The 57,671-nt window shown below is 63.2% G+C and carries 45 protein-coding genes and 1 pseudogene (2 of these 46 cut by a window edge); 16 read left to right on the top strand and 30 right to left on the bottom strand.

Features of this window, described 5'->3' with window-relative positions:
• The 9 genes from PQQ95_RS14850 to PQQ95_RS14810 all read right to left on the bottom strand — a co-directional run.
• Window positions 1–466, bottom strand: the 5' end (the start) of a protein-coding gene (locus PQQ95_RS14850; protein ID WP_408438139.1) for a type II secretion system F family protein. Its footprint begins 548 nt before the window's first position; only the first 466 of its 1,014 coding nucleotides appear in the window; it begins with the start codon at window positions 464–466; its stop codon lies beyond the left edge, outside the window.
• A gap of 2 nt (window positions 467–468) precedes the next feature.
• A complete protein-coding gene (locus PQQ95_RS14845) occupies window positions 469–1,497 on the bottom strand; it encodes a type II secretion system F family protein (protein WP_408438138.1) in 1,029 nt (342 codons plus the stop codon).
• Window positions 1,490–2,836, bottom strand: coding sequence for a TadA family conjugal transfer-associated ATPase (locus tag PQQ95_RS14840; RefSeq protein WP_408438137.1), 1,347 nt, complete (start codon window positions 2,834–2,836; stop codon window positions 1,490–1,492). Before PQQ95_RS14840 ends, PQQ95_RS14845 begins: the two co-directional genes overlap by 8 nt.
• A gap of 3 nt (window positions 2,837–2,839) precedes the next feature.
• Entirely contained in the window at window positions 2,840–4,081 is a 1,242-nt protein-coding gene (locus PQQ95_RS14835; protein WP_408438136.1) for a fimbrial protein, read from the bottom strand.
• 132 nt (window positions 4,082–4,213) lie between these two features.
• Window positions 4,214–5,644, bottom strand: a complete 1,431-nt coding sequence (locus tag PQQ95_RS14830) for a type II and III secretion system protein family protein (protein ID WP_408438135.1) — start codon at window positions 5,642–5,644, stop codon at window positions 4,214–4,216.
• Window positions 5,645–5,685: 41 nt separating this feature from the next.
• Window positions 5,686–6,627: a Flp pilus assembly protein CpaB gene (gene cpaB / locus PQQ95_RS14825; RefSeq protein WP_408438134.1), complete on the bottom strand. Its 942-nt coding sequence runs from the start codon at window positions 6,625–6,627 to the stop codon at window positions 5,686–5,688.
• Window positions 6,628–6,718: 91 nt separating this feature from the next.
• A complete protein-coding gene (locus PQQ95_RS14820; RefSeq protein WP_408438133.1) occupies window positions 6,719–7,216 on the bottom strand; it encodes a TadE/TadG family type IV pilus assembly protein in 498 nt (165 codons plus the stop codon).
• Complete coding sequence (locus PQQ95_RS14815; protein WP_408438132.1) at window positions 7,213–7,713, bottom strand: A24 family peptidase; 501 nt, start codon at window positions 7,711–7,713, stop codon at window positions 7,213–7,215. The genes PQQ95_RS14820 and PQQ95_RS14815 overlap by 4 nt, the downstream gene beginning before the upstream one ends.
• Window positions 7,714–7,855: 142 nt before the next feature.
• Window positions 7,856–8,044: a Flp family type IVb pilin gene (locus PQQ95_RS14810; RefSeq protein ID WP_408438131.1), complete on the bottom strand. Its 189-nt coding sequence runs from the start codon at window positions 8,042–8,044 to the stop codon at window positions 7,856–7,858.
• A 659-nt stretch (window positions 8,045–8,703) separates the two neighbouring features.
• Between PQQ95_RS14810 and PQQ95_RS14805 the strand changes: the two genes are divergently transcribed.
• The 4 genes from PQQ95_RS14805 to PQQ95_RS14790 all read left to right on the top strand — a co-directional run bounded on the left by PQQ95_RS14805 (window position 8,704) and on the right by PQQ95_RS14790 (window position 14,548).
• The gene (locus tag PQQ95_RS14805) at window positions 8,704–10,305 is read left to right on the top strand and encodes a collagen-like triple helix repeat-containing protein (protein WP_408438130.1); all 1,602 of its coding nucleotides are present in this window, start codon (window positions 8,704–8,706) and stop codon (window positions 10,303–10,305) included.
• 167 nt (window positions 10,306–10,472) lie between these two features.
• A complete protein-coding gene (locus tag PQQ95_RS14800; RefSeq protein WP_408438129.1) occupies window positions 10,473–11,927 on the top strand; it encodes a collagen-like triple helix repeat-containing protein in 1,455 nt (484 codons plus the stop codon).
• 249 nt (window positions 11,928–12,176) lie between these two features.
• A complete protein-coding gene (locus PQQ95_RS14795) occupies window positions 12,177–13,886 on the top strand; it encodes a ShlB/FhaC/HecB family hemolysin secretion/activation protein (RefSeq protein ID WP_408438128.1) in 1,710 nt (569 codons plus the stop codon).
• A 176-nt stretch (window positions 13,887–14,062) separates the two neighbouring features.
• Window positions 14,063–14,548: a DUF2147 domain-containing protein gene (locus PQQ95_RS14790; RefSeq protein WP_408438127.1), complete on the top strand. Its 486-nt coding sequence runs from the start codon at window positions 14,063–14,065 to the stop codon at window positions 14,546–14,548.
• A gap of 148 nt (window positions 14,549–14,696) precedes the next feature.
• Here the strand turns inward: PQQ95_RS14790 and PQQ95_RS14785 are convergent, their stop codons facing one another.
• The 6 genes from PQQ95_RS14785 to typA all read right to left on the bottom strand — a co-directional run bounded on the left by PQQ95_RS14785 (window position 14,697) and on the right by typA (window position 24,636).
• Window positions 14,697–15,146, bottom strand: coding sequence for a transposase (locus PQQ95_RS14785; RefSeq protein ID WP_408438126.1), 450 nt, complete (start codon window positions 15,144–15,146; stop codon window positions 14,697–14,699).
• Between the two features lie 162 nt (window positions 15,147–15,308).
• Window positions 15,309–16,406 carry a cell division protein ZapE gene (gene zapE / locus PQQ95_RS14780; RefSeq protein WP_408438125.1) on the bottom strand — a complete coding sequence of 366 codons (1,098 nt, stop codon included), beginning with the start codon at window positions 16,404–16,406 and terminating at the stop codon, window positions 15,309–15,311.
• Window positions 16,407–16,496: 90 nt separating this feature from the next.
• Complete coding sequence (gene lpdA / locus PQQ95_RS14775) at window positions 16,497–17,927, bottom strand: dihydrolipoyl dehydrogenase (RefSeq protein WP_408438124.1); 1,431 nt, start codon at window positions 17,925–17,927, stop codon at window positions 16,497–16,499.
• A 161-nt stretch (window positions 17,928–18,088) separates the two neighbouring features.
• Entirely contained in the window at window positions 18,089–19,363 is a 1,275-nt protein-coding gene (odhB, locus tag PQQ95_RS14770) for a 2-oxoglutarate dehydrogenase complex dihydrolipoyllysine-residue succinyltransferase (protein WP_408438123.1), read from the bottom strand.
• Window positions 19,364–19,515: 152 nt separating this feature from the next.
• Entirely contained in the window at window positions 19,516–22,377 is a 2,862-nt protein-coding gene (locus PQQ95_RS14765) for a 2-oxoglutarate dehydrogenase E1 component (protein ID WP_408438122.1), read from the bottom strand.
• A gap of 432 nt (window positions 22,378–22,809) precedes the next feature.
• Window positions 22,810–24,636, bottom strand: coding sequence for a translational GTPase TypA (typA, locus tag PQQ95_RS14760; protein WP_408438121.1), 1,827 nt, complete (start codon window positions 24,634–24,636; stop codon window positions 22,810–22,812).
• Window positions 24,637–24,955: 319 nt separating this feature from the next.
• On the opposite strand from typA, the gene PQQ95_RS14755 reads away from it, so the two are divergent.
• From PQQ95_RS14755 to PQQ95_RS14740, 4 genes are all read left to right on the top strand, one after another.
• Window positions 24,956–25,474, top strand: a complete 519-nt coding sequence (locus tag PQQ95_RS14755; RefSeq protein ID WP_408438120.1) for a MarR family winged helix-turn-helix transcriptional regulator — start codon at window positions 24,956–24,958, stop codon at window positions 25,472–25,474.
• Window positions 25,475–25,523: 49 nt separating this feature from the next.
• Window positions 25,524–27,047 (top strand): efflux transporter outer membrane subunit, encoded by a 1,524-nt coding sequence (locus tag PQQ95_RS14750; RefSeq protein WP_408438119.1) that lies wholly within the window; start codon window positions 25,524–25,526, stop codon window positions 27,045–27,047.
• A gap of 76 nt (window positions 27,048–27,123) precedes the next feature.
• Window positions 27,124–28,392 carry an EmrA/EmrK family multidrug efflux transporter periplasmic adaptor subunit gene (locus PQQ95_RS14745; RefSeq protein ID WP_408438118.1) on the top strand — a complete coding sequence of 423 codons (1,269 nt, stop codon included), beginning with the start codon at window positions 27,124–27,126 and terminating at the stop codon, window positions 28,390–28,392.
• Between the two features lie 31 nt (window positions 28,393–28,423).
• Complete coding sequence (locus PQQ95_RS14740; RefSeq protein WP_408438117.1) at window positions 28,424–29,986, top strand: DHA2 family efflux MFS transporter permease subunit; 1,563 nt, start codon at window positions 28,424–28,426, stop codon at window positions 29,984–29,986.
• A gap of 233 nt (window positions 29,987–30,219) precedes the next feature.
• Here PQQ95_RS14740 and truB read toward each other — a convergent pair whose 3' ends face one another.
• The 9 genes from truB to PQQ95_RS14695 all read right to left on the bottom strand — a co-directional run bounded on the left by truB (window position 30,220) and on the right by PQQ95_RS14695 (window position 43,041).
• Entirely contained in the window at window positions 30,220–31,155 is a 936-nt protein-coding gene (truB, locus tag PQQ95_RS14735; RefSeq protein ID WP_408438116.1) for a tRNA pseudouridine(55) synthase TruB, read from the bottom strand.
• A gap of 93 nt (window positions 31,156–31,248) precedes the next feature.
• Window positions 31,249–31,614, bottom strand: a complete 366-nt coding sequence (gene rbfA / locus PQQ95_RS14730; RefSeq protein ID WP_325043011.1) for a 30S ribosome-binding factor RbfA — start codon at window positions 31,612–31,614, stop codon at window positions 31,249–31,251.
• A 202-nt stretch (window positions 31,615–31,816) separates the two neighbouring features.
• Window positions 31,817–34,789 (bottom strand): translation initiation factor IF-2, encoded by a 2,973-nt coding sequence (gene infB / locus PQQ95_RS14725; protein ID WP_408438115.1) that lies wholly within the window; start codon window positions 34,787–34,789, stop codon window positions 31,817–31,819.
• Between the two features lie 94 nt (window positions 34,790–34,883).
• Complete coding sequence (gene nusA, locus PQQ95_RS14720) at window positions 34,884–36,359, bottom strand: transcription termination factor NusA (protein ID WP_115782614.1); 1,476 nt, start codon at window positions 36,357–36,359, stop codon at window positions 34,884–34,886.
• Window positions 36,356–36,814, bottom strand: coding sequence for a ribosome maturation factor RimP (rimP, locus tag PQQ95_RS14715; protein WP_408438221.1), 459 nt, complete (start codon window positions 36,812–36,814; stop codon window positions 36,356–36,358). Before rimP ends, nusA begins: the two co-directional genes overlap by 4 nt.
• Window positions 36,815–37,346: 532 nt before the next feature.
• Entirely contained in the window at window positions 37,347–39,251 is a 1,905-nt protein-coding gene (gene rluB / locus PQQ95_RS14710; protein WP_408438114.1) for a 23S rRNA pseudouridine(2605) synthase RluB, read from the bottom strand.
• Window positions 39,252–39,314: 63 nt separating this feature from the next.
• A complete protein-coding gene (gene scpB, locus PQQ95_RS14705; protein WP_408438113.1) occupies window positions 39,315–40,316 on the bottom strand; it encodes an SMC-Scp complex subunit ScpB in 1,002 nt (333 codons plus the stop codon).
• Between the two features lie 350 nt (window positions 40,317–40,666).
• Window positions 40,667–41,890, bottom strand: coding sequence for a pyridoxal phosphate-dependent aminotransferase (locus tag PQQ95_RS14700; RefSeq protein WP_408438112.1), 1,224 nt, complete (start codon window positions 41,888–41,890; stop codon window positions 40,667–40,669).
• Window positions 41,891–42,138: 248 nt separating this feature from the next.
• Entirely contained in the window at window positions 42,139–43,041 is a 903-nt protein-coding gene (locus tag PQQ95_RS14695; RefSeq protein WP_408438111.1) for a LysR family transcriptional regulator, read from the bottom strand.
• Between the two features lie 409 nt (window positions 43,042–43,450).
• Between PQQ95_RS14695 and PQQ95_RS14690 the strand changes: the two are divergent.
• Together PQQ95_RS14690 and PQQ95_RS14685 are read left to right on the top strand one after the other, a co-directional pair.
• Window positions 43,451–43,846, top strand: a pseudogene (locus PQQ95_RS14690) (transposase); the annotation flags it as partial.
• A gap of 298 nt (window positions 43,847–44,144) precedes the next feature.
• On the top strand, window positions 44,145–44,399 hold the full coding sequence (locus tag PQQ95_RS14685) for a hypothetical protein (RefSeq protein ID WP_408438110.1): 255 nt from the start codon (window positions 44,145–44,147) through the stop codon (window positions 44,397–44,399).
• A 370-nt stretch (window positions 44,400–44,769) separates the two neighbouring features.
• Here the strand turns inward: PQQ95_RS14685 and PQQ95_RS14680 are convergent, their stop codons facing one another.
• Window positions 44,770–45,093, bottom strand: a complete 324-nt coding sequence (locus PQQ95_RS14680; protein WP_408438109.1) for a hypothetical protein — start codon at window positions 45,091–45,093, stop codon at window positions 44,770–44,772.
• A gap of 342 nt (window positions 45,094–45,435) precedes the next feature.
• Between PQQ95_RS14680 and PQQ95_RS14675 the strand changes: the two genes are divergently transcribed.
• From PQQ95_RS14675 to PQQ95_RS14665, 3 genes are all read left to right on the top strand, one after another.
• Window positions 45,436–46,080, top strand: coding sequence for a YdcF family protein (locus PQQ95_RS14675; protein ID WP_408438108.1), 645 nt, complete (start codon window positions 45,436–45,438; stop codon window positions 46,078–46,080).
• A 245-nt stretch (window positions 46,081–46,325) separates the two neighbouring features.
• Entirely contained in the window at window positions 46,326–46,568 is a 243-nt protein-coding gene (locus PQQ95_RS14670) for a hypothetical protein (protein WP_408438107.1), read from the top strand.
• A 213-nt stretch (window positions 46,569–46,781) separates the two neighbouring features.
• Complete coding sequence (locus tag PQQ95_RS14665; RefSeq protein ID WP_007182306.1) at window positions 46,782–47,039, top strand: hypothetical protein; 258 nt, start codon at window positions 46,782–46,784, stop codon at window positions 47,037–47,039.
• Between the two features lie 120 nt (window positions 47,040–47,159).
• Here PQQ95_RS14665 and PQQ95_RS14660 read toward each other — a convergent pair whose 3' ends face one another.
• Window positions 47,160–47,450 (bottom strand): putative quinol monooxygenase, encoded by a 291-nt coding sequence (locus PQQ95_RS14660; RefSeq protein ID WP_408438106.1) that lies wholly within the window; start codon window positions 47,448–47,450, stop codon window positions 47,160–47,162.
• 224 nt (window positions 47,451–47,674) lie between these two features.
• Between PQQ95_RS14660 and PQQ95_RS14655 the strand changes: the two genes are divergently transcribed.
• The gene (locus tag PQQ95_RS14655) at window positions 47,675–47,797 is read left to right on the top strand and encodes a hypothetical protein (RefSeq protein WP_408438105.1); all 123 of its coding nucleotides are present in this window, start codon (window positions 47,675–47,677) and stop codon (window positions 47,795–47,797) included.
• A 216-nt stretch (window positions 47,798–48,013) separates the two neighbouring features.
• Window positions 48,014–49,309 (top strand): sensor domain-containing phosphodiesterase, encoded by a 1,296-nt coding sequence (locus PQQ95_RS14650; RefSeq protein ID WP_408438104.1) that lies wholly within the window; start codon window positions 48,014–48,016, stop codon window positions 49,307–49,309.
• 112 nt (window positions 49,310–49,421) lie between these two features.
• Here the strand turns inward: PQQ95_RS14650 and arfB are convergent, their stop codons facing one another.
• Complete coding sequence (arfB, locus tag PQQ95_RS14645) at window positions 49,422–49,826, bottom strand: alternative ribosome rescue aminoacyl-tRNA hydrolase ArfB (protein WP_408438103.1); 405 nt, start codon at window positions 49,824–49,826, stop codon at window positions 49,422–49,424.
• Window positions 49,827–49,977: 151 nt separating this feature from the next.
• Between arfB and PQQ95_RS14640 the strand changes: the two genes are divergently transcribed.
• On the top strand, window positions 49,978–50,619 hold the full coding sequence (locus PQQ95_RS14640) for a VC0807 family protein (protein WP_408438102.1): 642 nt from the start codon (window positions 49,978–49,980) through the stop codon (window positions 50,617–50,619).
• A gap of 35 nt (window positions 50,620–50,654) precedes the next feature.
• On the opposite strand, the gene recD is transcribed toward PQQ95_RS14640, so the two are convergent.
• The 3 genes in view from recD to recC are tightly spaced (each overlapping or abutting the next) and all read right to left on the bottom strand, a layout consistent with a single transcriptional unit that may run on beyond the window.
• Window positions 50,655–52,814: an exodeoxyribonuclease V subunit alpha gene (recD, locus tag PQQ95_RS14635; protein ID WP_408438101.1), complete on the bottom strand. Its 2,160-nt coding sequence runs from the start codon at window positions 52,812–52,814 to the stop codon at window positions 50,655–50,657.
• The gene (gene recB / locus PQQ95_RS14630) at window positions 52,811–56,503 is read right to left on the bottom strand and encodes an exodeoxyribonuclease V subunit beta (RefSeq protein ID WP_408438100.1); all 3,693 of its coding nucleotides are present in this window, start codon (window positions 56,501–56,503) and stop codon (window positions 52,811–52,813) included. Before recB ends, recD begins: the two co-directional genes overlap by 4 nt.
• Window positions 56,500–57,671, bottom strand: the final stretch of a protein-coding gene (gene recC / locus PQQ95_RS14625) for an exodeoxyribonuclease V subunit gamma (RefSeq protein ID WP_408438099.1). 2,212 nt of this gene lie beyond the right edge of the window; the window shows 1,172 of its 3,384 coding nt (coding positions 2,213–3,384); its start codon lies beyond the right edge, outside the window — the gene reads right to left on this strand; the stop codon is at window positions 56,500–56,502. Before recC ends, recB begins: the two co-directional genes overlap by 4 nt.

The following is a 57,671-nucleotide window of genomic DNA, read 5'->3' as shown; positions in this document are numbered from 1 at the left end:
CGTAGCGTGGGCCGGCCAGATGACCGCGCGCCAACGCGCCGACCAGTACAGGCAGCACTAGCGCGCCCACCAACCGCGCCATCAGAAAGAGACCGCGCGTGCGCGTATCGACGAAGCCGCACTGCTCAAGCAGCCGGCGGTCTTCCTCGGCAACAACCTGCCGACCAAAGGGCGTGTCAAGCCAGCGAATTCCAGCGTGCGCAAAGCGCTCCAGTAGTCCTTTGAAACCTGTGGGCTGCACGTTTCGCAAAGCCGCTTTCGACGCATCGTGAGCGCCATCCGTACTACGCGGAGCCGATGCGGCCGCAAGCGCCGCGGTCTGTAGCGCGCGCTCGTCGAGCGCCTGTCTGAGCGTACGTTCGCTGCGCCGCACAGCGGCCACGCGCGCCAGCACCAACCCGGCGAGCAGCAGTAACGCGAGAGCGACCAGAGCCAGTGCGAGAGCGACGATTTGATGAGCTTGCATCGTCAACTCCTCAGATTCGCGAGGCGATACAGCAGATAAGCGCCGACAACCTGCAAGCCAAACGCCAGGTAGACGAGCTGCCGCCCGGTCGGATCGAACCACATCGACGCGAAATATTTAGGATTGGAGAGGATCAAAAAACCCCCAATGCCGATTGGCAGCATCGCCAACACCCACGACGACAGCCGCGTCTCCGCCGACATCGCCTCGAGTTCACGCTCGGCCTGTTCGAGGTCGCGCATGAACGACGCCATGCGATCGAGCATCACGTCGGCACGACCACCGTATTTGACCGACAGACGCAGCACGGCGCCAACCAGTTCGAGCTGGCGCACGCCGTAGATCACGGAGACCTGCGACAGCGCACGATCGATTTCGACACCGGTGCGTAGCATCCGCGACACATAATCCAGACATTCGCGCAGCGGCGCCTCGGTGCTCTGCAGCGCGGCCTGGAACGCGGCGGGCACGCTGTTGCCGAGCGTAATCAGACGCACGATGCCGTCGAGAAACAGCGGCAATTGCCGCACGATCTGTTGACGGCGCTTGTTCGCGCGCACCGCCAGCAGAAAATAGATGAACATCGCGCACGCAACCAGCGTCGCCCCGGCGGCGAGTACGCCGCCTACCAGCGCGGCCCAGGCGCACAGTAGCAACACGATTGCGCCGGCAATCGCAACAGGCCCCCTGGCGCTGGCAATACCTGCGCGAGCCATCGCGTGTTGCACCATGAAGCGCACGCGCGCTTGCAGATAGCGCCCTTGCGCAAGCCAGCCCGCATCGGCTGGCGGCGCTTGCGGCGCGATCGAGGCAGACGCCGCGACAACACGCGCGGGCGCGACGCGCGAACCGCCTCCCGCACCACTTGCCAAGCCGCCCGCGCCGACTGGCACGGCCACCGCCATGCGGCTATCGATATAGCGCTCGGTGCTCGCCTGGTCTTTGCGTTGCGCGCCACGCTGCCATAGCAGCAACGCGAGCGCCGCGCATAGCAGCGCGAGCGCCGCGAAGACCAGTACCGCGCTAGACATTGAAGCCCCCGCCGAAGCCCGCATTGCCGAATCCGCTGTGCGCCTCACCACCGCCCAATGCCTGGCGGAAACGCGCGAGTTTCGGCGAGTGCGGATGGATGCCGAGCGACACCCAGTTATCGAGTTCGTCACCCTCTGCGGTCGCGACCGGTTCGTAGCGATACAACTCCTGAGTCGCGATGATGTTGTCCGACAGACCCGTGACTTCGGTAATTGACAGAATCCGTCGACGCCCGTTCGAGAGCCGGCCGATCTGCACAATGAAGTCGATTGCATTGGCGATCTGCCGGCGCAAGCTCGACTCGGTACCCTGGAAGCCCGCAAAACCAGCCAGCATTTCGAGGCGGTACAGACATTCGCGCGGCGAACTGGCGTGCACGGTGCCCATCGAGCCGTCGTGGCCGGTGTTCATCGCCTGCAACATTTCGAGCACCTCGCCGCCGCGCACTTCGCCGACGATGATGCGGTCCGGCCGCATCCGCAAGGTATTGCGCAGCAAGTCGCGAATCGTCACGACGCCCGCGCCGTCGAAGCCGCCTGGACGGCTTTCGAGCCGCACCACGTGCGGGTGGTTCAGCGACAGTTCGGCCGTGTCCTCGATCGTCACGACCCGCTCCGGCTCGGGAATGTGAAACGCCAGCGCATTGAGCAGCGAAGTCTTGCCCGAGCTCGTACCGCCCGACACCAGCACGTTGCAGCGTGCGGCGACCGCCGCTTCGAGCAGTGCGCCGATTTCCGCGTTATAGGTGCCGTTGGCGAGCAGATCCTCGGGACGCATCGGATCTTTGCGGAATTTACGGATCGAGACGATCGGACCGTCGATCGACAGCGGTTCAATCACCACATTCACACGCCCACCGTTCGGCAGGCGTGCATCGACCATCGGATTCGATTCGTCCAGACGCCGCCCGATCGGCGCGAGAATACGCCGCACGATGCGCAGCAGATGCGCGTTGTCGGCAAAGCGCACCTGAATCCTGGTCAGGATACCGTGACGCGACACGTAAACGTCGTTGTAGCCGTTGATCAGAATATCTTCGACGGCCGGATCGGCGAGCAGATCCTCGATCGGGCCGAAGCCCGCCAGTTCCTTGGTCAGCGCCTCGGCGATCAACCGCACTTCACTCTCGTTGATCGGAATCCGGCGCAGCCGCACAAAGCTGTCCATCTCCAGATCGACGAACTGGTTGATCGCGTTACGCGACCAGCGGCCGAACTCGGAGCCGAGTTCCTCGATACGCGTCAGCAGGTGTTCGTGCGCAGCGTTCTTGATGTCCTGGAACTGCTGGCTATGCGCGAACGAAGGCGCGTCGTCGGCAAATTCGATTTCTTTTGCCATCGTCTATGACCGCTTGTAAGTGGTTGGAATAAAGCGCTTGAGCGCGCCGAGCGTCGTTTTGCTGCGTGCTTGCGCGGTCGCGCGCGCAGCGCCGCCAAGCCGTTCGATCAAGGGTTCGAGTGCCCGCACATACGGATCGCGCGCCGCGACATCGGCCAGCAGATGTCCCTGGTTGACCGCCTGGCCGAGCGTGATGCGCCGCTCCGGCAAGGTGGCGAGCAACGGAATATCCAGACGCTGCGCGATCTGCGCAGCGGCGAGACCAAGGTCGGCGTCGAATTTGTTGACGATCAACCGCACGTTCGCCGTATCCACGCCCTCTTCACGCAATGCATCGAGCACACTGACCGCCGAAACGATCGAAGCCACGCCCTGATCGCACAACAGCCAGGTTTCATCGGCGGCCTGCACGACCTGGGCGATGAACTCGCTGTTGGTAAAGCCGCCGAGATCGACGATCTGCTGATCGAAGAAAGCACGCAGCCGGTTCAGCAATCCGATCGAGGAGGAATACGACACCTCACGCATGTCGGCGAGATTGGGCGGCAGCGTGGTAAGCGCGAGACCGCTCGAGTGGTGCGACAGTGCGGTGTGCACGAAGGTCTGATCGAAGCGGCGCAGATTACGCACGGCTTCGACGAAATTGAATTCGCTGCGCGTATTCAGGAGTAGCGAGCCGTCGCCGGCCGGCAAGCCGAGATCGAGCAAGGCGGCTTGCCGGCCTTGCGCGACGTCGCGTCGTTGCAGCATCACCGAGAGATTCGCGGCCAGCGTGCTCACGCCCATGCCGACGCGCGCGCCCAGCAGCGCGGTGACATTGCCATGGCGGCTGACCGGTTCGACGAGGTTGTCCAGCACCTGGCGCGTGATACGCAACGCGTCTTCGGCGGGCGCGGACAGGTCGATGAAATCGCGCACGCCGGCACGCAGCGCAGCCAAGGCGCTTTCGGGCTCAATCAACGAGCCGAGCGCAACGATCTGCATGCCGGGATAGGCCGTGCGCACGGCACTCGCCGCCGCACTCGCCGCAGCGGCACGACCGCCGGAAAAGTCGACGAACACCAGCGACGGATTCAGCGCTGCAATGCGCTGCATCAGCATCGAGGGATCGAGTGTGGCCGCTTCGACCACGCCTGCGCCCACCAGCGTATCGGCGAGCCAATGCACGTGTTCGTCGGCCAGCGACGCGAACACGAAATAATCGGTGACCGCCCGTTCAGTCAATGAATGCGTTCTCGCGTTCATATTGGACATCCTTATGCGGCATCGGCTGCGAAGCCCCCGCGTCGTACTGCTCGCCAGCGGGCATGCGCGATTCGCGTGCATGCTGACTCACCGCTCCACCGATCCGGCGCACCGCCTCGGCGCCCGCCAGCTTCACTTCGAAAATCCCGGCGCTGCATCACGCGCCGCCACACCACCGATCAGTGAACGCCACACCGGCCCGTTACGTTGCTCGGACTGCTCGCCCGGCGTCGTCGGCAAGGTTGCACCCTTGGCCAGCGGCGACACCAGATGCGGCGTCACGATGATCACCAGCTCCTTCTCGTTCTGCTGGTAATTCAACTGCTTGAAGAAGGTGCCGATCACCGGCAGATCGCCGAGCAAAGGCACCTTCGCGACATTCGATGCGGTCTCGCGGTCGATCAGGCCGCCAATCACGAAGCTCTCGCCGTCGCCGAGTTCGACGGTGGTGTCCGCACGCCGCGTGGTGAACGCGGGTACCGAGACGCCGCTGATCGTTACCGCGTTTGTGAAGTCGAGCTGACTCGCTTCCGGCGCGACTTTCAGCGCGATGCGCTGCGGGCTTAGAACGGTAGGCGTCAATGTGAGGCCGACACCATACGACTTGTATTCGATCGAGGTCGCACCCAATGCCTGCGGCACCGGCACTGGAATCTCCCCACCTGCGAGGAAGCTCGCGCTTTGTCCTGAGAGCGCCACGAGCGTCGGTTCTGCCAGCACGCGCGCGAGATTGTTGCTCTCCATCAAACTGAGGTCGGCAAAGATGCCTTTCGTCGCCGAACCGAATACCAGGTTGAACGCTGATGATAGAGGCGTAGCCAACGCCGGACCCACCGTCGCGCTTGTTGACGGGTCGAAAGCCTTTTGCGGCACCGTCACGGAAGTCGCCCCGTTCGGCCCCAGGGAGCCAAACGCGAAACCGTTCCTCTGACTAAAAAAGTTGAAGCCGATCTGCTTGAGCACCGAGCGGCTAAACTCGACCACTCGCACATCGACCTGCACCACCGCCCGACTCGCCACCGTCGACGTGTCGAACACCGCCCCGTCCTTGCCGAGCGAGCCTTCCGCCGCGACCACAGCGCGCTGGTGCGCCTCCATCGTCGCCGACGTGCCGGACACCACCGCGGTGCTTCCGAGCACCTTGACGCTCGGCGTATCGGGCCCGAGCAGCGAAGCCGCTGCCGGCGTGATGACATTGACCGTATAGATCAGCGGCGCCTCGCGATCGCTTGCCCACAGCATCAGGTTGGTCGTACCCGCCGCCTTGCCAACAAGGAGCACGCCACCGCGCTTGTCGCCCTTGATGATCAATACATCGGCTACTGCGGGATCGCCAATCGCAACACGCTGCAGCGTATGGCCGGTTGCGAGCGGTTGCTGCGCGCCGACTGTCAGGTCGATGGTCTGCGAAGGCGCACCTTGAGCTGTCTGGGCCGCTTGAGACGGCTGGCCGGCGTGCCCTCGCTGCACCACCGGGCCGGCCGCGTCAGTCGCAGCCGATACGGCAAGCAGAGCCAACCCGAGCCACGCCGCCTTCCTGAAAACAAAAATCCGTTGTGTCATGTTGTTATGGACGCGTTTGGCCGCCCGCTCCCTGAAACTGCTCACCAGGCGACCGTCTCGGCACGCCCACCCCGTATCACTTCGATACCGCTCTTTGTACTGTTGGTGCTGCGCACGACGCGTGTAGGCGGCATATGCGGTAACGGCGGCAGCCGTGCGCTAGTGCCAGCTGAATTGGTGCTTCCCGACAACGCGTCGAGCGACACGCCGGCCGCGGCACGAGTCGAATCCTGCAGCGGCTCACTCGCGTCGGCGCGAGCAACCGTCTTCAACACAGCCGGATAGGCCGGCAATGCGCTTTGATCGACTACTTCGGCATCCTTTGGATTCCGTAGTGCGAAGATCAGACGTCCGGAGCTTTCGGCAAGCGTCAAGCGATCCACATCGGCAACCGGCACCGCCAGCACTGCTGTGCGCACCAAACCGTTCGGATCCCCCGCAGTGTCGCCGCTAGTCGTCGCGTTGCCAAACGCTAGCACGCGCACTTTCGACATCAGGAGACGCGCCTGGGTACGGTCGATCTCGCCGCCACTGCCGACGACGCCATCACGCTTGAGTGTGAAAAACACGTCGACGAAATTACCCGGACGCAGCCGATTGCCGACCGCATTGCCCTCGTCGACCCGCACCGCGAGAGCGCGTTCGCCCGGCTCGACACGCTCCGCGAGTCCCGACGACAACTGGGTTTCCAGCACTGGCGAATCCGCGCCGATCTCGGCGTTGGGCACACGCCCGACGAGTTGCGCCGGATCGGTGAAAGCACCGTTCGGATTGATCGGCAGCAACTGAACACGCAGTTCGTCGACGGTAATCGCCTTACCCGCCGGCAACGTGTGAGTGGCCACCACCACTGGGAAGCTTGCGTGCGTGACGGGCGTTACGGTCACGGGTGCCGGACGACGCGACAGCGTCCACGCGAACAGGCCGAGCAGCAACGCGACTACGATCAATACGCCGGCAAGAATTTTGGTCAGATTCGGCATGACGACTCACTGCTTCGGTTAAACAATGCCGTGCCGTACGCGCAGTCGGGACCGCGTCGACGGACATAAAGGCTGGGAGCCAGCGCATGCTTCACTGAATGTTCTCCGGGTTGAGTTGTACCGTGGCGCTGCTCGACAGGGCACTGGGTAATGCGAAACTCATTAGTGGCAAGGTCGGCACCAGCGGGCTTGCCTTGTAGTTGTAAGTCAGCGAGACCTTCACGCACTGCATCGCATTACCCGGCCCGCAAGCCGCGGAAGTTGGCGTGCACTGCGCGGATTTCACCAGCGTGGCGGCCATCAGCGTCGCCGCTGCGCACGCGGCGTTGCCGCGATTGACCAGGGCGGTTTGCAGCGACGTGTTGCTCTGCCAGTTCAGCGCGGCGCGCGCGCCCTCTTCCGCTGCGAGCGTCAAGTTCTGCTGCGCCACAAAGATCAGACTGAAGGTGATGATCGAGTACAGGATCGTGAAGAAGAGCGGGAATAGCAGCGCAAACTCGACAGCGGTAGAGCCACGCTGCGCAAGCGCACGGCGTGCGTGGATGCGCTTGACCGGCGAACGCACGGTCAGGGTCGCGACCGGCTTCATCGGAGCACCCTGGTCAGTCCTTGCAGCACGAGCCATGCGCTGGCAGCCACCGTAAGACACGCGGCATACGGCGTGGAACGCTTGCCTGCCAGTTCGAAAGTCGCACCGTGATGACGGACCAAACCGGCGAGCCGCGTGCGCGTTATGACCAACAACCAGAGCGCATGTACGCCCGCCGCGAAACTGGCCGCCATCCACAGGCCGAGCAAAGCATGCATGCCGCACCACGCGCCGAGAACCGCGAACACCTTGACGTCCGCTGCGCCCATCAACCCAAGCGCGAAAAACGGCAACAGCGCGACCAGACCAATCAGCACACCAATAGCCGCCTGCGCCGGCGAAACGCCAAAAGGCCCGCATTGCAGAAACGCGCAGCCGAATGCCGCTGCTAAACCAGCAACGACAATAGAATTGGAAATACGCCGGGCGCGGCAATCGCTTATAGCGACCACGACGGCCCAGGCGATAAATAAAAAACCACCAACAGAGACATTCATTTTGCACTCGACAGGCGAAGCAACGCCATGCGGATTGAAAAGCAATCCACATTAGTCAAATTGGCGATGCGTTAAGAAACGCCTGCGAAGCAAATGGGCGACGGAACGCCGACTGCTTCGCGAAGCGTTTACAAGTTGCCCTTTACGCTGCTGGTGCTGCCTGCGGAGCGACGATCAATGCCGCGACATCGCCCAGAACCGTGTTGAGGTTATTTCCGATCAGCGTTACCGAGCCAGCAATGACGAGTACAACTAACCCCGCGATCAAACCATACTCAATGGCCGTCACGCCCTTGTTATCTCTCAGGAAGCGTTGTGTGAACTTTTTCATTTTTACCCTCGGACTTTCATTTATTTCGTTTGTTTACGTGCTGCTTCAGATGACGGAGTCTTCAGCGCTGCCGGACCATTGGTCTCTCATTCCTGGCCCAGCGTGTTGCGCTGCAGAAGCACCGCCTTGCAGCCGGCTTCAATAAAACAGATGTCTCTCAGCTGTCTGTTCGATTACGCACCTCCCTCGTCAATCTGTGATGCTTTCGGGTTTTATAGCCGAACAATCATATTTAAGCAATTGTCCGCTGCCCTTAGCTCGACCCCGTATGCGTTTTAGTGCCGTACTCAGGTTAACGGCAGTTCGTGCGTTGCAGCACATAGGAATAACCATGAGTTAGATTCGCTGCACTAATTATTTGTTTGAACAGAACGTTTCAAGCGCCGCGAGCCCTTCCGTTGCGCTTGCGTTACGCCGTGTTTCGTAACGGCGCATGCGGCTCGTTACGTTACGCAGCCCTCGCAAACGTTTAGCGAATTCATTTTCTCGCGCTATATCTGAGTTAGCAGACACTCCATCAATTCATCGCAAAGCCATATCACGTATGGCTTTACGCCCTTCTGCAAAAGAATCTTCTGCATTACTCAGTCGAAATGGCACGGCTCATGCAGAGGAAAGCACGCAGCAACACCCAATAACACATGCGATGCGAGGGCGACATGAACATTCAAACGGCCAACACCACACTTCGAACAACTCTGATTGCGGCCAGCGTGGCAGCAATGCTCTCTCTTGGTGCTTGCGGAGGCTCCGGAACCCTGAGTGCCGGCACCGGCAGCAGCGGTAGCGGTTCCGCCGGCGGCACACTTTCCACCACCGGCAACGGCAGCGGTTCGATGGGCTCGGGCGGCTCCGGCAGCACCAACACCGGCAGCAACGGCTCGGGAAGCGGGTCCGGTACGGGTACAGGCACGGGCACAGGAACAGGAACGGGAACCGGCACGACTCCGGTCGCCAATGCGCTCGGCACGGTCGTCGGCAACACCGGCGGCGTGGTCAACGATGTCGGTTCGACGGTCTCGGGCATCGGCAGCGTGATCGGTTCGCAAACGCTTCCCGGCGTCAACCCGCAAACCACCCAGGCTGCCGGCGGCATCGTGCAGCAAGTCGGCTCGGCGGTCTCGACGCTCGGCAACGGTGTATCGCAAGGGCTTGGCCAGCTTGGCACCGGCGGCAACGCGGTCGGCACGACGGTCTCGAGCCTCGGCGGCGTGGTCGGTCATGTCGGCGGCGCGGTGACGGATGCAGGCGCCCTCGTGACCAGCCTCGGCAGCGGCCCGCTCGCGCCGTTGGCAGCCATCACCACGCCGCTCGGCGGCGTCGTCAATACGCTCGGCAATGCAGTCACCAACGGCGGCGGCACGCTCACCACCGCACTCTCGACGGGCCCGGTCCAGCAAATCACGCAAACGCTCAGCACCGCGATCACGCCGATTACGTCGATGGTCGCGGCGACCACGCAGACAGTCGGCAACACGACCGGCCTCGGCGCACCGCTGAACGGCCTGCTCAAGACTCTCGGCGGCGGTCTCGGTCAAGCCGGCACGCTGATCAGCGCAACCGGCGGCAATCCGATCACGGCTGCGCTTGGTCACACGGTCACCGATACGGGCACCGTCGTCGCATCGGTGGGCGGCCTGCTCACCGGCAGCACGAGCGGCAATCCGTTGGCGCCGATCACCAGCGCACTCGGCGGCCTGACGGGCGGCACTAGCAGCGGCGGTCCGCTGGGTCCGCTCACCAGCGTACTCGGCGGCTTGACCGGTGGCACCAGCAGCGGCGGTCCGCTCGCGCCGCTCACCAGCGTGCTCGGCGGCTTGACCGGTGGCACCAGCAGTGGCGGTCCGCTCGCCCCGCTCACCAGCGTACTCGGCGGCTTGACGGGCGGCACCAGCAGCGGCGGTCCGCTCGCTCCGCTCACCGGTGTGCTCAGCAGCGTAACAGGGGGGCTGGGTGGTGCGTCGGGTGGCAACAGCCCGTTGGCGCCTGTCACGGGCCTCCTCTCGAGCGTGACGAATGGCCTGAGCAGCGCGACCGGCGGCAGCAGCGGCCCGCTCGCCTCGGTGACCGGCTTGCTGGCTGGCGTCACCGGCGCGCTCGGCGGCGTCACGACAACGGCAGCCGCAACGCCGGCGACGACGACCACCTCGAACCCCGGCCTGTCGCTGTCGGGCACCAGCGGTAAAGGATCGGGCAGCAACCCGCTCGCCCCGGTGACGTCGCTCGTCAGCGGCCTGCTCGGCGGCCTGACGAAGAAGTAAGCAACACCGTTGAAAAAAGCGCAGTAACCGGCACCCGGAGTACGGCCCGCCAGCCGTGCCCCGGCTCTGCCGGAACCTGACGGAATTGAGCCGCGCCGCTCAGACACCCGTTGCACCGGCGCACGCAAACCACGCACACGACATCTAGAAGACACTGAGGAGCACATATGTCCAGCCAACGTTTTTTTACTCTCCATGCGGCGTGCGCGACCGTGTCGTCGTTGCGCGCACCGTTGATCGCCGTTGCGGTTGCCGGCTTGCTCGCCGCGTGCGGCGGCAATGGCATCACGGCGCCACCGAGCGCGTCCACCGGCGGTGGCGCGGCCGGCGGGGGCTCGACGAGCGGTGGTCCGTCCACCAGCACGTCGTCGGGCACCACCGGCCTGGCCACCGCAGCCGCGCAGACCACTAAGGATCTCGGCAACACGATCGCTTCGCAGACCATCCCGGGCCTCAGCCCGCAAGTCACGCAAGGTCTCGGCAACACGGTGTCGAGTACGAGCAACACACTGAACTCGCTCGCCAATGCGGTGAGCGGCGGCGTCGGGCAGATCGGCACAACCGCCAATCCGGTCGGCACGACGGTCGCCGGCCTCGGCTCGGTGGTCAGTTCGACAAGCGGCGTCGTGCAAGGTCTGAGCACCACGGTCGGCGGACTCGGCACCGGCAATCTCGCGCCGCTGTCGCCGCTCACCACGCCGCTGGCAACCGTCCTCTCCACTGCCGCGGGCGCTCTGAACGCCGGTGGCGTGACGCTCGGCAATTCGCTGGCCTCGGCGCCGGTGCAGCAGATCACCCAGCCGCTCAGCACCGCGATCACGCCGATCGTACAGACGGTCGGACTCGTGACGCAGACCGTCGGCACGCAGACCGGCCTTGGTGCGCCCGTGGGCGGCCTGCTCGCGCAAATCGGCGGCACGTTGAGCTCGGCCAGCGCGCAAGTCGGCGCGGCAACGAAGAACCCGATCGGCGCCGATCTCGGCTCGCTGGTCGGCTCGCTCGGCAACACGGTGACGAACGCCGGCGGCCTCGTCAATCCGAACGGCCCGAATGGCGCAAATCCGATTCCTGGCTTGATTACGAGCCTCGTGGGCAGCACGAACGTGGCCGTCGTCAATGGGCCGCCTGCCAATGGCAGCCCGTTCGGCCCGCTGCAAAACGTGCTCGCAAGTCTCGGGCTCGGCAGCAACCCGCTCGGCTCGGTATCGACGCTGCTCGGCGGCACGCCGCTGTCCGGCCTGACCTCGGCGCTGAGCGGCACACCGCTGAGCTCGTTGACGTCGGGCGGCTCGCCGTTGAGTTCGCTGACATCGGTGCTGGGCGGCACGCCCCTGGCTTCGCTGACGTCGGGCGGCTCGCCGCTGACTTCGCTGACGTCAGTGCTGGGCGGCTCGGGTAGCGCATCGAATCCGCTGTCGACGCTGACTGGCGCGCTCTCCGGCGTCACCAGCAGCGCCTCGGGCAGCGGTGGCAGCAACCCGCTCGCTCCGGTGACCGCCCTCGTCGGCCAGTTGACCGGCACGCTCAGCTCGGCGGCGGGTTCGACGAGCGCCGGTTCGGGCAGCGCGACGGGCGGCTTGACGACACTGCTCGGTGGCCTGTTGCCGGCGAGCCATAAGTAGTCCCCACAAGTCGCTCTTTGATGCCGCGCGTACAAGGCGCCCCATTGGACGCCTCGTTACGCAGCGTGCATAAGCTGCCCGTCTTATCACGTGCTCCGTGCTTTTTGCAGCCAATGCTCAAGCCCGACGGAGCACGTGACGTAATACATGCAAGCATGGCAGTATGCGTCGAGCCACACATAAGCGATCGCGACCAGCCCGGCCAGGCGGCGCGTCCGCAAGACAAGAACGGCATACGAGGAAAATCCGATGAAACTCGGGTACGGTAGCAAATGGACCCTCCTGCTTGCGGCGATCGCGGCAAGCGGGATGCAAGTAGAAGCACAAGCGCAGTCACGCCCAGCCGGCCCGACCGTCGGCGGCAATCCGCTCGATTCGCTGCCGCAGATCAAGGCACCCGACAAAGGCCCAAACGTGACCATGCAGGTTACGCCGCAAGCCCCTCAACTTCAGGAACTGCTCGCCCGCCATCTGACGCCTTCAAAGATTCAGGTCGAGGGCGTGAAGTCCATTCCATTCGACGAAGTCGCGCAGCGCTTCACCCCGCTCGTCGGCAAAGACACCACCATCGGAGATCTGATTCAGGTCGCTAACGGCATTACCAAGCTGTATCAGGACCGCGGCTATGCGCTCTCGTTCGCATTCATTCCCGCGCAGACGTTCGACGGCGGCGTGGTGCGCGTGACGGTGGTCGAAGGCTATGTGTCCGCGGTCAAGGTGACGGGCAAACCGGGCGCGGTCGAAGACAAGATCCGCGCGATCGCCGACCATATCGTCGCCGACCGGCCGTTGCGGCGTGCCACCTTCGAACGCTATATCAACGTGCTGGGCCTGTTGCCCGGCGTGAAAGTCGCGGCCAACGTAGCACCGCCGCAAAATACCGACGGCGCCACCACGCTCGAACTGAACGTGGACCGCAAACCGTTCGACGTCAGCACCGGCATCGACTTCAATCACCCCGGCGTGCAAGGCCTGCTGACGGCCACCGAGAACGGCCTGACCGCACTCGGCGAACAGCTGAGCGTGTCAGCGCTGCTGCCGAAGGGCCGCGACAACGTCACCTATCTTGCCGCGCACGCCGCAGTGCCGATCGGCAGCGATGGGTTGATCGGGAAGATCGACGCGTCGCACTATCGCGGCAATCCCACCGACAATCCCGGCCTGCCCTCTTATATAGCGCGCACGGTCATCAACGACAAGGTCGGCGGCTCGCTGGCGTACCCGATCCTGTTGAGCAATAAGCAAAGCGTGATTGGCACGGCCTCGGTCTATGCATCGCACGACGAGGACCGCTACAACAACCATGACACCGGCGCACAGATCGGCTTTCGCTCACAGGTGCGCGTGTTGCAACTGCAGGCCGACTACACCAACGTGGAAACCGGCCAGGTGCGCCGCGCGAGTATCAACGTGGCGAAGGCTTTCGATATCCTGGGCGCGTCGAAATCCGGCGACTCGAACGTTCCCGGCTCGCCGGTCACGAATCCGGCCTCGATCAACTTCGTGCGCACGGGCGCAAGTTTTTCGCAAACCAACGAGTGGCCGCTGAAAATTGGCACCTCGGTGTCGTTGACCGGCCAGTACAGCGCCGTCTCGCTGCCGACGTCGGAACAGATTTCGTTCGGCGCGCAACGTTTTGCGCAGGGTTATGAACCGGGCGAAGCGTCGGGCGATTCGGGCTGGGGCGCGATGTTCGAAATCAACCGGCCGTTCACGCCGGGTTTCACCTATCTGCGCACCTTCATACCGTATGTCTCGTTCGACATGGCACGCGTGTATCTGCATGCAGGCACGCCGTCGCCGTCGAAGCTGTCGTCGATTGCGTTCGGCTTCCGGATCTCGGATGCGAAGTACTACAGCCTGGATTTGTCGGTGGCTAAACCGATCGGCGATGCACCGGTGGAGAGTGCGTCGCGCAGCCCGCGCATCAACGCGACGTTCTCGTATCAGCTCAACTGAAATTCGACAGTGCTGCGTCCTGATTAGAGGGTCCACTATCAAACGACACGCGCACTTTCACGTATTCTGCGCTGATGATGTGCGGTCCGCGGCATTCAAGCACCGGGCCGCCCATCTATGTGGCCAATAACGCCGCGCGACCATGATCGCGCCGTCTTTAATCAAGGAGGAAGACAATGATGCAATTCACCCAACGCGCACGCACAATCGCACTTCGCACAGCCAAACATGCCGCCCTCGCCGGCGTGCTGCTCGTCAGCGCCGTCACGGCAATGGCGCAGGCCGATTCCCCGGTCGGCATGTGGCAAACCATCGACGATCACACCGGCCAGCCCAAGGCACTGGTGCAAATTACACAGGACGGCAGCGGCTCACTGAGCGGCAAGGTGATCAAGGGACTCAGCGCGAACGACCAACCGGATCGCCGCTGCACCGAATGCACGGATGCGCGCAAAGACCAGTTGATCCTCGGCATGACGATCATCAACGATATGAAAAAGGACGGCGACGGCTGGGATCACGGGCAGATTCTCGACCCGGAAAACGGCAAGGTCTACAAGTGCAAGATGCACCTGGAAGACGGTGGGAACAAGCTGGTGGTGCGTGGCTACATCGGCGTTGCGCTGCTGGGCCGCTCGCAGACCTGGGTTCGCCAGCAGTAACGAGTAAGTCGCTCAGGCGCTGATGCCTGACGCGCAAAGAGGGTGTTCCATCAGAGCCGCACCGGCGGCCAGGATGGAACAGAAAGAAACGGCCGCCGATCGCGATCGTCCGGCCGTTTTTTCATTTGAGTCTGACTGGCTGGTGTTGTCATGCAGCGTGCTTGAAGGGCGACGTATACGCGAACGGCGAAGACGGCAACGGCTTGACCGGTGCCGGGCTAAACGCCGGGGGCACGGTTGCCGGAACCTTTTCTGCGTCACCACTCTTCTGTTCCGCGCTCACATGCGTGCGCATGCGCGCTTCCATCAGGTGACAGAGTTCTTCGCTCGCCGCGCCGAACAGCTGATCCATGACGCGCTTGAGCACACCGGATTCGTACCACGCCTTGAAGCGGCGATGGCAGGTTTGATACGACGGGTATTTTCGCGGCATGGCGGACCAGGTCGCGCCGCTATACATCACCCACAGCACGCCATTGAGCACCGAGCGCGTATTGGCGAGCGGCCGGCCACGCAGTTCGGAGCGCGGACGCAGCTCAGGAAGCAACGGTGCAACACGTTGCCATTCTTCATCATTGATATCACGGTACGGATTCATGGTTTCTCCTTTGTCATAACCATGACAAAGAAGATATCCAGTCGCCCGCGGGCGGAATATAAGACCAATCCGAATCTTGAAAATACGCCGTTGGACTCCGCCTCTTCGGCGAGCGGACCGTGATTTATCGCAAAAGCATCCGCATCCGCGTCACGCAGGGACTTAAGTCAGCGATGTATCGACGATCCGGCGCGGCGTATCGAGATATTCTTTCGATTGCATTTCGACGATGCGCGAGACCGTTCGTGTGAATTCGTTGGCCATCGGGCCGTCGAGGTAGAGTTGCTCAGGCGGCACCTCTGCCGACATCAGCAGCTTGACCTTGTGGTCGTAAAACACGTCGATCAGCCAGGTGAAGCGGCGCGCCTCCGAGGCCATGCGCACCGACATCTGCGGCACGCCGGACAGGATCACCGCGTGAAAGCGGCTCGCCAGCTCCAGGTAATCATTCTGCGAGCGTGGACCGCCACACAATGTCGCGAAATCGAACCACACGACGCCGTCCGCGCGCCGCAGGGCCTTCAGTTCCCGCTTTTCGATACGCAGAATCGGACTCTCGTCGGGAACCGCGGCAAGGCGCGAAAATGCGTCACGCAACGCTTTGTCCGAAGCCGCACCGAGTGGCGTGTGATACACCTCGACCTGAGCCAGCGTGCGTTGCCGATAGTCGATGCCCGCGTCGACATTGATCACGTCGAGCTTCGACTTGATCAGCTCGATCGCCGGCAGCATGCGGTCACGATGCAAACCGTCCGGATACAGCGTGTCCGGATCGTAGTTGGACGTCATCACGAACTGCACGCCGTTCTCAAACAGCTTGTCGAGCAGACGGTACAGGATCATCGCGTCGGCGATATCCGAAACGTGGAATTCGTCGAAACAGATCAGCCGGTAGCGCTTGGCGATACGGCGCGCGAGTTCGTCGAGCGGATCCGCCGTGCCTTTCAGCTCTTCCAGTTCGCGATGCACCTCGCGCATGAACTCGTGGAAATGCAGCCGCGTTTTGCGCTGCACCGGCACGATCATGAAGAAGCTGTCCATCAGGAAGCTCTTGCCCCGCCCTACACCGCCCCACATGTACACGCCACGTGGCAGATCCGGATGGATGATCAGTTTCTTGAACGCATTCGAGCGGCGCGACTTGTATTCGACCCACTCTTCATAGCACCGCTGCAGGCGGTCAACCGCCGCGCGCTGCGCCGGGTCCGATTGATAACCCCGCGTCTGCAGTTCTTTTTCGTAGTATTCGGTGACGTTCATTGTGTTGCTGCAAAAAGAAAGGCGGGAGGGAGTGAACCCGCCCGCCTTTGTGGTAATGCCAGAGTTGCGTTCAGTCAGGCGTGCGCGTGATTACATGTTCAGCGCGCGCTTGTCCACGGCCAAAGCTGCTTCGCGCATGACTTCCGACAGCGACGGGTGCGGATGGCAAATGCGGCCGATGTCTTCCGACGCAGCCTTGAATTCCATCGCCACCACGGCTTCCGCGATCAGATCCGATGCGTTCGCCGAGATGATGTGCACGCCCAGCAGTTCGTCGGTCTTCGCGTCAGCGATCATCTTGACGAAACCATCCGCCTTGTTGATGCCCAACGCGCGGCCGTTCGCCATGAACGGGAACTGGCCCGTCTTGACTTCGCGGCCTTCGGCCTTCAGCTGCTGCTCGGTCTTGCCGACCCACGCGATTTCCGGTTCGGTGTAGATCACCCACGGAATGCAGTTGTAGTCGATATGCGGCTTCTGACCGTCGATGATTTCAGCGACCAGCACGCCTTCGTCTTCCGCCTTGTGCGCGAGCATCGGGCCACGCACCACGTCGCCGATCGCGTACACGTTCGGCACAGCCGTCGCGCAGTGGTCGTCGACGTCGATAAAGCCACGCTCGTTCGCCTTCAGGCCGATGGCTTCGAGGCCGAGGTTGTCGGTGTTCGGCACGCGGCCAATCGACACGATCAGGCGGTCGGCTTCGAGCGTTTGCGCGTTGCCGTCCTTGTCCGTGTAAGCGATCGTCACGCTCTTGTCGGTGGTCTTGATCTCGCCGACCTTCACGCCGACGTGAATGTCCAGACCTTGCTTCTTGAATTGCTTGGCGGCTTCTTTAGCCAGTGCCTGGTCAGCCGCACCGAGGAATTCCGGCAGCGCTTCGAGCACGGTTACGTCCGCGCCCAGACGGCGCCACACCGAACCGAGTTCCAGACCGATCACGCCCGCGCCGATCACGGCGAGCTTCTTCGGCACGGAGTCGAACGTCAGTGCGCCTTCGTTGTCGGCGACGATCTTGTTGTCGACCGGAACGTTCGGCAAGTGACGCGCCTTCGAACCCGTTGCGATGATGACGTTCTTCGCCGTCACGACTTCGGTTTCGCCTTCGCCGCTGACTTCGATCTGCACGCCGGCGTCCGTCTTGCCGGTGAACTTGCCATGGCCCTTGAGCCACGTGATCTTGTTCTTGCGGAACAGGAATTCGATACCCTTGGTCATCTTCTCGACGATGCCTTCCTTGCGGGCCAGCATCTTCGCGATATCGACCTGCACGTTTTCCACGCTGATACCGTGGTCGGCGAGGTGATGCGATGCGTTTTCAAATTCTTCCGACGATGCGAGCAGCGCCTTCGACGGAATGCAACCCACATTCAGGCACGTGCCGCCGAGTTTCAGCGCGCCGGCCGGGTTCTTCCATTTTTCGATACATGCGACGGTCTTGCCGAGTTGCGCTGCGCGGATAGCGGCGATATACCCGCCGGGGCCGGCGCCGATCACGACGACGTCAAATTCTTTGGACATGACAATCCTTTTGATGACGGATCGACGCGCGGCCACGCTTCGTGACGCGCGTCGATCCAGTACTGCGGAATGCTAAAGACGTGCTGCTTGCTTGATGCTTGCTTGATGCCTATATGGCGCCGGCTTGCGCGAAGACAAGCCGGCGCCGGCCAAACCGGCGATTACAGGTCGAGCAGCAGGCGTGCCGGATCTTCCAGCGCGTCCTTCATGGCGACCAGCGACAACACCGCTTCGCGACCGTCGATGATCCGGTGGTCGTACGAGAGCGCCAGATAGTTCATCGGACGGATCACGATCTGGCCGTTCTCGACCACAGCGCGTTCCTTCGTGGCGTGCACGCCCAGGATAGCGGATTGCGGCGGGTTGATAATCGGGGTCGACAGCATCGAACCGAACACACCACCGTTCGAAATCGAGAACGTACCGCCCGTCATTTCTTCGATCGACAGCTTGCCGTCCTTGGCCTTCTGGCCGAATTCAGCAATCTTCTTTTCGATTTCAGCGAGGCTCAGCTGATCTGCATTGCGCAGGATCGGCACCACCAGGCCACGCGGCGAACCGACCGCGATACCGATGTCGAAGTAGCCGTGATAGACGATGTCGTTACCGTCGATCGACGCGTTCACGAGCGGGAATTTCTTCAGCGCGTGAACAGCCGCCTTCACGAAGAACGACATGAAGCCCAGCTTCACGCCATGTTCCTTCTCGAACCTGTCTTTGTACTTGTTGCGCAGGTCCATCACCGGCGCCATGTTCACTTCGTTGAACGTGGTGAGGATGGCGTTGGTTTGCTGCGACTCAAGCAGACGCTCGGCGATACGCGCACGCAGACGCGACATCGGCACGCGTTGTTCCGGGCGGTTCTTCAGCCATTGGTCGGCCGATGCCGGCGCCTTGACGTCCGGCAGCGAGGGCTTCGCAGCCTTCGCTGCGGCAGCCGGTGCCGGTGCGGCCTTGGCAGCCGGAGCGCCCGCGGTCAGCACGTCACCCTTGGTGATCCGGCCGTCGCGGCCCGTGCCGGCGACGTCGCCCGCGCCCAGACCCTTCTCGGCCATCAGCTTGCCGGCAGCCGGCGAAGCCGCGGTGTTCGCGCCCGTTGCGGAGGCAGCCTGAGCGGCCGGCGCTGCATCCGGTGCCGGTGCGGCGACAGGAGCCGGCTTCACTTCGGCTTCGACAGCAGCGGCGCCTGCCGTGCCTTCGGTGTCGATCTTGGCGATCACCTGATCCGCGACGACGATGTCGCCGTCGTTCGCGATCACTTGTGCGAGCACGCCGGCGGAGGGCGCCGGCACTTCGAGCACGACCTTGTCGGTCTCGATTTCGATGAGAATTTCGTCTTGAGCAACAGCCTCGCCGGGCTTCTTCTTCCACTGCAGCATCGTGGCTTCCGAGACCGACTCGGAGAGCTGGGGAACCTTGACTTCAACAATAGCCATTATGAATATCCTGAATACGTATCGGGTGACGGCGCGCGATCAATGTACTCGACGACCGCCTGCGAACCATACCTGCCGGGAACGAACCACCATGGGGTGACTGAACGCGGCACGGGAAAGCGCAGCGCGCTTTCCCGGTTCGTCTGTTTTCCTTATTTAGCGATCGACGCGCTCTTGAGACGGCCGAAAGCGCCTTCGATCAGCGCCTTCTGCTGCTCGTAGTGCTTCGCGTAGTAGCCGACTGCCGGCGAGGCCGAAGCCGGACGTCCGCTGTATGCCAGCTTCTGCCCTTCCTTCATGCCTTCCTTCAGGTGGTGCTCGATGTAGAACCACGGGCCTTGATTCTGCGGCTCGTCCTGCACCCAGACCACTTCGGTCGCGTTGTCGTACTTCTTCATTTCCGCTTCGAACTGCTTATGCGCGAACGGATAGAGCTGTTCGATACGGATGATCGCGACGTCATTCGACTTCGATTCACGGCGATGCGCCAGCAGGTCGTAGTACACGCGGCCCGAGCAGGCCACCACGCGTTTGACCTTCTTCGGCTCGATCGCTTCGTCGATTTCGCCGAGGATCGGCTGGAATGCGCCCTTCGCCAGTTCGGACAGATCCGACACGGCTTCCTTGTGACGCAGCAGCGACTTCGGCGTAGCGACGATCAGCGGCTTCCTGAACAAGCGGATCATCTGGCGGCGCAACAGGTGGAAAATCTGCGCCGGCGTGGTCGGTTGAACGACCTGCATGTTGTGGTCTGCGCACAGTTGCAGGAAACGCTCGATACGTGCCGACGAGTGCTCCGGACCTTGACCTTCATAGCCGTGCGGCAGCAGCATCGTGAGACCCGAGACGCGGCCCCACTTCACTTCGCCCGACGAGATGAACTGGTCGATCACGACTTGCGCGCCGTTCACGAAGTCGCCGAACTGCGCTTCCCACGCGACGAACGTATTCGGTTCAGCGGTCGAGTAACCGTATTCGAAGCCCAGCACCGCTTCTTCCGACAGCACCGAGTCGATCACCGTGAACTTCGCCTGACCTTCGGCGATGTTCTGCAGCGGCACATACGTGCCGTCGTTCCAGCGTTCGCGGTTCTGATCGTGCAGCACTGCGTGACGGTGCGTGAACGTGCCACGGCCCGAGTCCTGACCGGTCAGGCGCACGGCGTAGCCCGATGCGACCAGCGATGCGAATGCAAGGTGCTCACCCATGCCCCAGTCGAGCTTCGCTTCACCGCGGCCCATTGCGCGACGGTCGTTGATGACGCGCTCGACCAGCGGGTGAACCTTGAAGTTTTCCGGGATCGTGGTGACGCGCTCAGCAAGGCGCTTCAGCTCAGCGAGCGGCACTGCCGTGTCGGCTGCATCGGTCCACTTGCGGTTCAGGAACGGCACCCAATCCACCGCGTACTTGCTCTTGTAGTTCGAGAGCACCGGGTCGACCGTGTGGTGGCCTTCGTCCATCGCCTTGCGGTAGGCCTTGACGAATTCGTCGCCTTCTTCCGCGGTGATCACGCCTTGTTGCACCAGCTTTTCAGCGTACAGCGCGCGCGTGCCCGGATGCTTGGCAATCGTCTTGTACATCAGCGGCTGCGTAACCGCCGGCGTGTCCTGCTCGTTGTGACCCAGCTTGCGGAAGCAGACGATGTCGACAACCACGTCCTTGTGGAACTGCATCCGGAAGTCGATCGCCAGCTGCGTAGCCAGCACAACCGCTTCAGGATCGTCACCGTTCACGTGCAGCACCGGCGCCTCGATCATCTTGACGACGTCCGAGCAGTACAACGTGGAGCGCGAGTCGCGCGGGTCCGACGTCGTGAAGCCGATCTGGTTGTTGATGACGATGTGCAGCGTGCCGTGCGTGCCGTAACCACGCGTTTGCGCGAGGTTCAGCGTTTCCATCACGACGCCTTGACCAGCGAAAGCCGCGTCGCCGTGGATCTGCACCGGCAGCACTTGCAGGCCGCTGTCGTCGCCGCGACGGTCCATACGGGCCTTCGCCGAACCTTCGACCACCGGGTTGACGATTTCGAGGTGCGACGGGTTGAACGCGAGCGACAGGTGAACCGGGCCGCCTTCGGTCGAAACGTCCGACGAGAAACCCTTGTGGTACTTCACGTCGCCGGCCGGCAGGTCGTCGACGTGCTTGCCTTCGAATTCGGCAAACAGGTCAGCCGGCATCTTGCCGAGCGTATTGACCAGCACGTTCAGACGGCCACGGTGGGCCATGCCGATGACGATTTCCTGCACGCCGTTGGCGCCGCCATGACGCACGACTTCGTCCATCGACGCGATGAAGCTTTCGCCGCCTTCGAGCGAGAAGCGTTTCTGGCCGACGTACTTGGTGTGCAGGAAGCGCTCGAGGCCTTCAGCGGCCGTCAGGCGATTCAGGATGTGCTTCTTCTTTTCTTTGGAGAAGTTCGGCGTCGAACGGATCGACTCGAGCTTCTCTTTCCACCAGCGCTTCTGTTCCGGATCGCTGATGTACATGTACTCGGCGCCGATCGTGCCGCAGTACGTGTCACGCAGGGCCTTGACGATCTCGCGCAGCGATGCACGCTCGAATCCGAAATACAGATTCGTGGCGCTGAACTCCTGGTCCATGTCGGCTTCGGTGAAGTCGTAGAACGCGGGTTCAAGTTCGGGGATAGCGGGACGTTCGCGGCGCTTCAGGGGATCGAGATTGGCCCATTGCGAGCCGAGGAAGCGATATGCGCCGATGAGGGACTGCACATAGACTTGCTTGCGGGAGGTAGCGAGATCTTCGCCGCCGGCCGCCGTGCGCGGGATAAAGGCATTAGCCTTGGCCCGTTGCGCAAACGATTCGACGATCGGGCCATGGGCCACGTCGTTGGCATTGCTGCCATCCGATGCAGGGACGTTCTGCAACGCGTCGAAATAGCTGCGCCAGTTCTCGGGCACTGACGCCGGATTATCGAGATACGCTTCGTACATTTCTTCTACGTACGGAGCATTGCCGCCGAACAGATAAGAGTTCGACTGGAATTGCTTCATCATTTTTACGCTCACCTTTCTTCGAGCTTCTCGAGAAATAGCGGGTTACAGAACCTTCCGCGACACGGCCTGACCGTTTAGCGGATTGCGCGAATCAAGTCTTGCTTGGAAGGACCTAAAACTTTGCACCCGGGGAGCATATCACAGAACGGATAGTGCAGATAGCAGACGGATTGCCGCTCAAGCCCGTCAGGACGGGCTTTCAGCTGCATTACCCAGCCCTCGCAACAGTCTTCTGCGAGAAACGGGGACAAACGGAATGCCAACTGCGAACAACTACAACCAACAGCTGCGGGTGATCCTCGGGACCGGGCGCAAATTACCGGCTACCACTCCGCGAATGCCACTGGCGCCAGAAATGACAAAAGCCACCCGAAGGTGGCTTTTGCCTGACAGCATGCCGCTTACCCTGGCTGGATTAGGGCCGGCGCTGATTTAGTCCACTGCGCCCTTACGGCTGGCGCTGCGGCGCTCGTGTTCCTTCAGGTAACGCTTACGCAGACGGATGGATTGCGGCGTGACTTCGACCAGTTCGTCGTCGTCAATGAATTCCACCGCGTATTCCAGCGACATCTGGATCGGCGGCACGAGGCGCACTGCTTCGTCCGTACCCGACGAACGCACGTTGGTCAGTTGCTTGCCCTTGATCGGGTTCACGACCAGGTCGTTGTCACGGCTGTGAATGCCGATGATCATGCCTTCGTACAGCGGCTCGCCCGGCGACACGAACATACGGCCGCGATCCTGCAGCTTCCACAGTGCGTACGCCACGGCCGCGCCGTCGTCCTGCGAGATCAGCACGCCATTGCGACGCTCGCCCACCGCGCCTTCCTTGACCGGCTGGTACGAGTCGAACGTGTGGCTCATCAGGCCCGTGCCGCGCGTGAGCGTCAGGAATTCCGACTGGAAGCCGATCAGGCCACGCGCCGAAATACGGTACTCGAGACGCGTACGGCCACGGCCGTCCGACGCCATGTCCAGCATTTCGCCCTTGCGTCGGCCCAGCTCTTCCATCACGCCGCCCTGGTGGCCGTCTTCCATGTCGACCGTCAGGTTTTCGTACGGCTCGTGCTTCACGCCGTCGACTTCCGTCATCACCACGCGCGGACGCGACACGGCCAGTTCGTAGCCTTCACGGCGCATGTTTTCGACCAGGATGGTCAGGTGCAGCTCGCCACGGCCCGCCACTTCGAACGTGGTTTCGTCGCCCGTTTCTTTCACGCGCAGCGCGACGTTGTGGTTCAGTTCCTTCATCAGGCGGTCGCGAATCTGACGGCTCGTGACGAACTTGCCTTCGCGGCCGGCCAGCGGCGACGAATTGACGAGGAAGTTCATCGTCAGGGTCGGTTCGTCGACGGTGATCATCGGCAGGGCTTCCGGCTGTTCCGGCGAGCAGATAGTCACGCCAATGCCGATTTCTTCGATACCGTTGATCAGCACGATGTCGCCGGCCTCAGCCGACTCGACCTGCACGCGCTCCAGCCCCTTGAACGACAGAACCTGGTTGATCTTGCGATTCAGGATCGCGCCGTCGGGGCCCGAACGCACAGCGACGGACATGCCCGGCTTGATCGTGCCGCGCGTAATGCGGCCGACACCGATACGGCCGACATACGACGAGTAATCCAGCGACGTGATCTGCAGTTGCAGCGGCGCGGACGGATCGGCCGGGCGAACCGGCACGTGTTGCAGCACGGCTTCGAACAGCGGGCGCATGTCGCCTTCGCGCACGTCCGGCGTCAGGCCGGCATAGCCGTTCAGGCCCGAGGCGTAGACGATCGGGAAGTCGAGTTGTTCGTCGGTTGCACCCAGCTTGTCGAACAGGTCGAACGTCTGGTTGATCACCCAGTCGATCCGCGCGCCCGGCCGGTCGACCTTGTTGATCACGACGATCGGCTTGAGGCCGAGCGCCAGCGCCTTCTTGGTCACGAAGCGCGTTTGCGGCATCGGGCCTTCGACCGCATCGACCAGCAGCAGCACCGAGTCGACCATCGACAGCACGCGCTCCACTTCACCGCCGAAGTCGGCGTGGCCCGGGGTGTCGACGATGTTGATGTGGGTGCCTTCGTACTCGACCGCGCAGTTCTTCGAAAGAATCGTGATGCCACGTTCCTTTTCGATGTCGTTCGAGTCCATCACGCGCTCGACAACCTGCTGGTTGTCGCGGAACGTGGCGGTCTGGCGGAGCAGCTGGTCGACGAGCGTGGTCTTGCCGTGGTCGACGTGAGCAATGATGGCGATGTTGCGTAGGGCGCGAGTCATAGGAACCTGGAGACAGTTGAGTGCGCCAGCAGCAGCATTGTGTACGAAGCCAACAAAGCCCAAAGCGCACTTTTGGGAACCCAACATTATAGCACGGCGAAATGAAGCTTTCTGGGTATTCCCTGATGGCGCCGCCGTCTTCCATGCATCGGCGCGTAGGAAACAGACCCACGCCATTTCGGCGAAACCCTACGCAAACCCGCGTGCATTGTGCCTTGAGCCGAAAAAGTTCCTTGCCTAAGCTGTAATAACGCTTGCCGCGTCAATCAACCGCTGCCTATAATCCTGCCTAGTCAACCATTGCATTCGCACGAGAATCATGACGGATCCGTCCTCAACACCCGACTCAGACCTCAGCGAGTATCAGCTAGGCGAAAGCGTCGGCTATCTGATCTCGCGGGTGAAATCGACTGTATCGAACCTGGTCACCCAGCGCAGCATGGCTGAGCTGGGCATCACCAGTCAGCAAGGCAGCATCCTGTTTATGGTGGCGAGCGGCAAGTGCCTGCTGGCCGCCGAACTGGCCCGTGAATACGGTATTGACGCAAGCGCCGTCACGCGTCTGGTCGACAGACTGGAAAAGCGCGGCCTGCTGACACGGGTGCGCAGCAACGAAGACCGACGGGTCGTACGACTCGCGCTGACACCGGAAGGCCATGCGATCGCGGCCAGAATGCCCGGCATTTTCAACGGTGTGCTGGACAGTCTGCTGGGCGGTTTCACCCCCGAAGAGGTGGGCTTCCTGAAGAGCATGCTGCGCCGCGTACTCGTCAATTCCGGCGAGCAGCCACCGGGACTAACCCGTGATGCAGCAAGCAATTTTGACAGCAAATCGTAATAAATTGCTTGCAGTGTCCATCATTACATTCCACTCAAAGAGTCGAGCGATGAAATCCCTTTCCCTGTCCGCGCCCGCGCTTTCGAGCAGGGCCGCTGTCGCCGCAGCGGTGACAGCGCTCGCCCTCACGGGGTGCGCGAACTACTTCGGCATGAAGAGCGACAAGCAGATCTCGTCGCCGGCTCAGTACGAGTCCACCCAGAGCCTGTCCGGCCAGGGCGGTCAATGGCCGTCGCTCGACTGGGCCAACCAGTTCGGCGACCCCCAACTGCCGAAGCTGATCGCAGAAGCGCTGGAAGGCAGCCCGTCGATCGCACAGGCGCAGGCACGCCTCGCCAAGGCTTCCTCGTACATTGAAAGCTCGCGCTCGGCGCTGTACCCGAAGGTCAACGGCAGCTACTCATGGAATCGCGAGCTGTTCTCGGCAAACGCGCTCTACCCGCCTCCGTACGGCGGCACCTGGTATAGCGAAAACAACGTGCTGGCAAGCGCGTCGTGGGATCTGGACCTGTGGGGCAAGAACCGCGAGCGTCTGGGCCAGGCCGTGTCACAGGAAAAGGCCGCTGAAGCCGACATGCAGCAGGCGCGCGTGACGCTCGCCGCCTCCGTGGCGAGCACGTACAACCAGCTTGCCCAGCTGTACGCTTATCGCGACATCGCCGCGCGCGAAATCGCCAACCGGCAGGACATCGGCCGCATCACCAACGGCCGCGTCACCGCCGGCCTCGATACCAACGTCGAACGGCAAACCGCGAACGGCAACATCGCGACCAGCCAGGCGAACCTGACCGATCTCGACGGCCAGATCACTGTGGTGCGTTATCAGTTGGGTGCGCTGCTCGGCAAGGGCCCGGATCGCGGCCTGCAGATCGCCAAGCCGGCCCTGACCACCGGCGACACGGTCGTGCTGCCGAACAATCTGCCGGCCGACCTCGTGGCGCGCCGCGCGGATATCGTCGCCGCACGCTGGCAGGTCGAAGCCGCGCTGCACGACGTGAAGGAAGCGAAGGCCGAGTTCTTCCCGGACATCAACCTCGCCGCCGGTTTCGGTTTCGATGCGTTCGGCTGGGGCCGTTTCCTCACCTCGGCAAGCCGCCAGATCCAGTTCGGCCCGGCGATTCACCTGCCGATCTTCGACGCCGGCGCGCTGCGCTCGCAGTTGAAGGGCCGCTACGCAGACTTCGACCTCGATGTGGCGAACTACAACCAGACGCTGATCAGCGCCCTGTCGGACGTCGCGACGCAAGTGTCGTCGATCCGTTCGATCGACCAGCAATCGGGCGACGCACAACGCGCGCTCGACGCGTCGACCAAGGCTTATCAGCTGGCAGTGATCCGCTACAAGGCCGGTTTGTCGCCGCAATTGCAGGTGCTGACCGCCGACCAGAACCGCCTTGCCGCCGAACAGACGGTCACGGGCCTGAAGATGCGCCGCCGCGATATGCAGATCGGCCTCATCAAGGCACTCGGCGGCGGTTTCGACGCAACGCAAACGGGTCTTGTGGTGCCGACCGATGCCCCGGCATCGGCCGCCGCGGCATCAGCCACCACCGCGACCGCCGCTGCAAACTGAAGCCACACCGACGCGCGCCACACTCGCACGAACATCCGAATAAACGACGACGCTTGAGAGAACCCGGAGCACATCAATGAGCACCACCCAACAGCCCGCGGCTACTACACAACCGGCTCAATCGGCCCCGCAGCCGACGCCACCGGCCCAACCGCCGGCGAACAACGGCAAACGCAAGCGCATGATGACGCTGCTCGTCATCGTGATCCTGATCGCCGCGGTCGCCTACGGCCTTTACTACTTCCTCGACGCACGCTTCCACGAGGACACCGACGACGCGTACGTGAACGGCAACGTCGTACAGATCACGCCGCAAGTCACCGGCACGGTGATCGCCGTGAACGCGGACGACACGCAAACCGTGAAGGCCGGCGACCCGCTCGTCGTGCTCGATCCGGCCGACGCGCGCGTCGCGCTCGAACAGGCCGAAGCGAATCTCGCGCAGACGGTGCGCCAGGTGCGCGGTCTGTTTGCCGACGACAATCAGTACCAGGCGCAAGTTGCCCAGCGTCAGTCCGATCTGTCGCGTGCCCAGGACGACCTGAAGCGCCGCTTGACGGTTGCGCAAACCGGCGCCGTGTCAGCGGAAGAAATCTCGCATGCTCGCGACGCCGTGAAGAGCGCGCAGGCCTCTGTCGACGCCGCCCAGCAGCAACTGGCGTCGAACCGCGCACTGACCGCCAACACCACGATCGCCAATCACCCGAACGTGCAGGCTGCCGCCGCGAAGGTGCGCGACGCGTACCTGAACAACGCGCGTAACAACCTGCCGGCGCCGGTCACGGGCTACGTCGCGAAGCGCTCGGTGCAGGTGGGCCAGCGCGTCTCGCCGGGCACCCCGCTGATGGCCATCGTGCCGCTGGGCGGTGTGTGGGTCGATGCGAACTTCAAGGAAGTGCAACTGAAGCACATGCGCATCGGTCAGCCGGTCGAATTGACGGCCGACGTGTACGGTTCGTCGGTGGTGTACCACGGCAAGGTGGTCGGCTTCTCGGCGGGCACGGGTTCGGCGTTCTCGCTGCTGCCCGCGCAGAATGCAACCGGCAACTGGATCAAGGTGGTGCAACGCCTGCCGGTACGGATCGCGCTCGACCCGCAGGAACTTGAAAAGCATCCGCTGCGTATCGGCCTGTCGATGCAAGCCGACGTGAGCATCAAGGACGACAACGGTGGCCAGCTCGGCCAGGCGCCGAACACGGTCTATCAGACCAACGTGTTCGACAAGTACGGCGACCAGGCCGACGCTGAAATCGCCCGCATCATTTCGGAAAACGCAGGTCCGAACGGCGGTTCGCAGAAATCGCTTCAAAGCAGCGCTGCCAAGCCCGCCGCGAAGCTGATGTAAGCGGCACGACGATTCATAGAAGGTTTTTTTAATGGCTCAGGCTCAGGCGCAAGTCCCTCATCCGCCGCTCGAGGGCGCGCAACTGGTGATCGGCACCATCGCGGTGTCGCTCGCCGTGTTCATGAACGTGCTCGACACGTCGATTGCGAACGTGTCGATCCCGTCCATTTCGGGTGATCTCGGGGTGTCGTCCGACCAGGGTACGTGGGTCATCACGTCGTTCGCGGTGGCGAACGCGATCTCTGTGCCGCTGACCGGCTGGCTTACCGACCGTATCGGCCAGGTGCGCCTGTTCATGGCGTCGATCATTCTGTTCGTGATCTCGTCGTGGATGTGTGGTCTCGCGCCCACCCTGCCGTTCCTGCTTGCCTCGCGCGTACTGCAAGGCGCGGTGGCCGGCCCGATGATTCCGCTGTCGCAAACGCTGTTGCTCGCCAGTTATCCGCGCGCCAAGGCGCCGATGGCGCTATCGATGTGGGCAATGACCACGCTGATCGCGCCGGTGGCCGGGCCGATTCTCGGCGGCTGGATCTCGGACAACATCTCGTGGCCGTGGATTTTCTACGTCAATATTCCGGTCGGCGCGATCGCCGCCGTGGCAACGTGGACGATCTTCCGCAACCGCGATTCGGTCGTCAAAAAGGCGCCGATCGATGGCGTGGGTCTCGGCCTGTTGATCCTCTGGGTCGGCTCGTTACAAGTGATGCTCGACAAGGGCAAAGACCTCGACTGGTTCTCGTCGACCACCATCGTCGTGCTGGCGCTGGTCGCGGTGATTTCACTCGCGTTCTTCATCGTGTGGGAATTGACGGCCGAGCATCCGGTGGTCGATCTGTCGCTCTTCAGCCGGCGCAATTTCACGAGCGGCACGGTTGCGCTGTCGATCGGCTACGGGCTCTACTTCGGCAACCTCGTGTTGTTGCCGTTGTGGTTGCAAACCGATATCGGCTACACCGCCACCGAAGCGGGTCTCGTGATGGCGCCGGTCGGCCTGTTCGCGGTGTTGCTGTCGCCGATCACCGGCAAGGTGCTGCCGCGCACCGATCCGCGCTATATCGCGACCTTGTCGTTCCTCGTGTTCGCACTGTGTTTCTGGATGCGCTCACGTTATACGACCGGCGTCGATACTTATTCGCTGCTGCTACCCACGTTGATTCAGGGGATCGGCATGGCCGGGTTCTTCATCCCGCTGGTGTCGATCACGCTGTCGGGTTTGCCAGGCAACCGGATTCCGGCTGCGTCGGGCCTGTCGAATTTCGTGCGGATCATGTGCGGCGGTATTGGCACGTCGATTTTCCAGACCGCATGGGATCACCGCACCATCATGCATCACGCGCAACTGGCCGAGCAGGCGAGCGCGTACAACCCGGTGTTCGATCAGTCGATCCGGCAGATGGGTGCGGCGGGCTACAGCCAGCCGCAGGCGTATGGCCTGTTCAACACGATGGCGACGCAGCAGGCCGCGCAGTTGGGCGTGAACGATCTGTTCTTTGTGTCGGCGGGGATCTTTGTCGCGCTGATCGCGCTGATCTGGATGGCAAAGCCGGAACGCGCCGGTGGTGATGCGGGTGCGGCGGCCGCGGCGGCGCATTGAGGTTTTAGCTTCCGTCCGTGCACCGGGCTGGATGTCGATGTAAAAAAGGCGGGACCGCTGTTGAACGGTCCCGCCTTTTTTGTTGCTGCTGACGTTTCGGCTTGGCCCACTGCCGTGGGTGGCAGCGTCAACACTCGCCCAGCTTGCGACTACGGCAACACTCATTGCCTCGCCGCGGCCACGTTGCCGGTCTTCGCGTTAGCTCACTTGCGTGCCGATGCTGAATTCCCGCGCTAGCTCGCGGCCGTGACCACGAGCCGTTCCGGCGCCAGCACACCCTCGCCTTGCTTCGCGACGCCAAGCAGACGCCCGTCCGCGGCATACACGCGCACGCGCGGCGCATTCACCGCCTCGCCCGTAATGGCCAACTCGGAGAGCTTCAGCCGCTGTCCATGCAGGAAGCGACGGGTCGCGTCTTCGTCCAGTGCGACGAGCGGGAATGTGGACAGCAATGCATCGACCGGTTGCAGCCACGTATCGCGCTCGCTCTCCGTCGCGTCGGACAACGCGTCGAGCGTCACCGAATTCTCCAGCGTCAGCGCGCCTACGCCAGTACGCCGCAGCGCGACCAGATGCGCGCCGCAACCGAGCGCTTCGCCAATATCCTCGGCGAGGGTGCGCACGTACGTGCCTTTGCTGCACGTCACGCGAAACGTCACATCGGGCAACGCACAGGCAAGCAACTCGAGCGCGTGAATCGTCACCTGACGCCCTTCCCGCTCGACCGTCTGGCCGGCACGCGCGTATTCGTAGAGCGGCTTGCCGTCACGCTTGAGCGCCGAATACATCGGCGGGACCTGGACGATGTCACCGAGAAAGTTCTGCATGGCCGCCTGGACGGCGGCCTGATCGCACGTCACGTCGCGCGTGTCGATCGCCTCGCCTTCGGCGTCGCCGGTGGTCGTGCGGATACCGAGGCGCATCGTCGCCTCGTAGGTCTTGTCGGCTTCGAGCAGGTCTTGCGAAAACTTGGTCGCTTCGCCGAAACACAGCGGCAAGAGACCCGTGGCGAGTGGATCGAGCGTGCCGGTGTGGCCCGCCTTTTTGGCCAGATAGAGACGCTTGGCGCGAATCAGCGCGTCGTTACTTGACAGGCCAAGCGGCTTGTCGAGCAGCAGCACGCCGTCGAGTGCGCGACGCGGCACGCGGGGGCGTTGAGGTGCGGTCATGTCAGAAAGACAGGGTCTTCGAAGTGGTCGGAAACAGCGCGAATTGAACTGCCACTGAGGCAGTAAAACCGCGGAACGCGGATAACAGCGCGCTCAGTCTTCTTTCGCGCGATTAGCGTTCGCCTCGTCGATCAGACGAGACATTTCGACGGCCCGTTCGATCGTCTGATCGTAATGGAAATGCAGCGTCGGCACGGTATGGATGTGCAGGCGCTTGAACAGCTGATTGTGCAGATGACCGGCCGCGTGCGTGAGCGCTTCGAGCGTCTGTTGCGGGTCGCCGGTCAGCGTCGTGAAGTAGACCTTCGCGTGCGCGTAGTCGGGCGTCAGCTCGACGCTTTGAATCGTGACGAGACCGATGCGCGGATCCTTGACCTCGCGCAGCAACTCGGACAGGTCGCGCTGGATCTGATCGGCGATCTGCACGTTGCGATTGGGAGAAGAACGTTTTTTAGCCATGATATTTGTGTGATCCGTTCTGACGGATGCAAAAAAGTTGTTCGCGCGAGCCGAGGTGGTGATTGCCCGGACGGCAATGAGCGGCTTGATAGCAGCGCTAACCACCGCGGGGCGCAATACGCGACACAATGCGTGGGCCCAAAAACAACGGGCGGAGCGGGCGCTTAAGCCCGCTCCGCCCGTTGAGCCAATGCCGCGTGAATTACAGCGTACGCGCGACTTCGGTAACTTCGAAGACTTCGAACTGATCGCCTTCGACGATATCGTTGAAGTTCTTGATCGACATACCGCACTCGAAGCCCTGACGGACTTCCTTGACGTCGTCCTTGAAGCGCTTGAGCGAATCGAGCTCGCCCGTGAAGATGACGACGTTGTTGCGCAACACGCGCACCGACGACGAGCGCTTGACGAAACCGTCCGTGACCATACAGCCGGCCACCGCGCCGATCTTCGGTACCTTGAAGACCTGGCGCACTTCGACCGTACCCGTCACGACTTCGCGCTTCTCCGGTGCCAGCATGCCCGACATCGCGGCCTTCACTTCATCTACTGCGTCATAGATGATGTTGTAGTAGCGAATATCGACGCCGTTCGCTTCCGCCAGCTTGCGCGCCTGTGCATCCGCACGTGTGTTGAAACCGATGATGACCGCCTTCGAAGCCGTAGCCAGGTTGACGTCCGACTCGCTGATGCCGCCGACCGCGCCGTGCACGATCTGTACGCGGACTTCGTCGGTCGAGAGCTTGAGCAGCGACTGCACCAAAGCTTCCTGCGAACCTTGCACGTCGGCCTTGACGATGAGCGGCATGTACGCCACTTCGCCTTCGCCCATCTGTTCCAGCATGTTCTCGAGCTTCGCGGCCTGTTGCTTGGCCAGCTTGACGTCGCGGAACTTGCCTTGACGGAACAGCGCGACTTCACGCGCCTTGCGGTCGTCCGGCATGACGATGACTTCTTCGCCAGCTTGCGGGACTTCCGACAGACCTTGAATCTCAACCGGGATCGACGGGCCTGCCGACTTGGTCGGCTTGCCGGTTTCGTCGAGCATGGCTCGCACGCGACCGTAAGCGCTACCTGCCAGCACCACGTCGCCGCGGTTCAGCGTACCCGACTGGACCAGGATCGTTGCAACCGGACCCTTACCCTTATCGAGCTTCGCTTCAATAACGAGACCCTTGGCCGGCGCTTCGACCGGTGCCTTCAGTTCCAGCACTTCGGCTTGCAGCAGCACGTTTTCGAGCAGGTCGTCGATGCCCGCGCCGGTTTTAGCCGACACCGACACGAATGGCGAATCGCCACCGTATTCTTCCGGCACGACGCCTTCCGCGACGAGTTCCTGCTTGACGCGCTCCGGATTTGCATCCGGCTTGTCGATCTTGTTGATTGCGACGACGAGCGGCACGCCGCCTGCCTTCGCGTGGGCAATCGCTTCCTTCGTTTGCGGCATCACGCCGTCGTCGGCTGCGACCACCAGAATCACGATGTCGGTTGCCTTGGCACCGCGAGCACGCATGGCCGTAAAGGCTTCGTGACCCGGCGTGTCGAGGAACGTGATGACGCCACGCGGCGTTTCGACGTGATACGCGCCGATGTGCTGCGTAATCCCGCCCGCTTCACCCGCTGCAACCTTGGCGCGGCGGATGTAGTCGAGCAGCGAGGTCTTGCCGTGGTCGACGTGACCCATGACCGTGACGACCGGCGGACGCGGCAGTGCTTCTGCGTCCGTGATTTCGCCTTCGACCAGCATCGCTTCCGGATCGTCCAGCTTGGCCGCAACCGCGTGGTGGCCCAGTTCCTCGACGATGATCATCGCCGTTTCCTGGTCCAGCATCTGGTTGATCGTGACCATCTGGCCGAGCTTCATCATCGACTTGATGACTTCCGATGCCTTCACCGCCATCTTGTGCGCCAGATCGGCGACCGTGATGGTTTCCGGCACGTGCACTTCACGCACGATCGGTTCGGTCGGCGCCTGGAACGTGGTGTTCTGATCCTGATGCTTGCCGCGACCCTTCGGGCCGCCGCGCCAGCCGCGATCGACGCCGCCGCTCGAATCGCCACGCGTCTTGATACCGCGGCGCTTTGCTGCGTCGTCCTGCCAGCCGCCCTTGCCACCGCCCGGCTTCTTCTTGTCGCCAGCCGACGGCGTGGTCGTTGCAGCCGGAGCCGCAGCAGCCGGCTTCTTGGCGGCCGGACGTGCCGGCGCTTCACCCGCCGGACGCGCCGGCTTGTGCAGCGTGCCCTTGGCTTCCGCCGGCTTGACCGGCTCAGCGGGCTTCGGTGCCGGTTCCGGCGCCTTGACCTGCGCCTTGCGCGGCGTGTTCATCATTTCGCGAATCGCACGCGCTTCGGCTTCTGCCGCCGCACGGCGCTTGCTGACTTCTTCCTGCTCGGCGCGCGTTTTCTCGGCGGCCTGACGCGCTGCGTCTTCCGCTTTCTTCGCCGCTTCGCGTTGTGCCGCGCGTTCTGCCGCAGCACGCTCGTCGTCCTGCTCGCTTTCCTTGGCGACCGCCGGTTCCGCAGCCTTGGCCGCGACAGGTTCAGCCTTAGCCGACGGCTGGGCAGCCTGCGCCGGCTTCGCAGCCTGCTGAGCCTGTGCGCGAGCAGCCGCTTCGGCCGCAGCCGCCGCGCGCTTCTTCGCTGCCTCTTCTTCCGCCCGACGCCGCTCGGCTTCAGCAGCCTGCTCGCGCGCCTGACGTTCGGCTTCTTCGCGTTCGAGTTGTTCCTGACGCGCCTTCAACTCCTGAGCCTGCTTTTCGAGCAGCTCGGCTTCGTGACGCGCTTCCTCTTCACGGCGCTGGAGTTCGAGATCGTCGACGTCGGCCTCAGCCTCGGCCACATGATTCGATGCATCACCGCCTTCACCGGCGGCTTCGTCGCGGCGGACGAAGGTGCGCTTCTTGCGCACCTCGACCTGAATGGTGCGAGCTTTGCCCGTCGCGTCGGATTGCTTGATCTCCGACGTATGCCGTTTCGTCAGCGTGATCTTGCGCTTGTCCGCATCAGTCGAGCCGTGAGACTTGCGCAAGTGGTCGAGCAGACGCGCCTTGTCCGTTTCGGACAAGCTGTCGTCTTCGCTCGCTTTCGTGACGCCTGCTGCCTGAAGCTGCTCAAGGAGCACGCCTGCAGGCATTTTCAGTTCCGCGGCAAATTGGGCTACGTTGTTACTCGCCATTCATTCCTCTTAATGCAAGGACCGATTCCTTGCGGTTAGCATCTTGTCATGCGGCCTAACGGCCGCGGTCAATTTAGTGCGCCATGGTCATTTCTCACTGGAACCAATGTTCACGTGCTTTCATGATCAACGCCTTAGCGGCATCCTCTTCCATTCCGGTCATTTCGACCAGTTCATCCACAGCCAGCTCGGCGAGTTCGTCGCGCGTCTGGATCTGATGTTCGGCAAGCTTGGCGAGCAGGTCGGCATCCATGCCGTCCAGGCTCTTCAGGTCGAGTGCAACATTCTCGACCTTTTCTTCATTCGCGATCGCCAACGTCAACAACGCATCGCGCGAGCGATTACGCAGTTCGTGAACGGTGTCTTCGTCGAATGCTTCGATTTCGAGCATCTCGTTGAGCGGCACATAAGCGATCTCTTCGAGGCTCGTAAAGCCTTCGTCGATCAGGATGTCGGCTACTTCTTCGTCGACATCGAGACGCGCCATGAACAGGTCGCGCAGTACACCGCGTTCCTGATTCTGCTTTTGCGCAGATTCGTCCGGCGTCATGATGTTGATCTGCCAGCCGGTGAGTTCGCTGGCAAGACGCACGTTCTGGCCGCTGCGGCCGATCGCGACCGCCAGTTCGTTTTCGTCTACGACGACGTCCATCGAATGCTTTTCTTCATCGACGACGATCGACTGGACGGCTGCCGGCGCGAGGGCGCCGATCACAAACTGAGCGGGATCTTCCGACCATAGCACGATGTCGACGTTTTCGCCACCGAGCTCGTTGCGCACGGCCTGTACGCGCGAACCGCGGATACCGACGCACGTGCCGATCGGATCGATGCGCTTGTCGTAAGCGACCACGCCGATCTTGGCGCGCACGCCCGGATCCCGCGCCGCCGCCTTGATTTCCAGCAGACCCTGCTCGATTTCCGGCACTTCCATTTCGAACAGCTTCATCAGGAATTCGGGCGCCGTACGCGACAGTTCGATCTGCGGACCGCGAGCGGTGCGATCGACCTTGGCGATATAGGCGCGCACGCGGTCGCCCACGCGCAGATTTTCCTTCGGAATCAGCTGATCGCGGCGCAGCAACGCTTCGACACGGCCGGTTTCGACGATGAAGTTGCCCTTGTCCAGGCGCTTCACCGAGCCGGTCATGATGTGCTCGCCGCGCTCGAGGAAGTCGTTCAGGATCTGCTCGCGTTCCGCGTCGCGCACCTTCTGAAGGATCACCTGCTTGGCGGCCTGCGCTCCGATACGGCCGAATTCGATCGACGGCACCGGTTCTTCGATGTATTCGTCGAGTTGAATTTCCGGCTTCTGCTCGCGTGCTTCGAACAGCAGGATTTCCTGATCCGGCTCTTGCAGGCCTGCTTCGTCCGGCACCACTTTCCAGCGGCGAAACGTTTCGTGCTCGCCGCTTTCACGGTCGATCTGGACGCGAATGTCCGCGTCTTCTTCGAAGAGTTTCTTGGAGGCCGAAGCGAGGGCCGCCTCGAGCGCGGCAAATACCACGTCTTTATCGACGTTCTTCTCGCGTGCCAGCGCATCCACCAGCATCAACACTTCGCGACTCATTGTTTGCGGCTCCTAAAGTCAACTTTCGGAACGAGGCGTGCCTTATCGATATCCGCGACGGTGAAATCGAGCATCGCGGCGCCTTCCTTCCCTTCAAATTCCAGACCGATCGTCTCGCCTTCTGGAGCATGCAGAATGCCCCGGTACGATTTCCGTCCGTCCAATGGCTTTTTCAATGTGATTACCACTTCGCTGCCTGCGAAGCGTTCGAAATCCGCCAGTTTTTTCAGCGGGCGGTCGAGACCCGGCGACGACACTTCAAGCCGCTCGTAATCGATATTTTCGACCGTCAGAACGTGCTGGAGCTGACGCGTGACTTTCTCGCAGTCTTCGATCGCGATGCCGGCCGGCTGGTCGATATAAATACACAAACTGCCGCGCCCGGTGCGCTCGAGATCGACCAGCTCGTAGCCGAGTCCCACGACCGTGGTTTCAATCAGTTCCGTCAGTTGCACAGTGCCCTCTAAGATGTTCGCGCGGCGAGACCTGCCGGGTTTGTCTGCAAACACCAATGCGGGCCGCGCGCCAAGCCGGCGCACGTTCGTGCTACCCGAGATGCCGAACCACTTAGAACTGAGCGGCAAAAAAAAATGGGCTAAACGCCCATCATCTTATTACCGGTGGTCGCACCTGAGCCGCACATGAAAAGCCGCACGCCCAGCGACTCCGCGATTGTAGCCATTTTTCGGGACAAACGCAAACCGCAGAACGCCGTACGAAGCGCATTTCCGCTTGATTTCATGGGAATCTTTCGACGATATGGCGGCGCTTCAGGCCTTTTGCAAGGCGGCTTGCGCCGTCCCTGAACCGCCCCGGACCCGCGGCTGACAAGCAGGGGCAACAAACTCTGCCCCTACTTATGCGCACGCCGCGGTTTTATGGGTTACATGAAACCCGCGGCGCCCGTCGAACGATTCTGACGGTGGCGAGGCGCAAATCGTTGAGGAACGATCAGCGGCCAACCCTCATGCTGACGTCGCCTGGAGCTTAACGGCCTCGCGAGCGACCGCGCGGCGCGCCGCCACCACGATTGGCGCCGCCCGCGTTGGCGTTGCCGCCGGCGCGGTTGGCGTTACCGCCGCGATTGCCAGCCGGTCCGCGACTAGCGCCGCCCGGATTGCCGCCCGGGCCGCCAGCGCGCTTGCCACCGCCAGCCGCACGATTACCATTTCCCGACGGCGCACGATTACCGTCGACATCGCCACGGCCGCCACGCGGACCGCCCGTACCGCCGCCACCGCTCATTGGGCCGCCAAAGCCACCGGCGCTACGCCCAGCGCCGCGGTTGCCATAACCGCCACCGCCGCCGGCGCCAAAGCCACTGCCCGCACCACCACCGAAGCCCCCACCCGCCGCGCCGCGACGGCCTTGACCGCGCGGCTGCTGCTGGTCGAAACGGCCATGCGACATCAGCACCGGTTCCCGGCTGATGAAACCCATCGATGTTTGCATCGGATCCGGCTGCTTACGTTCCGGCGCCTCTCTGCGGCCGCCCTTTTCTTCCGTCGGCGCCTTCAGACCGACCGACGCCATCAGCGCACGCACCTGATTGTCTTCCAGCTCTTCCCAGCGACCGCGCTTCAAGCCCTTCGGCAAAGAGATCGGGCCATGACGCGTGCGGATCAGGCGGCTGACCATCAGGCCGGCTGCCTCGAACATGCGGCGCACTTCACGGTTACGCCCTTCGGCGAGCGCGACGTGATACCAATGATTGGTGCCCTCGCCGCCGCCATCGCGGATGCGCAGGAAATTCGCCGGGCCGTCTTCCAGCTCGACGCCGTGCAACAGCTTCTGGCGCATGCCTTCCGCCAGTTCGCCGACCACGCGCACCGCATATTCACGCTCGACGCTGTAACGCGGATGCATGAAACGGTTTGCCAGATCGCCCGACGTGGTCAGCATCAGCAGACCTTCGGTGTTGAAGTCGAGGCGGCCGACCGCGAGCCACTTGGCGGTCTTCATGGGCGGCAGCTTGTCGAACACCGACGGGCGGCCTTCCGGATCGGCATGGCTGACGATTTCGCCGGTCGGTTTGTGATACAGCAGCACGCGCGGCGGCTTGTTGGCCAGCTTGCGCTTGACCGGCTTGCCGTTGATGCGGACCTGGTCGGTCGGCATGATGCGCTGGCCGATGTGAGCCGGTTCACCGTTCACCGACACGCGGCCGGCGACGATCAGTTCTTCCATGTCGCGGCGCGAACCCATACCGGCTTCGGCCAGCACTTTGTGCAGCTTCGGCGCGTCGTCGTCCGCAGCGAGAACACGCTTGGGCGCGGCCGGCTTGCCACGGCGCAGCATCGGCGCGCGCACGCCGCCGGTGGTGCTGTTGTCCGCATCGAATGCGGGCGACGTGACGTACGAGAACAGGTCGTCCGGGCTCGCTTCGGTTGCGACTGCCGCCGCGGCTTCGCCGCCACGGCGATTCTGACGTTGACCGCCTTCACGCGGCTGACGCTCGCCACGGCCCCCTTCGCGCTGCCCACCTTCGCGGGGTCCGCCCTCGCGGGACGCCCCTTCTCGTTGACCGCCCTCGCGCTTCGCCCCACCTGCATTGCGGCGCGGGCCCTGCCCTTTGGCGCCGCCATCCTTGCGCGGCATGCGCACCTGAGCGACCACCTCGCCGTCCGGCGGCGCTTCGGTGACGGCCGGCGCACCTTGCGCGGGCGCGCCTTCGGCGCCCTTCGTCTTCGCTCCGGCGCGGCGCCGCGCGATCAGGCTGCGCGGCCCGCGACGCAGGCCGCGGCGCGGACGGTCTTCACCGTCTGCTTCCGTGGTCTGCGCCGGGCGCTCGCCCTCGCCTGACGACGCTTGCGTGGTGCGCGCTTCGTCGGCGCGCGCCGACGGCACGGCGCGCTCGGATTCGGACGAATCGGTGTCGTGGGTATGTGTCAAAACAACCTCAAAATGTCAGGTCGCGCGCGCCCATTGCGGGCGCGGCAAAAAAATTCGGTTACGTCAGGCGCTGCGCGACTCGGGTTCGTCGTCGGTCAGAATGCCTGCGTCCTGTGCGGCATCGCGGCGATCCTCAGGATCGCCGTGCGCCGCCGTGGTCGGGTTCGGCTCGGCGGCATGCTCCGTATCGCGGAGCACGCCCGAGTCGTGCGCGGGTAGTGCCGGATCGGTCTGGGAGACCGGATCGTGATTCAGTGCAGGCTCGACTGCGCCGGCCTGCGGTTCAACGTTTGTCGCTTCGGCATCTTCTTGCGCAACCGGAGCTGCAGCAGCATCCGGATGCAACTCAGGTGCCGGCGCCACATCCGCAGCGCTATGCGCTGCCTCGTCCATCTCGCCGGCAAGCTCATCCGCTTCAGCGGCTGCCTCGCCTGCGGCTGAATCCGCCGACGCTTCGGGCTCGCCATCTTCGCCCGATGCCAAGGTCTGCGCGGCCTCGACCTCGGAAAATTCGATCGCATGCTGACCGAGCAAATCCGCGTTCAGTTGCGCCGACGGATCGGCGAGCGGCGGCAATTCGTCGAGCGCCTTCAAACCGAGGTCGTCGAGAAATTGCCGCGTAGTCGCGTACAGCGCCGGACGGCCTGGCACATCACGATGGCCGATCACTTCAATCCAGCCGCGATCCTCGAGTTGCTTGACGACCTGCGTATTCACCGTAACGCCGCGAATCTCTTCGATATCGCCGCGCGTGACCGGTTGCCTGTACGCAATGATCGCCAGCGTCTCGAGTACCGCGCGCGAATATTTCGGCGGTTTCTCAGGATGCAAACGATCCAGATACGAACGCATCGCGGGCTTGCTTTGAAATCGCCAGCCCGATGCCAGCCCGACCAACTCCACACCGCGCCCCGACCAATCCTGCTTGAGGTCTTCGAGCAAATTCCGAACAGTGTCTGCCGACACGCCGTCGGCAAAGAGCTTGCGCAAATCGCCGAGCTTTAACGGCTCCTGCGCGCAGATCAAGGCAGTCTCGAGGACGATCTTCGCCTCTTGGGTATTCATGCAGCTAGGTCAGACCCTGTGGTCAAAGAACCGGATCAAACAGACGATGTGGAACTGAAGACGCGCTCGCCCGATTCTGATCGGTCATATTGATGGGAGCACGCACCGGGGGGTGGCGAAACAGGCAATCGAGCCAAACCCAGCCGGACGGAGCAGCGATATTCCTGAAAGGAATCGCGTGACTGAGCGCCATATTACGCAAAAACAACCGGTGCGTAAAGACGAAATCCCCGGCGCATTTTTCAGCAATGCCCTGACCCGCTTGCTTTCGCGAAAAAGTAGGCCGAAATTCACGAGAATCGGTCTGAAATGAGCCCTTAAACCAGACCGGCCGCCTTTTCCGCCACCGCTCAATGCGTGCCGGGTTGCGCCAGGAATCGCTTCAGACGCTCGACACCCGCGTCCAGCCGCGCCGTGTCACAGGCGTAGCACCAGCGCACGAAGCCCTCGCCTTGCGGGCCAAACGCGCTGCCAGGCGCCACGCCGAGGCCCACTTCGCGCACCATGGCCTTGCATAGATCGAGACTGCGCGATGCACCCGGCATCGAGAAAAACAGATACATCGCCCCGGGTGGCGCCTTTACATCGACACCCGGCACCGCGGATAGCGCCTGCACCAAATGGTCGCGCGATGCCTTCAGGTCGAGCACCAGTTCCTGCGTGAAGCGCTCGCCCTGCTGAACCGCGGCGATGCCCGCCTGCTGGACGAAAGCCGGCGCGCATGAGGTGTTGTATTCGACCAGCTTGCCCAGATCGTCCATTAGCGAGACTGGTGCGACGATCCAGCCGAGCCGCCACCCGGTCATCAGCCAGGCTTTGGAAAACGAATTCACGCAAATCACGCGCTCGTCGCGCGTGGCCAGATCGAGAAACGACGGCGCAGTGCGGGAAGGGACGCCGCCCGCACCAGGTTCGGCGTCTGCGTAATAGAGACGCTCGTAGACCTCGTCCGCGACGATCCAGATGCCGAGGCGGCGGCAATGCGCCAACACGGCGCGCTGCTCGTCGCGGCTCATCACCCAGCCGGTCGGGTTATTCGGCGAATTGATCAGCAGCATCTTTGTGCCCGGCGTCAGCGCCGCCAGCAATTGCTCGAGATCGAGTTGCCAGCCGCGCTCACCGTAACCCAGCGCGACAGTTTCCACGTGCGCGCCCAGAATCTTGGGAATTTCCACCAGATTCGGCCACAGCGGCGTAACCGCAACGACACGGTCACCCGCGCCCACCACCAGCTGCGCGGCCAGCATCAGCGCGTTGACGCCGGCGCTGGTCACCGCAATGTGATCGGGCGACGTCGCCCCGTGCAACGCGCTGACGTAGTCTGCGAGCGCCGCGCGCAGCGGCGCGATACCAAGATTGTGCGTATAGAAAGTGGCGCCCGCGGCCAACGCGGCGCTAGCGGCGTCGCGAATGAAGGCCGGCGTCACCCGGTCGGACTCGCCAAACCAGAAAGGCAGCACATCGGCCACGCCGAAACCGGCATTCGCCACTTCACGGATCTGCGAAGGACGCAGTGCGCGCACGGCATCGCGCGCGTTGGGGATGGTGGACACAGACAGATCCGTTTCGCTCATTGAAACTTCCAGACGGTGATGGACGGCTTATAGGTCAAGGCTGACCGGTCAAGGCCGACACTTGGCAGAGGCGACAGTTTAGCGCGGCGCCTATTTTTGGGACGGCGAAGTCACTGACTGGCAACGCGCGCACAGAAAGCCGCGCAAGCCAATGAGACCGCTTGACAGACAAGGCTCGAAGCCAACCAGCGCTTCGCCGATCGCCAGCCAACCTGATTTCTTCAGACAGACAGCGCGCGCCTTAGCCCTCAACTCAAATCTTCAGCCCGCGCCGGCAATTGACGAATCAGGCCCCACACCGCCTCCGCCGCCGGCGACAGCGAACGGTCGCGCCGCCGCACCAGTTCGACCGTGCGCTCGGCACGCGGCACGAGCGGCCGCGCCACCAGGGAGGCGCCCGCCGGCAGCGGCAACGCCAGCCAAGGCAGCACGCTCACGCCCACGCCCGCCTCGACCAGCCCAAAAACGGTCGCGGAATGCCCCAACTCCTGCACCACGGTGGCGCTCACACCGTGTTCCTGCATCGCCGCGTCGATGATAGGACGGCTGCCTGACGCGTAATCGAGCATGACGAGCTGCTCGCCCTGGAGGTCCGTCCATGCCACCTGCCGCTGCGCCGCCAGAGGATGGTCGTCGCGCGAAACAACGCAAAACGAATCGGTCATCAGCGACTCGCTCAGCAGGTCGTCGGCGGAAAACGGGCCGATGATCACGCCGAAATCGACTTCGCCCGACTTCACCTTGCGCACCACGTCGCTTTGCACGTCGTCGCGCAGCCCTAACGTGATGTAGGGAAACTGGCGTCCGCACGACGCCACCACGCTGGGCATCAAGCGGCAGGCAACCGTCGGGCTCGCGGCCACCACCACCCGCCCGCGGCGCTGCTCGCCGATTTCGCGGATCTCGCGCAAGGCGTCGTCCAGATCCGTCAGCAGACGTGACACGCTCGACACCAAGTTGCCGCCGACATCCGTGAGCTGCACCTCGCGCGTGGTGCGGTCGATCAACTTCAGCCCGATCTCCCCCTCCAGTTCGCGCACACAGCGACTCACCGCCGACTGCGTCAAACCGATCTCATCGCCGGCCCGGCTGAAGCTCTGCAAGCGCGCGACCTCAATGAAAACCCTTAGCTGACGCAGCGTCACATTCATTTACCAACCTCATTAATAACCCAGTTTGATGCGCATTGTAGGGTGAATTGTCGCACCACTGTCGCATTTAGTGCGATCGCTGCGGCGCAGCAATAAGGCGCAAACGCACGCTGGTCGGGCCTGATTGCACAAGATTGGTGATTGTCCCGATTTGCGGGATGGGTTTTTTGGATTCTTATACGGCCCTAGCTAGCGCCCGCGCTGGCCCGCTGTCACTGGGCTTTCAGGTAGTTGGATTCAACTTGGCACACTTCCTGCATTTACATGCACACAGGGTCGGCGCCATGACTTCTGACTGAATAGCAAATCGTGGCAAGCCCGACCCCCCTTGGCACTCGCCTATCGAGTGCATGGAGAGTGCGCGGCGCGGGGCAGCGCACCGGAGTTAGCTTCGCTGAGGTGAAACATGATGCTGTTCGACGATTTGAGAGACAACGAGTGGGCGCTGGTCGAGGCGTTGTTCTGTGCGGAGCCAGCACGGAGCGAACGTCGTGGTCGACCACGCGTGGAAGCGCGCGCCGTAGTCAATGCCGTGCTTTGGGTGCTGTCGACGGGCGAGGGCTGGTCCAAATTACCGGGCCGCTATCCGTCGCCGCCGACTTGCCGCCGTCGCTTCGACGAATGGCAAGCCGATGGTACGCTCGCCGAAATAGTTAAGCGACTCGGCACGAGCGGCCGTGAAATTTCGCTGCGCGGCCGCATTGGCGCGACCGCCGCGAAACCGCCGGCACCGCCGAGCCGCGACCGCCTGCGCGGCGCATTCTGGACCAATCCGGAATCGTGGCGCGCGCCGGTCAAGATGGCCTGACGCGAATTGTTTTGCCTCCGGGCGCCTGCGGGCGCCCGGCGTGTATCTGGGCCGCCGCGCGCCGTCTGTCGACGTCAACCCGGCCTGCAGTGGGCACCGCCGTTCGGCGCGCCCAGTTCAGTCGTCCCTTCCCGTTTCTCCGATTTCACCATCGACCCGCTTCAGACGCCCGAAGCGGTCGATGGTTGCTGGTGAAACATCCATTTACTATTACTTACAGCGTGCTTTCGTCACTCGACATACCTTATCGGTATGCAAACAGGCCTTGAATCGATCGGCTTGACGGGAGCTCAGCATGAAACCAATGTCACTGCTTCTGTGCGGCATTGTCGTTTCATCAATGGCCGCACCGGCATTCGCACAGCAACACCCCCAAGGCTGGAACTGGCGGCCGGACCGCACGGCCACCGCTGACGCCTGGCAGCAAAGCGAAACGCGCAACCGCGACTTCACGCCGCCTGCGCCTCGGGGAGACTTGCGCGGCGATATCGCGAGCAACGTACGCGCGCGGCCTGAACCGCCACGAGAAGACCCTACGCGCCGTCGCTAGACATGCGTCGACGCACCGGTGACTGGCTGGCCACGTATCAAATCGTTTGGGTTGGGGCCGCGCTTGTTGTGACTGTGATCACACAACCGGCGTCCGCCGTGAATGCGAGACAACGCGCTATATGGCGAATTGAACGATAGGGGAACCACCCGGCGCCGCGCCAGTCTGATTTAACGCCATTAGCACAGCGTGGCAGTAGTAATTCCGGTACGCCCGTATCCTTGCGATACGGGCTTTTTTTTGCGTCGACGGGCAGGCAGCGCGCACTGCATCGAGGCGCACAAGCCAGGCACGAAAGCGGAGCAATAAAATCACCGCCAGCCGCATGAAGCGGCCGGGAAAAACAGCGCCGGCGCCTGCCCGCCGGTCCCTAGGGCCGGGCCTCGAGAGCGGCGGTGGGCCGCGCTTCGGCTGTCGCAACGACGTAGTCGTTCATTCGCTGCGCGCTCCAGCTCAACAGGCGTTCGTCGTGCGCGAGCCTCGCGAACTCGGCCCTGCCGCGCTCGGTGAGCACGGCGATATCGACCGGCGCATGAAAACCTGGAGCCGGTGCGACAGTGCGCTGCCGAACAGTGTCCATCAGGCCTAGCGCGCGAAGATATTGGAAAACACCCGGTCGTCTGGCCCATGGGACCTGGCGATATTGCGCCCGCCGCAGCGCTTCAAGTACCGCTTCGTTGGAATACGTGGTCATCTCACTTCTTTCTTAAAGTGCAGCTATGACACATCTATGCCCAACACGTCACCGCGCCACCAGTGACGCGCATGGCACCCGCCCTTGGCTGGAAACTGGCCGCTTGTCATGCGGTCGAATTTCGCCAGGTGCTGCCCTGGTCTCGTTTTCGGAACCCCCGTCTGAACGGCATGTTAGCGTTCTACCTACGGGCTGACGATGCAACCGCTGCGGCGCGATAGCAAGCCCATAGATTTGTCCCGAAAGTCATACGTTACCCCATTTAAATTGATTCTATTCACTTTATTAGCGCTTTTTTTTGCAGCAATCGTGCTATGGAAACGCGCCCGCCGGCCTCTCGCCATGGGTACGATCGCCCTGTTCTGGCTGCTCGCCGCCGGCTGGCTCACGGCGCCATTGCTGGAATGGGCGCAGCCGCGCCGGCAGTCCGACACGCCCGCCAGTTTCGCGCCGCGCACCGCAATCATCATGCTCGGGGGCGGCACCATTTACGACGATGACGACAGGCTCGTGCCTCCGCGTGACGTGCTCGCGCGCATCGCCGTGAGCGCGGAAAACTACGCAGCCTGCAAGCATACGGCCGCCACATGTCACGTCATCGTGAGCGGTGGCAATCCGCAGCGGCATAGCGCAACCGAAGCGGACACCTATCTTCCCTACCTGTTGCGCCAACAGGTGCCGCGTGCGGACATCGTGCTGGAAAACAGCAGCCGCACGACTTACGAAAACGCACGCAACGTCTCGGCTATTCTCGACCAGTCACGTTACGATTCCCTGATACTCGTCACCTCCGCCTATCAGATGCCGCGCGCCCTGCTCGACTTCCATCGCTTCGGCCTCACGCCGCAGCCGTTGATTTCGAGCGCGCTGCGCGCAGATCCCGGTGTACTGCCGCGCTATGACAATCTGGTGAACGCGGAGATTGCGCTTCACGAGCTGATTGGAATCGCACAGTTTCACGTCTATCGTGCAATCGGATGGTTCTGAATTTCACGCAGCGTGACGGCGCAATTTATTTAGAGATGCGAATATTATTTGTGCCGGCCACGCACGATCGCGATTGACGCAAGGTCGTCATCAGGCGTGATTGCGGATGGAACGTAACAAGATGTAACTAATTGTCATTGCCGTTACAAAACGTCCGCTGGAGCGGATATTGCTGGCTAGAATGCATTGTCTTTCCGATTGGACAGGCAAATACTCGGGTCCATTACCACTCTGCGGAGGTAACAATGAAGAAAGTGTCCCTGGCGATCCTGGTTTCCCTCAGTGCCGTGACAGGCGCCGCCTATGCGCAGGACAACGGCGTCATGATGAGCACCGATCCGGCCAAGGCCGCCGACGTCGAGCAGCGCGCGCAAGATTTGCAGAACCGCCAGCAAGCAATGGAAAGCGCGCCTATGTCGGAGAAACATCATAAGATGGCCCCGCACCATCACAAGAAGGCCGCCAAGGCCGAGGCCGCCGGTTCATGAGCGCAGTTTGACAGGCTCACCTGCGGCCTCGCCGCGAAGGTGAAAAGCCGAAGCCGGCACCGTCGGCTTCGGCTTTTTTGTTGTCTAATGGGACTGGCTGCAGGCCCGCTGCGCCCGGCCGACGTTATGCTAAAGTCGCGCACCGACCGGCCCGGCGACCGTCGCCCGGCCGGAATCCCCCTAACCTGTGCGCACCTTGGTGCGGAGGACAGCATGAGCAACATCCAGCTAGATATCGAATGGACTGAAGCAGCATCTCGCAAAATCGAAAAACTGATGCCGCGCGGCGGTCAGGAAGCGTTCCTCGCGCTGCCGCCCGTCGAGTGCCTGCCGATGGAAGGCGACGTGCTGTTTCTTGGCCCGGATGGCAAGCAGCAGCCGTTCATCGTCGCGGAGCGCCAGTATCATCACGACGGCGATGCCGACTGGACCATCATCCTGATTCTCGACGTCCCGCAAGCCACGCACTGAAGACAAACGGCGAGCGGCGCGCAGGCCGGATCCGGCCTCGCAGCGCACTCGCCGTTATACGACCTTCGGGGTGCGACCTTCGGAGTTGCCCCCGTTGTCCGCCCCGCGGTCCTTAAACGCTTACGCGATCTTCGACACCACGCGAATTTCCGCGTGTTCGACCCAATCCGCCACCGCCTTCCTGTAAGCCGCAATGTGTGCGGATTTTGCATGCGCCGCGAGCGCCTCCTGGCTTTCCCAACGCTCGACAAACACGAACCGCCGCGGCTCCTGCACGTCACGATGCAGATCGTATTGCAGCGCGCCCTGCTCCTTGCGCGTCGGTCCGACGATACCTTCAAGCGCTTCGCGCAACTGCTCTTCATAGCCCGGCTTTGCCACCGAGATTGCGACCACTGCGATTTCCGCCATACCTGTGCTCCGTTTGTTCACGAAAAGCAGCAGCATACCCGCCGCCCACCAAACCTGCAGGCGGCAGCACGCAGCGGGCAGGCGAACCCGACAGAAGCGGGTTTACCCTTGAACAATAGCCTCCTGCGGGCGCAAAACGTCTGAGCACCGTCCTTGCCTGGAGTTTGGCGGGTAGTCACTCACCGCCCTGCTACCCTCGATTTCATACGGGTGATTGATTGCATGTGAACGATCGATCCCGCGCGCCGCAAACGCGCGCGAAGCTCGCGCCAGAGGTGCGCGACGGCGGCGACGACCACCGCGCCACGGCCGCTTTGCCGGCCACCGGCCACCTCCCGCGTCTGTGATAACCCGCACATTCATGCGAACGTCGAACTGCTAGACTGGTTTTGACTAATCCCGCCGGAGTCCAGCATGGCTGGCATTGCTCTCCGCGTTCCCTCGCTGTGTCCGCCTTACCCTGCCGGCGCCCGGGCTGTGCATCCGTTGCGCGTTAAATCTGTCTGCGCGCCCCGTCACCCGCCTGTCGCGATGTCACTATGCCCGCACTCATGCCCGCTCTTATGCCGACAGTCAGAGAATTGACCCTTAGCGGCCTGCTCCCGCATCTGGTCCGGGATGAGTCCGGCTGGACCGCCACGTGGCGCGCGCTGACCCTGCACAGCGTGTTCCAGCCCGTGCTGTCCGTCACGCATCAATGTGTGGTCGGCTACGAGGGCCTGCTGCGCGCCTTCGATCCAGTCGGCTTGCCGGTGTCGCCGGAAGTGCTTTTCTCCGGTACACGTTCGGCCGCCGACGCACGCGAGCTCGACCGCATCGCACGCTGCCTGCATGTGGCGAATTTCATGGAACAGGGCATCAGCACCGGCTGGCTGTTTCTGAATACGCGTCCACAGGTGTTCGAAACCGGCTGGCCGCAGCGCACCTTCATCGACGAGCTCTCGGCGCATTTCGGCCTGCCGCAGGAGCGCATCGTCATCGAAGTCCTCGAACAACCCGCCGACGATGAATCCGCCGTCGCCAGCATGCTCGCGGCGTCGCAGCCACGCGACTTCCTGATTGCGATCGACGATTTCGGCACCGGTTTTTCGAACTTCGACCGCGTGTGGCGCTTTCGCCCCGACATCGTGAAACTCGACCGCTCCCTGGTCGCGCGCGCGGGCAAGCGTGAAGGCGACGATTCGATGATCAGCCACCTGATCGCAATGCTGCACCAGTCCGGTACGCTGGTGCTGGCCGAAGGCGTCGAAACCGACGAAGAATTGATGATTCTGATGCAGGCCGACGTCGATTTCGTGCAGGGTTTCTGGCTCGGCCAGCCGAAGGGTTCGGTGCAGGCTGCGTGCGCCAAGGTGCCCGCGCTGATCGAGTCGATGTGGAGCAAGTTCGCCGCCTATGAACGCGCCCACGCCGGCCACCAGCGGCTCGGTTTCGAGGGATTCGCCGAAGCCGTCCTCGCCGCTGTCGACGCCTTCAAAGTCACCGGCGACCTGCGGCAAGCGGCGCAAAAGGTATGGCATTTGCCCGAAGCACGGCGCGTATTCATCACCGACGACCAGGGCGAACAGATGCACGCGTCGATCACGGCCGCCTCGGTGCCCCCCCCTCCGCTGCGGCTCGCGCCGCTCTACACCGCTACGCGCAGCAACTGGTCGCGGCGCGCCTATTTCAAGCATGCGCTCGCCGCGCCGGGGCGCGTCGCCATGATGGGCCCGCACTACTCGCTCGCGGACGGCCAGGACTGCTATACCGCGGCAATCGCATTCGAGCATAACGGCACGAACGTGCTTTGCGTGGATTTTGTGCCGACGACCTTGCCAGCCGACCCACGTTCTGGCGGACGCGGGGGCAAACGCTGAGCCTAGCGGCGCCTTCCTAAGCGGGATGCCCCAGGCGCCGTCTAAGGCGCTTTCGAGGGCGTCGAGGGCGTTTTGATAGCGCTTCCGGGTTTTACGCCTCGGATCTCAATCATTAATCCTCCACCCGCCCACGGCCGGATTTGATCTCACTACGCTTGGCCTTGCTGTCGAGGCGACGCCGATTCGAGGCACGCGTCGGCCGGGTCGCGACGCGCGGCTTCTTCGTCACGCTGACGCTTTCGATCAGCTCGTCGAGCCGCGCCAGCGCCGCCGCGCGATTCATCTCCTGAGTGCGATGCTCCTGCGCCTTGATGATCACCACCCCGTCGCGCGTGAGCCGGTGATCGGAGAGCGCGAGCAGGCGCATTTTCAGCACGTCCGGCAACGACGACGCGTGCACGTCGAAACGTAGATGAATGGCGCTCGAGACCTTGTTGACGTTCTGGCCGCCCGCTCCTTGCGCGCGCACTGCGGTCAACTCGATTTCGTTCGGCGGGATCGGATAACGGGATGTCATGACAGGATTGAGCTCAGAGACGCAAGTGTACCCAGGGCATAGTCGATTACCGACTACGGACTATCGGGCGTGGCCGCCGATGCGGAAAACTATTTGCATCGACACGGCCGGTTCGCTGATACTGCCGTTTTCGCTTACAGCGTAAATTCATATGAAACTCCGTCCGGGTTTTGTGCTGGAACTGGCCGTCAATTTTCTGCTGCCGTGGCTTGCTTACCGTTTCGCGCTGCCGCACCTAGGCGAGACGGGCGCGCTGATCGCCTCCGCCGTGCCGCCGATCGTCTGGAGCCTGATCGAACTGGTGCGCTTTCGGCGCGTCGACGCACTCAGCGTGATGGTCGTGGCGGGCATCGTGCTGTCGGTCGCGGCGATGGCGCTAGGCGGCAGCCCCCGCATGCTGTTGCTGCGGGAGTCGCTGGTATCCGGCGCGGTCGGCGTGGTGTTTCTGCTGTCGTTGCCGATGCGCCGCCCACTGATCTTCTTTCTCGCACGCGCCACCGTCGCCCGTGAAATGGAAGGCGGCGCCGAGCGCTTCGAAACGTTGTGGCGCGAGCGGCCTGCGCTCGTCACCGCAATGCGGCTCATGACGCTCGTTTGGGGCGTCGGTCTGACCGGTGAAACGGCGCTGCGGGCCTGGATGGCGCTCACCTGGCCGATCGAGCGCTTTCTGGTGGTCTCGCCGTTCATCGGCTATGGCATTTACGGCGCCTTGACGCTGTGGACGCTGTGGTATCGCAAGACCATGCGCAGCCGGGTCGAGGTGCGCGTACAGCCGGACGGGGTCGCGAGCTGAGCGCGGCTTGGGCGCTTTACTGCGCGCGCCCCGCCCTAAGCGACGCGCCATGCCTCCGCAATCCGCGCGGCTAACCCCGAGTCACGCTGGGTCGGCGTCTCGATAGCCTGCGCCAGCACGGCACGCGCCCCGATCACTTCCACCCGCTCCCGCGCGCGGGTAATTGCCGTGTACACCAGTTCGCGCGACAACACGCGGCTGAACACAGACGGCAGCATCAGCACCGCATGCTGAAACTCCGAGCCTTGCGATTTGTGAACCGTGAGCGCGAATGCCGTGTCGTGCGGCGGTAGCGCCGCAGGCGATACCGCACGCAGGCTGCCGTCACCGGTACGGAAATACACGCGCAACGCGCCGCCCGCACCGGGCAACGCAATGCCGATGTCGCCGTTGAACAGACCGAGCGCGTAATCGTTGCGCGTCACCATCACCGGACGACCGGCGAACCACTGCGCGCCGACGGCCAGCGTCACGCCCGCCGAGCGCCGCACCTGGGCGGCCATCGCGGCATTCACCTGATCCACGCCGCGTGGTCCCGAACGGGTCGCGCACAGAATTCGAAAACGGTTCAGTGCCTCGAAGAGCGGCAACGGGTCCGGCGTGTCGGCGGCTAGTGCTTCGGCAAGTGCATCCGCATAAGGTGCAAAACCCGCGGCAAGCCGTGCGATGGTCCGTTCGGCAAGCGTCGCGTGGGTATCTTCGTGCAGGGCCGCTGCGCAGGATTCGGCAGGGTCGATGCGCAGGACGTCGAGCGCCGCGCCGGCCGCGCCATTGCGAATCGCCAGCGACAAACGGCCGATCGGCGATTCGAGGCCGAATCGGTAATTACGCTCAAGCCAGACGACGCAGTCGGCGAGCGGATTTCGGGCCGATTCCGGCACACCCACAGGCGCGAAAAGGCTGTCAGATCCTTCGTCGAAATCGCTCGACGCACCCGGCAATGCCTGCGACAGCCGCGCCGCGTCAATGCCAAGCGCCGCTGCGATCCGCTGCAGTCCGTTTTGCGTAAAAGCAGGCCGCGCGCTGAGCTCGGCGAACACCGCACCGGCCTCGACGGCGGCAAGCTGGTCCTTGTCGCCGAGCATCACGAGACGCGTCTGCGGCGCAATGGCGTCGAGCAGATGCGCCGCCATCGCAACGTCAATCATCGACGCCTCGTCGATCACGACGACGTCGTAAGGCAACGGGTTGTCGCGATGATGCCGGAAGCGTCCGCCCGGCCCTGAACCGAGCAGACGATGCAAGGTGTACGACGTCTGCGGCAAACGCGCGGCGAGTTCGGGCGGCAAATCGCCGGCACGGGCGAGCAAGGCTTCCTGCATCCGCTGGGCCGCTTTGCCGGTGGGCGCCGCCAGTGCAATTCGCAGATCGGCCCGTGCGTCAAGCAAACAGGCGAGCACACCGACCACTGTCGTGGTTTTGCCGGTGCCCGGGCCGCCGCTGACGATCGTCAATCGCCCGGACAGCGCCATGACTGCCGCGACACGTTGCCAGTCGACCTCGTCGTCCTGCGGCGGCCCGAAATAACGCAGCAGACGTCCGTGTAGCGTTTGGGCGGTCGTGTCGCCTGTGCCTGTGCCTGTGCCTGTGCCTGTGCCTGTGCCTGTGCCTGTGCCTGTGCCTGTGCCTGTGCCCGTGCCCGTGCCTGTGCCTGTGCCGGCTTCTGCTACTACGCCTGCATCTGCTCCTGCACGAAAATCTGCGTCGGCGTTTACACTGCCACCTTTGCCAGCACCCGTCTGGACCTCTGAAGATCCGCCCGCGCCAGCGCCCGCATGCGCAACCAGCGAGCGCGCAAGACGCCGCTCATAATCGTAGTAGCGCGCCAGATACAGTCGCCCTTGCTCATCGATCACCAGCGGCCGCAACGCTGCCGCGCTTTGCGAACCGTCGCTCACCATGCCGCTTGCGAACAGCGCCGCGCGCACTTCCGCGCCCGCTGCATCGAAGCGGCGCGCCAGCGCGGCAAGCGGCAGGCACACGTGCCCTTCAGCAGTCGCACGGCTCGCGGCAAAGGCAGCCCGCGCCGCCCACTTCACCGCCTCGCTCGGCGCACCGCCGCGCCGCGCCAGCATGCCGATGCGGCGCGCGAACCCTTCGGCAAGCGCGGTACTGAAATCGGCCGGCGCAGGCAAATTCACCCCGATGTCATCGAGCTCCGGCGGCACGGAAGCGATCCGCTCGAACGTGCTCATGCGACACCTCCAATCATCGCCGCATCGAGCAGTGCGATCAGTTCGAACGCGGGGCGACGCATGTGCACACCGGCCGCTCCATCGGCATCGCGCCACTGCGGACGAACGCCGCGCACGAACAGATAGAGATAGCCGCCGATATGCGTGTCGTACGCATAATCGCGCACCCGGGTTTTCAGATAACGATGCAGCGCGACCGTATAAAGCAGCGCCTGCAGGTGATACGCGTGGCTCGCCATCGCTGCCTCGAGCGGTGCCGCTGCATAGTCGGCCGCGGTGTCGCCCAGATGGTTCGACTTCCAGTCGACGATCCAGAAGCGTCCGTCGTGCTCGACGATCATGTCGATAAATCCTTTGACGAAACCGCGCAACACGCCGGGTTCCAGCGCAACGTCGGGATAGCCGTGTTCGATCAGCAGCTCGCGCAACGCCGGAAAATCGAGCGACGGCGCGGCAAACAGAAATTCGAGTTCGTTCAGGCGCCGCCGCGGATTCAACCTGGCGAGCACCATGCCGGGCACGAGCTCGGTGGTCACCACGTCCGCGATCAGGTTATGCATCATGGCGGGCAAACGCGCCGCGAGTTCGGGCAGCGCCGGCGCCGGGCGCTCGCGCAACGCGCCCCGGATGGCATCCGGCCATGTATGCGGGTCGGCGAAATCCGCGAGTTCGAACATGCGATGCAGACACTCGCCCGCCGCCGCGCCGCGCGGAAACGCGAGAATGTCGTCCTCCGCATACAACGGAGCTTGCGGCACCGGCAACGCCGCAGGTGCGAGCGCATCGGCGATCTCGTCGTGATCGGGCCGCACCTCTTCCACCGGCGTATGCGCCTCTTCGGCTTTGCTGCCGGCGGCGATCAGGCCGCTGAAGCTCGCCATGCGCCACTGATCGCGCAACGGCCGCCGACTGGCGCGCGCCTGCATCCGCGCACCGCTGTCCTGGAGGCTTTCCAACGGCACGCGGCGCTCCACCTTCGGCAAGGCCTGCAACACGATCGGGCCGCCCGCCAGCGCCTGCCACGACGATGACAAAGCGGCTTCGTCGGGTGGATCGGTGAGCCAATCGTCGAAGCTGTGACCGCTGCCACCCACCAGCCAATTCAACACACTGCGGCGCGATTCCTTGGTGGAACGCGACGAAAGATAAGTCCCGGCGACCAGATAGCAGCGGTACACCGCGCGCGTCAACGCCACGTAGACGAGCCGCGCCCGTTCCGCCGCCTGTTCACGCGCCGCGTAACGCGACGCGCGGTCGGCCTCTTCGTCATCGCAACCGTAGTGCAGCACCGCGCCGCCCGTTTCGTCGTGATACTCGCGCGCATCGGGCAAGCCGGAGGACGGTGGCTCGCGCAACGCACCGTCGTTCAGAAACGGACAGAACACGACCGCATATTCCAGCCCTTTCGATTTGTGGACGGTGACGATCTGCACGAGGTTGCGATCCGACTCGAGCCGCAATTGCGCGTCTTCGCCGCCCCCTTGCGTGCGTTGCGCCGCGAGCCAGCGCAAGGTCGGCGCGATGCCGGGCTGAGTGGCGGCGCGCGCCTGCACGAGTTCGGCCAGATGATTCACGTTCGTCAGACGACGCTCGCCGTCCGGTCCGGCCACCAACCGTTGAGCGACGCGCAGCTCGCGCATCAGCGTGCGCCACATCAAGGCGAAGCCACGCTCATGCCACAGCGTGCGATAGCGTGAGAAACGCTCGACCCACCCCATCGCGTCCTCGGCATGCGCAGGATCGTCGGCCGGCGCCGGCGCGTCCGCGACCTGCTCGAGGCGCCACAACGCGGCGGCGTCGAGGCCGAGCCAATCGGTGGCGAGGGCGGCGCGCAAACGGCGCAGGTCACCTGGCGTATCGACCGCGGCCAGCACGCGTTCGATCTGCTCGGCATCGAGCGTTGCGAACACCGAAGCCTGCGCCAGCTCCACGCTGCCGACACCCCACGACGCCAGCACCCGTTTGATCAGACTGCCCTGCTTATGCGTTTGCACGAGCACCGCGATATTGCCCGGCGCGAGCGGCGCGTCACCGATCGTCACCGTCCCTTCGCGCGCGCCGCGCAGGAGCCGCACGATCTCCGCGGCGCAGGCTTCGCTCGCCGCGCGCTGCGCTTCACGTTTGGTCAACGCGGCGTCGCCTTGCGGGAGCGTCCAGATGCGGAAGTCACCCGCGCTCGCATCGGGTTCGGAAAACGGCGGACGACGCCGCTCGCCGGCCCGCACCGGTTGATAGTCGAGACCGTCGAGTACGAACGCCTGGGGATTGGCTTCGAACAGCCGGTTGCAGGCCTCGACGATCGGCGCAGTCGAACGCTGATTGACGGCCAGCGTGTAGCACGCCGAAGCCGCCGCGCGCGCGGCCAGATAGGTATGCAGATCCGCCGCACGGAAACTGTAGATCGCCTGCTTCGGATCGCCGACCAGAAACAGCGGACCGGCCGGCGCGAAGATGCGGCTGAAGATCGCGAACTGCAACGGATCGGTATCCTGAAACTCGTCGATCAGCGCGGCCGGATAACGCGTACGCAAAGCATCGGCCAGCCAGGGGTTGGCCGCGAGCGCGCGATACAGGTTGGATAGCAGATCGTCGAACGACACCACCCTGCGCGTACGTTTGCGCGCGATCAGTTCGGCCGGCGCGTAGTCGAGCCAGGTTTCGACGAGCGAAAGCCAGCGCGCGCGCTGCGCGGCTTCGGCCGCGATCACGGCGGCAGACAGCGCTTCGGCGTGCTCGAAGAACGGATGCTCAGGCGGTTCGAACTTGACCTTGGTGGCCTTCTTCAACGCCGAAGCCGTCAGCTTCAAGGCCGCCTTGGGCGGTGGCGCATGACAGTCGCCCTGAGCGAAGTATTCGGTCCACGCGGCAATCGCGGCGCTCACGAGTTCAGGCTTGTGCGAAGTCTTGCTCAGACGGTCCTGCGCCTGTCCAAGCAGACTGACGATCGTGCCGCGCTCCGCCTGCCACATCGCGCAGGCGGCATCGAAGCCCGCCTGCGGATCGGCATTGTTTCCACCTGCATCGACCGTGCCCCAGCGCAACTGCGCCAAAGGTTTCTTCAAGCGCCGCGCGAGTTGCTCGTCGAGCGACGCCGGACCGGCGCGTTTGGTCACCAGCCATGCGGCAAAAGCAGGATGCGCGTACGCCACCGGTTCCACCTGCTCGCGCCAGAAATCGGCTGCCATTTCGAAACGCAAGGCAGCGTCGTCGGCTTCCATTTCGAACGCGAACGGCATGGCCGCGGCGAACGGCGCCTCCTGCAACGCACGCTGGCAGAATGCGTGGATGGTATGAATCGCAGCCTGGTCGAACGTGCGCAGTGCGCGGCGTACGACTTTCAAGGCGGTCGCGCGATCGATGCCACGTTCCGGCGCGAGCGTCGTTTCAAAGAGACGCTGGATGAACGGATCGCCGCCGTCGTCGCCCGTATCGATCGCCCGGTCCAGTTCCGCGAGCCGCCCGCGAATCCGCTCGTGCAACTCCGCGGTCGCCGCCTTCGTAAAGGTCACGACGAGAATCTGATCGGCATTCAGGTTCTTTTCGAGCAGCAGCCGCACGTACAACGCGCAGATGTTCCAGGTCTTGCCGGTTCCCGCCGATGCCTCGATCTGATTGACGCCGTCGAGCGAACAGGCGAAAACGTCGAGCTCTTCCGCGACCAATGCGTGATGGTGAACGGCGCCGCTCATGATGCGCTCCGCAGATGCTGAACGAGCGGTTTGAAGACGATCGAGGCGAGACTGCCGAACGGTTCGTCAAGCGTCAGCGGCGTGCCGCGCAGCGCGATGCGCAAGGCCGGGTCATCGGATTCTCCGCGCACACGATCATTGATCCACACGCCCTGCGCTGCGGAATCGCTCTCGCTGACCTTCACCCACGCACTCTTCGGGAAAAAACGCAGTGGCAGCATGCGCCCTGCTCTGAACAACGCGGCAAGCGGCGCCAGTTCATTGAGTGGTGCGGCGACCGGCGTGAGCTCGAAGCTCTCGCCGCTGCCATGCCAAACCGTTCGGCGTGGGCCGTTCGGCTGCGCCGCGCAATAGACCAGATGTGCAAGCCACGCCGACAGATAGTCGCGCGCAGTCGGTTTGGCGTAACGAAAAATCACTTGTCCTGTTTCGGTCAGCAAATTCAAGGTGCCATGCAATTGCAGCGGTGTTTCGGCCGCTTTGCGGAGCGCCGCGTCATAAGGGCCGAAGAGCGTATCGGCAACGTCGGCACGATCGGGCCAGCGCGGCACGATATCGAGCACGAACGGCAATCGCTCGACACCTGACGCGACTTCGCGGCGCACGCTGTCGGCGAGTTGGCGCAACGCGCCGAGTTCGCGCGAGCGCCATACCGCGCCGGTCGCACCGCCAGGCAACTCGGGACTGGCCGCGGCCACGCGGCGCACGCGCTCGAACATGCTGTCATCGCCGTCGGTATCGCCTTCCAGCAGTACCGGCAGAAGCCGCTCCGCCAGGGCGTCCCGACCGGACCAATCGAGTTCGAACGGTTCGGTGTCGAGCAGTTCGCCCTGCGCATCCGACAACACGATACCCAACCGGTCGCGCAACAACGCACGCGCCGGATGACGCCAGAAGCGCACGAATTCGTCGAAGGCAACAGAAGTTGTGTCCTCCGCGGGCAGCGGTTGATCGAAGAACGGCGCGGCAGCCGGATGCTGCGGTGCGGCCAGCAAACTGGCCAGTTCCGCGCGATCCATGTCGTAAGTGAAGAGGCCTCGCTGCGACGAGAAATAATCCGACGCGAATGCCTGCAGCGGATGATCGATGATGAACGCATGCCGCGCGGCTTCGATTTCCGCGGGACTCGCTCCTTCCCCTGCCGACACCTGCGCGAGGTGGTCGAGCA

Origin of the sequence: Paraburkholderia caffeinilytica, from assembly GCF_046030355.1 — a bacterium.
In the GTDB taxonomy this organism is placed as follows: Bacteria; Pseudomonadota; Gammaproteobacteria; order Burkholderiales; family Burkholderiaceae; genus Paraburkholderia; species Paraburkholderia caffeinilytica_B.
This window is presented reverse-complemented; position numbering and strand designations above follow the sequence as displayed.

Bases quoted from the DNA above. Each gene is read 5' to 3' on its own strand.
- PQQ95_RS14740 (WP_408438117.1), top strand. From the start codon at position 28,424: ATGGCTCAGGCTCAGGCGCAAGTCCCTCATCCGCCGCTCGAGGGCGCG.
- PQQ95_RS14685 (WP_408438110.1), top strand. From the start codon at position 44,145: ATGAAACCAATGTCACTGCTTCTGTGCGGCATTGTCGTTTCATCAATG.
- PQQ95_RS14790 (WP_408438127.1), top strand. From the start codon at position 14,063: ATGATGCAATTCACCCAACGCGCACGCACAATCGCACTTCGCACAGCC.
- typA (WP_408438121.1), bottom strand. From the start codon at position 24,636: ATGACTCGCGCCCTACGCAACATCGCCATCATTGCTCACGTCGACCAC.
- PQQ95_RS14840 (WP_408438137.1), bottom strand. From the start codon at position 2,836: ATGGCAAAAGAAATCGAATTTGCCGACGACGCGCCTTCGTTCGCGCAT.
- PQQ95_RS14700 (WP_408438112.1), bottom strand. From the start codon at position 41,890: ATGAGCGAAACGGATCTGTCTGTGTCCACCATCCCCAACGCGCGCGAT.
- lpdA (WP_408438124.1), bottom strand. From the start codon at position 17,927: ATGTCCAAAGAATTTGACGTCGTCGTGATCGGCGCCGGCCCCGGCGGG.
- scpB (WP_408438113.1), bottom strand. From the start codon at position 40,316: ATGAATACCCAAGAGGCGAAGATCGTCCTCGAGACTGCCTTGATCTGC.
- PQQ95_RS14680 (WP_408438109.1), bottom strand. From the start codon at position 45,093: ATGACCACGTATTCCAACGAAGCGGTACTTGAAGCGCTGCGGCGGGCG.
- nusA (WP_115782614.1), bottom strand. From the start codon at position 36,359: ATGAGTCGCGAAGTGTTGATGCTGGTGGATGCGCTGGCACGCGAGAAG.
- PQQ95_RS14815 (WP_408438132.1), bottom strand. From the start codon at position 7,713: ATGAATGTCTCTGTTGGTGGTTTTTTATTTATCGCCTGGGCCGTCGTG.
- PQQ95_RS14810 (WP_408438131.1), bottom strand. From the start codon at position 8,044: ATGAAAAAGTTCACACAACGCTTCCTGAGAGATAACAAGGGCGTGACG.
- PQQ95_RS14750 (WP_408438119.1), top strand. From the start codon at position 25,524: ATGAAATCCCTTTCCCTGTCCGCGCCCGCGCTTTCGAGCAGGGCCGCT.
- PQQ95_RS14665 (WP_007182306.1), top strand. From the start codon at position 46,782: ATGAGCAACATCCAGCTAGATATCGAATGGACTGAAGCAGCATCTCGC.
- truB (WP_408438116.1), bottom strand. From the start codon at position 31,155: ATGACCGCACCTCAACGCCCCCGCGTGCCGCGTCGCGCACTCGACGGC.
- PQQ95_RS14675 (WP_408438108.1), top strand. From the start codon at position 45,436: ATGGGTACGATCGCCCTGTTCTGGCTGCTCGCCGCCGGCTGGCTCACG.
- recB (WP_408438100.1), bottom strand. From the start codon at position 56,503: ATGAGCGGCGCCGTTCACCATCACGCATTGGTCGCGGAAGAGCTCGAC.
- infB (WP_408438115.1), bottom strand. From the start codon at position 34,789: ATGGCGAGTAACAACGTAGCCCAATTTGCCGCGGAACTGAAAATGCCT.
- PQQ95_RS14845 (WP_408438138.1), bottom strand. From the start codon at position 1,497: ATGTCTAGCGCGGTACTGGTCTTCGCGGCGCTCGCGCTGCTATGCGCG.
- PQQ95_RS14640 (WP_408438102.1), top strand. From the start codon at position 49,978: ATGAAACTCCGTCCGGGTTTTGTGCTGGAACTGGCCGTCAATTTTCTG.
- PQQ95_RS14800 (WP_408438129.1), top strand. From the start codon at position 10,473: ATGTCCAGCCAACGTTTTTTTACTCTCCATGCGGCGTGCGCGACCGTG.
- arfB (WP_408438103.1), bottom strand. From the start codon at position 49,826: ATGACATCCCGTTATCCGATCCCGCCGAACGAAATCGAGTTGACCGCA.
- cpaB (WP_408438134.1), bottom strand. From the start codon at position 6,627: ATGCCGAATCTGACCAAAATTCTTGCCGGCGTATTGATCGTAGTCGCG.
- PQQ95_RS14650 (WP_408438104.1), top strand. From the start codon at position 48,014: ATGCCGACAGTCAGAGAATTGACCCTTAGCGGCCTGCTCCCGCATCTG.
- PQQ95_RS14755 (WP_408438120.1), top strand. From the start codon at position 24,956: ATGACGGATCCGTCCTCAACACCCGACTCAGACCTCAGCGAGTATCAG.
- PQQ95_RS14830 (WP_408438135.1), bottom strand. From the start codon at position 5,644: ATGACACAACGGATTTTTGTTTTCAGGAAGGCGGCGTGGCTCGGGTTG.
- rbfA (WP_325043011.1), bottom strand. From the start codon at position 31,614: ATGGCTAAAAAACGTTCTTCTCCCAATCGCAACGTGCAGATCGCCGAT.
- recD (WP_408438101.1), bottom strand. From the start codon at position 52,814: ATGAGCACGTTCGAGCGGATCGCTTCCGTGCCGCCGGAGCTCGATGAC.
- PQQ95_RS14785 (WP_408438126.1), bottom strand. From the start codon at position 15,146: ATGAATCCGTACCGTGATATCAATGATGAAGAATGGCAACGTGTTGCA.
- PQQ95_RS14805 (WP_408438130.1), top strand. From the start codon at position 8,704: ATGAACATTCAAACGGCCAACACCACACTTCGAACAACTCTGATTGCG.
- PQQ95_RS14765 (WP_408438122.1), bottom strand. From the start codon at position 22,377: ATGATGAAGCAATTCCAGTCGAACTCTTATCTGTTCGGCGGCAATGCT.
- PQQ95_RS14745 (WP_408438118.1), top strand. From the start codon at position 27,124: ATGAGCACCACCCAACAGCCCGCGGCTACTACACAACCGGCTCAATCG.
- zapE (WP_408438125.1), bottom strand. From the start codon at position 16,406: ATGAACGTCACCGAATACTACGAAAAAGAACTGCAGACGCGGGGTTAT.
- PQQ95_RS14795 (WP_408438128.1), top strand. From the start codon at position 12,177: ATGAAACTCGGGTACGGTAGCAAATGGACCCTCCTGCTTGCGGCGATC.
- PQQ95_RS14835 (WP_408438136.1), bottom strand. From the start codon at position 4,081: ATGAACGCGAGAACGCATTCATTGACTGAACGGGCGGTCACCGATTAT.
- PQQ95_RS14820 (WP_408438133.1), bottom strand. From the start codon at position 7,216: ATGAAGCCGGTCGCGACCCTGACCGTGCGTTCGCCGGTCAAGCGCATC.
- odhB (WP_408438123.1), bottom strand. From the start codon at position 19,363: ATGGCTATTGTTGAAGTCAAGGTTCCCCAGCTCTCCGAGTCGGTCTCG.
- PQQ95_RS14695 (WP_408438111.1), bottom strand. From the start codon at position 43,041: ATGAATGTGACGCTGCGTCAGCTAAGGGTTTTCATTGAGGTCGCGCGC.
- PQQ95_RS14660 (WP_408438106.1), bottom strand. From the start codon at position 47,450: ATGGCGGAAATCGCAGTGGTCGCAATCTCGGTGGCAAAGCCGGGCTAT.
- PQQ95_RS14670 (WP_408438107.1), top strand. From the start codon at position 46,326: ATGAAGAAAGTGTCCCTGGCGATCCTGGTTTCCCTCAGTGCCGTGACA.